The sequence below is a fragment of the Aurantimonas litoralis genome (genome assembly GCF_026153195.1).
Lineage (GTDB): Bacteria > Pseudomonadota > Alphaproteobacteria > Rhizobiales > Rhizobiaceae > Aurantimonas > Aurantimonas coralicida.
Genome location: NZ_JAPFBM010000009.1, coordinates 57,075 through 112,283, shown reverse-complemented (window position 1 = coordinate 112,283; position 55,209 = coordinate 57,075). Strand labels below are relative to the sequence as shown.

Genomic DNA, 55,209 nt, shown 5'->3' with positions numbered 1-55,209 from the left:
TCCTTGACCTCCACCGATACGGTCGGCACCGCAGCCGACGCCAAGACCATCTCCTGGACCAAAGCGCTTGCACGGTACCGCAAGCCGGATACCGCGCGCAGCGTCTGGGAGATCGCCGTCACGGCCATTCCCTTCGTCGCCCTGTGGGCCCTGACCGCCGTCGCGGTCACCCACGGCCACTGGTGGGGGCTGATCCTCACCGTGCCGGCCGCCGGCTTCCTAGTGCGGCTGTTCATGCTGCAGCATGATTGCGGCCATGGCTCGCTGTTCGCCCGCCGCGCGGTCAACGACTGGACCGGCCGGGTCATCGGCGTCGTCACCTTCACGCCCTATGATTACTGGCGCCGCACCCATGCCGTGCACCACGCCACCACCGGCAATCTGGACCAGCGCGGCATCGGCGACGTCGATACGCTGACCGTCGCCGAATACAACGCCCTGTCCAAATGGGGCCGCATCCGCTACCGGCTCTACCGCCACCCGGCGGTGATGTTCGGCCTCGGGCCCGCATGGCTGTTCATCTGCCAGTACCGCCTGCCGGTCGGCCTGATGCGCGCCGGCGTGCAGCCCTGGACCTCGACGCTGGCCACCAATCTCGGCATCGCCATTCCGGCAGCGCTGCTGATCTGGGCGATGGGCCTCGTGCCCTTCCTGGCGGTGCAGCTGCCGATCACCCTGATGGCCGCGACGGCCGGCGTCTGGCTGTTCTACGTGCAGCACCAGTTCGAGGAGACCCACTGGTCGGAGAGCGACGAGTGGAAGTTCCAGCACGCCGCCCTGCACGGCTCGTCGCATTACGACCTGCCGCCGGTGCTGCGCTGGTTCACCGGCAATATCGGCATCCATCACGTGCATCACCTGTCGAGCACGGTGCCGTTCTACCGGCTGCCGGAGGTGCTGCGCGAATTTCCCGAGCTGCACGGGCTCGGCCGCATCACCATTCGCCAGAGCTTCAACTGCGTGAAGCTGGTCCTGTGGGACGAGAGCGCCCGCCGGCTGGTGTCGTTCCGCGACGCCGCCAAGTCGCTCGGCGCACGGCTCGAACCGGCCCCCGCCACCGCGGCCTGAAACGCATAGATGGCAGCGGCGCGTTCGAGGGACGCGCCGCTGCCCGACTTTCTTTCTGCCTGCTGCCTTTTGCCCGGCCGCGCCTAGGCGCCGCCCTGCCAGGCCTTTACCGCGTCCAGCGGCCACAGCAGCATCAGGACATTGAGGGTGAGATTGTCGCGGATCATCCAGCCGACGAAGATCTCAAGCCCGACGGCGATCGTCACGGTCAGCCAGATCGGCAGCCGGCTCGCCAGCCAGAACCCCAGCACCATGAAGCCGATATCGGCCACCGAGTTCAGGACGCTGTCGCCGTAATAGTCGAGGGCGATCGTCGCCTCGCGGTAGCGCTGGATCACCGCATCGGTGTTCTCGGCGATCTCCCAGGCGCATTCGACCACAAGGGCGAGGACCAGCCGCGTGCCGAAGCTGGCCCGCCGCAGGACCAGCCAGGCGGCGAAGAAGAACAGGAAGCCGTGGATCAGGTGCGACGGCGAGTACCAGTCCGACAGATGCTGGGAATTTTCCGAACTGACCACCACGCCGTGCCACAGCTTGATCGTGCCGCATTCGCAGATCGGCGTGCGGCCCATGGCCAGCAGGATCGCCGCCGTGGCGACGACGATCGCCAGCGCGGCCAGTCCCTCGATCCGGCCGATCCTGTTCAGTCTCTCGGTCATCGACGCCCCTCACGCAAAAAGGCCGGCGCTGGCGCCGGCCCTCTTCCCATAGCGCGGCGCGCGGGAGCCGCCTACTGCATCTCGGTGATGCGGCCCTCGGTGAAGGGCGCGTAGGCGGCGTTGTCGCGGGCGAGATACTCGACCACCACCTCTTCCAGCGCCGGGCCGAAATCATAGGCCTCGGTGCCCTTCTCGGCGAAGACGCCATAGCCATCGCCGCCGCCGCGCATGAAATTGTTGGAGACGACGAGATAGGTCTTCTCCGGATCGAGCGGCACGTAGCCGTCGCCCTCGCGGATCTCGACCGAGCGGATGCGGTCCTCGCCCGGCGTGCCGGCCCGCGACCAGCTGTATCTGAGACCCGCCACCTGCGGGAAGCGGCCGCCGCCCTCCTCGACCTCGGAGACGCCGTTCTCGAGCGCCGCCTTGATGTCGGCGCCGGTCAGCTTGAAGGTCGACAGGGTGTTCTGGAAGGGCAGCACCGTCAGCACGTCGCCCATGGTGATCTCGCCGGCGTCGATCGAGGCGCGCAGGCCGCCGCCATTGACGATGGCGACCGCCGTGCCCTGATCGGCGACACGGGCCAGCATGGCGTCGGCGACGAGATTGCCCATTTCGCATTCCTGCGCCCGGCAGGTGTCGCGCGACCCGTCGATAGGGTCCTCGGTGCGGCCGACGACCTTCTCGCGGATTTCCTGCAGGGGCTTGGCCAGTTCCTCGATGCGCGTCTTGAGGTCGCTGTCCTCAGCGATCTCGCCATCCATGATCACCGGATTGCCGACCGCGGCGGTGACCACGCCGGAATCGTCGAAGGTCACGGTCAGTTCGCCGAGATACTTGCCATAGGCGTAGGCCTGGACGATCGGCACGTCGACGCCGTCCGGGTTCGGGATCATGGTCGGATAGGGACCGGCGGCCTTCTCGTCGGTGTTGGACAAGAGCGTGTTGGTATGGCCGCCGACGATGACGTCGATGCCGCTGACGGCCGCGGCAATGCGCTGGTCGACGGCGTAGCCGGAATGGCTGAGGAGTACGATCTTCGTCACGCCCTCGCCGGTCAGCCGGTCGACCTCAGCACGGACCGCTTCGATGGGATCGGAAAAGCGCACATTGGGGCCCGCGCTCGACAATTCGCCGGTGTCGGCCGGCGTCACGCCGATCAGGCCGATCGTCTCGCCGTCCTTCTCGATCACCGCCGAGGGCTTCAGCGTGTCGGCCAGTTCCGGCTCGGCCGAGATGTCGGCATTGGCGAGCAGGATCGGGAACTCGACCTCCTCCATAAAGGCCCGTAGCACCTTCGGGCCATCGTCGAATTCGTGGTTGCCGACGGTCATCGCGTCATAGCCGAGCGCGTTCATCATCTCGGCCGCGGCCTTGCCCTTGTAGCGGGTGTAGAACAGCGTGCCCTGGAACTGGTCGCCGCCGTCGACGAGCAGCGTGTTGGGATGGGCTTCGCGCGCCGCCCGGATGCCCGACAGGAGCCGCGCCGATCCGCCGAAGCACTTGGCTTCCGCCAGTTCGTCGGCCGAACAGGTGGAATCGTACTTGTTGATCGGCTCGATCCGGCTGTGCATGTCGTTGGTATGCAGGATCGTCAGCGTGTAGTCGGCGAGCGCCGGGCCCGCCATTGCCGCCGTCAGCGCGATTGCCGCGACCCCTGTCAGTAGCCTCATGTCACATCTCTTTCGCTGGGGGATGCCAGGATCCCGAAGTAGCCGGGCGGGTCGCCGGGCGCGCCGCGCATCCGCGATGATAGGCAGAGGAGAGGCGGTTTGAACAGGGTCGCGGACAAGCTCCGCAGCCGCTTCCCCGACCTCTGGGGCACGGACCTCGCCACAATTGATTGACTGATCAATCAACATCATTATCTTTACGGCATGACCCAGTTGAAAACGTCCCGCCTCGGCCGTGGCGGAATCGAGACCGAGCGCCGCCAGGCGCTGATCGGTGCCGTGATCGGCGCCGTCGAGCAGGCCGGCTCGATCGAAGTGACCATGGCCGACATCGCGGCGCGGGCCGGCGTCTCGCCCGCCCTCGCCCATCATTATTTCGGCGCCAAGGACGATCTGCTGATCGCCGCCATGCGCCAGCTGCTGCGCGAGTTCCGCGCCGAGGTCACCCGGCGGCTGATCGCGTCGCGCACGCCGCGCGAGCGCGTCTCGGCGGTGATCGAGGCGGCCTTCGACGAAAGCCAGTTCCGCCGCGAGGCGATCAGCGCCTGGCTGGTCTTCTACGTCTATGCCCGACGCTCCTCGGAAGCGGCGCGCCTGCTGCGCGTCTATTTCCGGCGGCTGGAGACCAATCTCATCTCGGGCCTGGAGCCGCTGGTCGGCCCGGTCGCCGCGGTCTCCGTCGCCGCTGCCGCCGGCGCCATGATCGACGGCGTCTGGCTGCGCCAGGCCCTGACCCCCCTCACCGCGCCCGATCGCGCCGCTGCCGTGCGGATGATCGAGCGGGTCATCGATGCGGAGATTGCCCCATGAAGACCCTCGACGAAGCCGACTACGTCGTCGTCGGCTCCGGCTCGGCCGGTTCGGCGCTGGCCTACCGCCTGTCGGAATCCGGGCGCTACGACGTCGTCGTGGTCGAGGCCGGCGGCACCGATGCGGGCCCCTTCATCCAGATGCCGGGCGCGCTGTCCTTCCCGATGAACATGGCGCGCTACGACTGGGGCTACCGGGCCGAGCCGGAAGAGACGCTGGCCGGCCGCCGGCTGGCGACGCCCCGCGGCCGCGTGATCGGCGGCTCGTCCTCGATCAACGGCATGGTCTATGTGCGCGGCCACGCCAAGGATTTCGACCATTGGGCCGAGAGCGGCGCGGCGGGCTGGGGCTACGGCGACGTCCTGCCCTATTTCAAGCGGATGGAATGCTTCGAGGGCGGCGGCACCGAGCCCCGCGCCGACGGGCTGCCGGCCGGCGATCCGGCCTGGCGCGGCATGTCCGGCCCGCTCAACGTCCAGCGCGGCGCCATGGAGAACCCGCTCTACGGCGCCTTCATCGAGGCCGGCAGGCAGGCAGGCTATCCGCTGACCGACGATTACAACGGCGAAAAGCCGGAGGGCTTCGGCCCGATGCAGCAGACGATCTGGCGGGGCCGGCGCTGGTCGGCCGCCAATGCCTATCTGCGCCCCGCCATGGCCCGCGGCAATTGCCGTCTGGTGCATGGCAATGTGGCGCGCATCGCCTTCGAGGGCACCCGCGCCGTCGGCGTCGAGATCGGCCGGCGGGGCCGGCGCACCGGCATCGTGCGGGCCCGGCGCGAGGTGGTGCTGGCCGCCGGCGCCATCAATTCGCCGACCATCCTCATGCATTCGGGCATCGGCGATCCGGCCGAATTGTCGCGCGTCGGCATCCGCACCCGGGTGGCGCGGCCCGGCGTCGGGGAGAACCTGCAGGACCATCTGGAGGTCTATATCCAGCAATCCTGTACCCAGCCGATCACCCTCAACGGCTATCTGCATCTCTTCGCCAAGGGCCGCGTCGGGCTGGAATGGATGCTGATGCACACCGGTTACGGCGCCACCAACCATTTCGAGGCGGCGGGCTTCATCCGTTCGGCACCGGGGATCGAATATCCCGACATCCAGTATCATTTCCTGCCCGGTGCGATCCGCTATGACGGCCAGGCCGCGGCCCCCGGCCACGGCTTCCAGGCCCATGTCGGGCCGATGCGCTCCAAGTCGCGCGGCCGGATCCGGCTGAAGAGCGACGATCCGGGCGCCGCGCCCTCGATCCGCTTCAACTACATGACGCATCCGGACGACTTTCCCGAGTTCCGCCAGGCGATCCGGCTGACCCGCGAGCTCTTCGCCCAGGCCGCCTTCGACGATTTTCGCGGGCCGGAAATCCAGCCGGGCGCGGCGGTGCAGAGCGATGCCGAACTCGACGCCTTCATCGCCGAACATGCCGAGAGCGCCTATCATCCCTGCGGCACCTGCCGCCTTGGCTCGCCGGACGATCCGGACGCGGTGGTCGACCCGGCCTGCCGGGTGATCGGCACCGAGAACCTGCGGCTGGCCGATTCCTCGATCTTCCCGCGCATCCCCTACGGCAATCTCAACGGCCCCTCGATCATGGTCGGCGAGAAGGCCGCGGACCACATTCTGGGCGACGGCATGCTGGCCCCCGAGCCCGACAAGCAGCCCTGGATCGATCCCCACTGGCGCGAACGCCAGCGGTAGGAAGGGCAGCCGGCGGGCGATGTTCGTGCGGGGCGTGCCGGCAAGGCCGTGACCTCCAACAAGGTCGTCGTCGAGGGCGGGGTGCGCGTGTTTGACGTGGTGCGGGTGGCAGCGTCGAGCTGCTGCCAACCTCGCCGGAAGAGCGCCTTCATCAATCAAGGTCGTCATCCTCGGGCCTGACCCGAGGACCCATGCCGGCACCGGTGACGCGTCGCTATTCTCCGACGGAGTGGGCACCGAACCGCCGAGGAATGGGTCCTCGGGTCAAGCCCGAGGATGACGCGCGTCGGGGGGTGGGGCGCCAATGTTGGACGTCCTGCGGGTGGACGTGTCGAGCAACCGCCAACCTCAGCGAAAGTGCACCTTCCATCAAACAAGGTCGTCATCCTCGGGCCGGACCCGAGGACCCATGCCGTTCCCGGTGATGCCGTCCGATCCTCCGACGGAAGATCCCCTATCCACAAAACACACCGCAGCAGAGCATCGCCGCGCCCTCAGCGCATGACCGCGCCGGTCGACGGCGGCGGACCGTGGCGGTTGGCGGCGTCGCTGGGCTGGACGGCGAAGTAGAGGAACACCAGCCAGCCGATCAGCGGCACCAGATTGACGAGGAACCACCAGCCGCTGCGGCCGGTATCGTGCAGGCGGCGCACCGAGACGGCCAGCGACGGGATGAAGATCGCCAAGGAGAAGATCGAACCGAGCGGCTGGTAACCCTCGCCCGAAAAGGGCGCGAGGCCCATGGCCGGGCCGACGAGAATTGCATCGAGGATGCCCAGGACGAAATTGCCGAGCAGCGTGAACAGCGCGAACCACCAGAATTCCGAGCGCGGCGCGCGGCCCCGGAACGTCGCGTAATTTGCAAAGACCGAACGGATGGCTTCGGTGAACGACATGGCGTGCCCCTTGCACCTGCCGGCCGCTTGCCGGCACCGCCAGCCTGCCCGATCAAGACGCGGGACGCCACCTTGGGCGCTGTGCTGGTCTTCGAGGGAGGGGGCACTGAAGCGCGGAGGCATGGGTCCTCGGGTCAAGCCCGAGGATGACGCGCGGAGGGGGAGAGGTGCCGATGTTAGGCGTCGCGTGGTGGTGGCGTCGAGCAGCTGCCAACCTCGCCGGAAGAGCCGCTCCATCAAACAAGGTCGTCATCCTCGGGCTTGACCCGAGGACCCATGCCGTTCCCGGTGACGCATCGCTATCCTCCGACGGAGTTGACTCCGAACCGCTGAGGAATGGGTCCTCGGGTCAAGCCCGAGGATGACGCGCGTCGGGGGTGGGGTGCGCACGTGTGTGACGTCGTGCGGGTGGTGGCGTCGAGCAACCGCCAACCTCGCCGGAAGAGCCGCTCCATCAAACAAGGTCGTCATCCTCGGGCCTGACCCGAGGACCCATGCCGTTCCCGGTGACGCATCGCTTATCTTCCGACGGAATGGTCGCCGAGGCGCCGAGGAATGGGTCCTCGGGTCAAGCCCGAGGATGACGCGTGTCGGGGGTGGGGCGCGCACGTGTGAGACGTCGTGCGGGTGGTGGCGTCGAGCAACCGCCAACCTCGCCGGAAGAGCCGCTCCATCAAACAAGCCCGAGGATGACGCGCGTTGAGGTTGGGGGCCGTGTATGAGACGTCGTGCGGATGGCGGGCGTGGCATCTGCCGGCTTGCCGCCGAGCTGACCCCGCAACCGGCGGTTCGCGTCATTCCAGCAGCTGCGTCAGCGGTGTGTGGCGGCGCCTTCATCATCAGCCGCCGGGCACACCGAAATCCGCACGGGGGCGGCGGCGGTTTGGCCGAGGGTGAGGCAGGCGTCGGTCTCCGGGCTGTCCGCAACATCGCCGAGCGGGCACAGCGTCCAGCCGGAGCCGGTGGCGCCGGAGGCGGCGAGGACGAGTTCGGGGACCGGCGCCAGATGCGGCGTGTAGACATAGGCGCCGTCGCGCAGGACGGCGTCCGGCGGTGGCTCCATGCCGGCGCCGGAGCCCTCGACGCGGCCTTCGACGACCGTCAGCCCCTGCGGCCCCGCCACCCAGCGCTCCTCCCAGCGGGTCTTCTCGACCGAATGGGTCCAGGAGAGCGAGAAGGCGGTGGCGGCCAGGGTCAGCGCCTTGGCGCCAGCGGCGATGCAGATCATTCGGCCGGCGACACCGTCTCGTCGCGGGGGGCGGTGCCGGCTTTCGCGGGCCCGCTGCCGCCGCCGGTACGGTTGACCGCCTCGGGCCGGCCGTGCCGGCGGATCTGCAGCGCATGCCAGCCGAGGATCAGCGCTGCCAGGGCAAAGCCGATCTCGTCGGTGATGGGCATTGCGGCGATCAGCGTGAAGGCCGCGACGGTCGCCACCGCCCGCTCCCACCATTTCAGCGGCGCGACCAGGTAGCCGATCGCGGCGGCGCCCCACAGGCCGATGGCCAGGCACGCCTTGAAGACGATGTAGGCGACAGCCGGCCAGTAGCCGATGGATTCGGCCAGCGGACCGCCATCCTGCAGCATCAAAGCGGGCGTGTAGACCGCCATGAAGGGGATGACGAAGCCGGCCAGTGCCACCTTGACCGCCTCGAAGGAGATCTTCAGCCCCGGCGCCTTGGCGATGGGCGCGGCCGCAAAGCAGGCCAGCGCCACCGGCGGCGTCAGGTCAGCGAGAATGCCGAAATAGAAGACGAACATGTGGCTGACGATCAGCGGCACGCCGAGGGCGAGCAGCGCCGGGCCGGCGATCGACGAGGTGATGATGTAGTTGGGAATGGTCGGGATGCCCATGCCTAGGATCAGGCAGGTGATCATAGTCAGCACCAGCGACAGGAACAGCGAGGTGTCGCCGACCGCCACGATGAACTGGCCGAAGGTGTTGGCGACGCCGGTCAGCGTCATGGTGCCGACGATGATGCCGACGATGGCGCAGGCGATACCCACCGGCAGGGCCGTCTTGGCGCCCTCGGCCAGCGCGTCGCGGGTCAGGAGCAGCGTCTCGCGGCCGCCCCGGAACAGAGCGCACAGAGCGATCAGCACGGCCAGCGCGATGACCACCGGCAGGATGCCGTATTCGAAGAAGGCGGCGGCCGAGAGGCCGAGGCCGATCCAGAAGACGTAGCGCAGCCCCTGCACCGAGATCCGGCCGGCCAGCGGCGCACCGAGAATGAGCAGCGCGGTCAGCGCCAGGCCGATCGTGCCGGCATAGAGCGGGGTGTAGCCGGTGAACAGCAGATAGACGAGGACGCCGAGCGGCAGCAGCAGGTACCAGCCCTTCTTCAGCGCGTTCAGCGCCGAGGGCAGCTCGCCCTTCTCCAGGCCTATCAGGCCGCGCTTGCCGGCCTCCAGATGCACCATCCAGAACACCGAGCCGAAATACAGCACCGCCGGAATGACCGCGGCCTGGACGACGGCGGCATAGGGCACGTTCAGCGTCTCGGCCATGATGAAGGCGACGGCGCCCATCACCGGCGGCATGATCTGGCCGCCCATGGAGGCGGTGGATTCGACGCCGCCGGCAAAGGCAGCGCGATAGCCGAAGCGCTTCATCAGGGGAATGGTGAACTGGCCGGTGGTCACCACATTGGCGACGCCCGAGCCGGAGATCGTGCCCATCAGGCCGGAGGAGATGACCGCGACCTTGGCGGCGCCGCCCTTGGCCCCGCCGACGAGGCCGAGCGAGATGTCGGTAAACAGCTTGATCATCCCGGCCCGCTCCAGGAACGAGCCGAACAGGATGAACAGGAAGATGTAGGAGGACGAGACGTAGGTCGGGATGCCGTAGATGCCCTCGGTGCCGAAGGCCATGTGATCGACGATCTGGCTGAACGGGTAGTAGCGGATGACGAAGGGCGACGGCAGGAAGCGGCCGAACAGGCAATAGGCCAGGAACAAGCCGGCGATGATCGGCAGGGCCGGCCCCATGATCCGCCAGGTGGCGACGAAGAGCACGGCCAGCGCGGCGACGCCGACGATCGTGTCGGCCAGCGACGGCATGCCGGCGCGGAAGATCAGCGCCTCGTATTCCCACCATTGATAGACAGCGACGCCCATGCCGGCGAGGCCGAGCAGCCAGAACAGCGCCCTCAGCCCGGCATTCTCGCCCTTGATGGCGGCGACCAGCGGCAGGCCGAGCAGGCACAGGAAGCCGACATGGACGGCCCGCACGATCTGGCTCGGCAGGTCCCACAAATGCGCCGCCGTGGCGAGCTGGAAGATCGAGAAGGTGAAGGCGATCCAGAACAGGATCCGCCCTTCCGTGCCGAGCGGGAAGCCCGAGGACAAGGGATCGTGGTGGCTCACGGGCTCGCCGTCCGGCGCCAGCTCGTGATGCTTCTCCAGTTCTCCCGGCGTACCCTGACTCATCTACGGCTCCTCCCAGAGGCCTTTCACGGCCGGACCTTACATCATCGCCCCCGAAAGGCGACCGCCCTTTCCGGCACGATGGCCTCCCCCGTCAAGGCCTGCCGTAGATCCGGGCGATCTCGTCCACCACCGGCGCCGAGCCGAAGCGCACCGGATCGGTGGCCGGCAGGCCATGTTCCTCGGCCAGTTCGGCCAGCAACGCCCGCGCCGCATCCTCCTCGAGCTTGGCGGTGTTGACGCAGAGGCCGACGCAGCGAATGTCCGGATTGGTCAGCCGGCCCATGGCGATGGTCGCCTCGATGACCGCCGCGATGGTCGGCAGCGGCGTCGCCACGCCGCGCATCGTCGTGCGGGTCGGCTCGTGGCAGACGACGAAGGCATCGGGCTGCGAACCGTGCAGCAGACCGAGCGTCACGCCGGCAAAGGACGGGTGGAACAGCGAGCCCTGCCCTTCGACCACGTCCCAGTGGTCGTCCGCGGCATCGGGCGTCAGCCATTCGGCCGCGCCGGCGATGAAATCGGCGACGACGGCATCCAGCGGCACGCCGCGCCCGGCGATCAGGACACCGGTCTGGCCGGTGGCGCGGAACTCGGCGTCGAAGCCGGCCGCCTGCATGTCGCGCTCCAGGCAGAGAGCGGCGTATTTCTTGCCGACCGAACAATCGGTGCCGACCGCCAGCAGGCGCTTGCCGCTGCGCTTGTGGCCCTTGCCGGTGGCGTAGCTGCGATCGGGCTGGCGCAAATCGGTGAGCTTGCGGCCGTTCGCCTCGGCCGCCGCCGCGATACGCGCGATCGAGCCAAGGCGCACATGCAGGCCGCTGGCAACGTCCAGACCGGCTTCAAGCGCCGTCACGATGGTGTCGATCCAGTGCTCGGGCAGAACCCCGCCGGCATTGACGACGCCGACGACCATGGTCTTCGCCCCGGCCGCGACCGCCTCCGGCACCGTCATCTCGTCGAGGCCGAGATCGGCGCCGCAGCCCGGCAGCCGCAACTGGGCCAGGCACCAGTCCCGGCGCCAGTCGACGACCCCTTGCGCGGTCTTGGCGGCCAGCGCGTCCGGCACGTCGCCGAGGAACATGAGATAGGGAGGGGTGACGTTCATGGCGCGACTTTCGGGAAGGGGATCTTCTGGCCGCAGACTGACCGAGTTGGCACGGCTTGTGAAGCGGTGCGACGGCAGCGAATGCGGCAGTGCACATCTGGCTGGGGCGACGATCGCGAACCGGTTGTCCCGCGTCGCTCCGGCGCCGGCGCTCGTCCTGAGGACCCATGGCTGCCGGCAGGGTTCGCACCTGCCAGCCGCGCCGAATACGGGCGCGGAACGAGGCTGCGCTATCACCCGATGCTCGGATGCGACAGACGAAGTGTCACTTTCGTTTTGCAAGTTGTTTTTCCGTCAAGTAACTTGCAAGGGGACGGAAGAGGAGCAGCGGATGGGGCAGGATGACCGTGACACAACGCGAGGGCATTTTCGCTCGCGCTGCTCGATCGCCCGCACGCTGGACATCTTCGGGGACAAGTGGACGCTGCTGATCGTCCGCGACCTGCTCTGGCACGGCAAGCACACCTTCGGTGCCCTGCACGAAAGCGCCGAGCGCATTCCGACCAACATCCTCAGCGACCGTCTGCGTCGGCTGGAGACCTGGGGCCTGGTCGAGCGACGCCCCTATGCGGACCGTCCGCCGCGGCACGAATATCACCTGACGGCGCGCGGCCGCTCGCTGGAAGATGCGCTTCTCGGCGTCATGGCCTGGGGGCATGCCCATCTGGACGGCGGCTTTTTCGATCCGCGCACCGGCTGGAGCACGCCGCCGCGCAGCCGGGTTTCCAACGACGGCAACGCCTGACGGCGGTACGCCGAGGCCCCCGCTCCGCTCCGATCGCCGAAGACCTTTGGCCTCGCCGGCGAAATCCGGTAGAGCCAAGCAGACATTTTCCCTGAGCGAAGGCGATCCATGACCATCCGCGTCCACAAAGGCGATCTTCCCGACATTTCCCGCTACACCGGCCCGGTGGCGATCGACACCGAGACCCTCGGCCTCGACACCCGCCGCGACCGCCTCTGCGTCGTTCAGCTGTCGCCGGGCGACGGCACTGCCGACGTCGTCCAGATCGCCAAGGGCCAGCGTGAGGCGCCGAACATCACGGCGCTTCTCAAGGACCCGGCCAAGACCAAGATCTTCCACTATGCCCGCTTCGACGTGGCGGCGCTCTACCATGCCTTCGGCGTGATGACCGACGGCATCTTCTGCACCAAGATCGCCTCGCGCCTGACCCGCACCTACACCGACCGGCACGGTCTGAAGGATCTCGCCCGCGAGATGGTCGGCGTCGACATCTCCAAGCAGCAGCAATCGTCGGACTGGGCCGCCGAGACCCTGTCGCAGGCGCAGGTCGAATACGCCGCCTCGGACGTCCTCTATCTGCACGACATCATGGGCGGTCTCTACAAGCGGCTGGAGCGCGAGGACCGCATGGATCTGGCCAAGGCCTGCTTCACCTTCCTGCCGACCCGGGCCAAGCTCGACCTCGCCGGCTGGGACGACGAGGACATCTTCTCCCACTCGGCCTGAGGGTCTCAAGTTGGTGTTGGAGGGCTGCCGCATGGGCGGCCCTCAGCCCTTGTCAGGCAGGCGATTGAGGGCGTTGCTTGCACGAAACTGAAGCCGCGTGAAAGAATGTCTCTGGCGCGGCATCGCGTGTCGCAAAACAGACTGGATCGGCCCCTTCGTCCAACGCATATGCGCGGCATCAGCAACGCGCTCGACGAAAGGCGCACACCATGACCCGCAGCCCTCTCATGCAGTCCCTCGCCGTCTCCGGCATGCTTACCGTCGCGCTGCTTGCGACTGTCGCGTTGCTGAAGCTCGTCGGCTAATTTCCGCCCCCGGCGTCGCGCTGAGAACAGCCGGCCGGATGGGCGACAGGCGACCGACATGTCAGTCGGCGCAGACATGAAAGAAGCGCGGCGAACCCGGTTCGCCGCGCTTCTTTCGTTTGAGGGGCCGGCTTCGATAGCAGCTTAGCCGAACAGGGTCCGCCGGCTTCCCGGGATGTCGCGAACGCGCCTCAGGCCGCGACGACCGTCTGGCCCTGATGCGTCTCGTCCGCCGGACGTCGGCGGCGCTGGGCCCAGACGATCAGGCCGAGCACCGCAAGCGCGGGAATGAACATCCAGTATTTCGACGGCTGATCGGTGGGCGTGCGCACCAGGGTGATCTCCTGGTCCCAGTCGAGCCCGGCCTTCTCGGCGGCCGAACCGAAGGCGACATTGTCGATGATCGTCTTGCCGTCGCGGTCGATCAGTTCCAGGCCGGCATTCTGCAGCCGTTCCTCGCCGGTCGCGCCGGCCGGAAGCGGCAGTTCGACAGAACGCTGGGACGGCTCGCCGAAGGCATCGAGATAGTCGATGCGCAGGCGCAGCGGCTCGTCCTGCGGCGTCTCGGCCGCCGCCTCGACGACCTCGCTGCCCGGCCGCTCGGAATAGGGCGCGACCAGCATGTCCATCCAGAAGCCCGGCCGGAACAGGGTGAAGGCGATCAGCAGCAGCGCGACGGATTCATAAGCGCGGTTGCGGGTCAGGAACCAGCCCTGCGTCGCCGCCGCGAACAAGAGCATGGCGATCGTCGCGACGATGGCGATGAAGATGCCGTGCGGGATGTCGACATTGATCAGCAGGAGGTCGGTGTTGAAGATGAACAGGAAGGGCAGCGCGGCGGTGCGCAGCGAGTAGAAGAAGGCGATGGCGCCGGTCTTGATCGGATCGCCGCCCGAGACGGCCGCCGCCGCGAAGGAGGCGAGGCCCACCGGGGGCGTCACGTCGGCCATGATGCCGAAATAGAAGACGAAGAGATGCACCGCAATGAGCGGCACGATCAGGCCGTTGGCCTCGCCCAGCGTGACGATGACCGGGGCGAGCAGCGCCGAGACGACGATGTAGTTGGCGGTCGTCGGCAGGCCCATGCCGAGGATCAGCGACAGGACGGCGGTCAGAAGCAGGATCGCCATCAGATTGCCGCCGGACAGGACCTCCACCACTTCCGCCAGCGCCGAGCCGACGCCGGTCTGGGACACGGCGCCGACGATGACGCCGGCCGTGGCGGTGGCGATGCCGATGCCGATCATGTTGCGGGCGCCGGTGATCAGGCCGTCGATCAGGTCGAGGAAGCCGCGGGTGGTCTGGAACCCGTAATCGCCGGTGCCGCGGAAGAAGGCGGTGATCGGGTGCTGGGTGATCAGGATGAAGATCATGAAGGCCGCCGCCCAGAAGGCTGACAGGCCCGGCGACAGGCGATCCACCATTAGCGCCCAGACGAGGACGACGACCGGCAGGATGAAGTGCAGGCCGGATTTCACCGTCGGGCCGGGACGCGGCAGTTCGGTGATAGGCTTGTCCGGATCGTCCATCTTCGGCGCCGGATATTTCGCGCCGTACCACAGAAGGCCGACATAGACCGCCACGAGCAGCGCGAAGACCACCCAGCCGGCATTGTCGCCGAAGGCCGGGCGAATCCAGCCCATGCCGTAATAGACGCCGAAGGACAGGGCGCACAGGACGAGAATGCCGAAGACGACGCCGACCAGCCATTGCAGCCACGGCTTGGGCTCGTAGGAGCGCGGCAGGCCCTGCATGCCGGCCTTCATCGCCTCCAGATGCACGATGTAGACCAGCGCGATGTAGGAGATGATCGCCGGCAGGAAGGCGTGCTTGACCACGTCGAAATACGGGATGCCGACATATTCGACCATCAGGAAGGCCGCCGCGCCCATCACCGGCGGCATGATCTGGCCGTTGACGGAAGATGCCGTCTCGACGGCGCCGGCCTTTTCGGCCGAGAAGCCGACCCGCTTCATCAGCGGAATGGTGAAGGTGCCGGTGGTCACCACATTGGCGATGGACGAGCCGGAGATCAGGCCGGTCATGGCCGAGGAGACGACGGCGGCCTTGGCCGGTCCGCCGCGCATGTGGCCCATCAGCGAGAAGGCAACGTTGATGAAGTAGCTGCCGGCCCCGGCCTTGTCGAGCAGCGAGCCGAACAGCACGAAGAGGAAGACGAAGGAGGTCGACACGCCGAGCGCGATGCCGAAGACGCCCTCGGTGGTGATCCACTGGTGGTTGACCACTTCCGACAGCGAGTTGCCCTTGTGGGCGATGATCGACGGCATGTAGGGGCCGAGGAAGGTGTAGACGAGAAAGACGGTCGCCACGACCATCAGAGCCGGTCCGAGGGCCCGTCGCGTGCCTTCCAGGAGCACCATCAGGCCGACCGTGCCGACCATGAAGTCGGTCATGTTGGGCGCGCCGACGCGGCCCGAGATCGAGGTATAGGCGAAGAACAGGTAGGAGGCGGTCACCGCGCCGGCGATCGCCAGCGCCCATTCATGGGGCAGGACGCGGCGCGACGGCGACGGCAGCAGCGCGAAGACGACCATCGTCACCGTGATGACGGGAATGTACCAGCCCGGCAGGACGCCGGTCGCGCCCTCCAGGAAGAGATAGCCGAGCAGCAACGGCACGCCGGCGCCCAGCACGAGCTGGGGGATCGAGCGCGAGGCCGGGAAGGCGAGAAACGCCAGGAACAGCGCGAAGGCGAGATGGATCGAGCGCGTCTCGGTGTCGTTGAAGACGCCGAAGCCCACCATGAAGGGGATCGGCGAGGCGATCCAGAGCTGGAACAGCGACCAGGCCAGCGCGACGCCGGAGATCAGATAGGCGACGGGCTTGGCGGGGCTGCGTCCGCCGGTGTCGGAGGAGGCGACGAGCTCGTCGAGCTTTTCCTGCCGGGAGGTGGCGGATTCGACGTCGACGGAATCGATGGTGCGGTTGCGCTCGTCGTCGAGGCTTTCGGAATGACGTGGGTCTCGGGCCATCGCAGCTGGTCACTCCGCCTGTCTGATACGCGACTACAGGAACATTCTGGCACGACCGGCGGCGGGTCGCACGACCGGCCTCTCGTCGTCGCCGACGCCCCGCATGGGCGGAGCGCAAGGGAGCCGGCCGACGGACATCTGCCGCCGGCCGGCCGGATGCCGGGCCTTACAGGAGGCCGGCTTCCTTGTAGTAGCGCTCGGCGCCCGGATGCAGCGGCGCGGAATTGCCGGCCGAGATCATCTCTTCCTTGGTCAGGTTCTCGAAGGCCGGATGCAGCTTCTTGAACCGGTCGAAGTTCTCGAACACGGCCTTGACCACCTGGTAGATGGTCTCCTCGTCGACCTGATCGGACGAGACCATCGTGGCGCGCACGCCGAAGGTCTCGGTGTCCTCGGCATTGCCCTCATAGAGCCCGCCCGGGATGGTCGCCTTGGAATAGTACGGGTTCTCGTCGACCAGCTTGTCGATTTCCTCGCCGGTCACCGGGACCAGCTTGGAGGCGCAGGAGGTGGTGGCCTCCTGGATCGAGCCGTTCGGATGGCCGACCGTGTAGATGATGGCATCGACCTTGTTGTCGCACAGGGCCTGCGACTGCTCTGCGGCCTTCAGCTCCGAGGCCAGCGAGAAATCGCCCATCGACCAGCCCTTGCGGTCCATGATGATTTCCATCGTGGCGCGCGAGCCGGAGCCCGGGTTGCCGATGTTGACGCGCTTGCCCTTCAGGTCGTCGAAGCTCTCGATGCCGGCATCGGCGCGGGCGACGACCGTGATCGGCTCGGGATGGATGGAGAAGACCGCACGCTCACCGGCGAAGGGATCGCCCTTCCAGGGGTCCTGGCCCTCGAGCGCGTTGTACTGCATGTCCGACTGGGCGACGCCCATGGTCTGGTCGCCGGCCTTGATGGCATTGATGTTGGCGACCGATGCGCCGGTCGACGGCGCCGTGCAGCGCAGGCCGTTCTTCTCGCTCTCGCGATTGACCAGGCGGCAGATGGACTGTCCGACGACGTAGTACACGCCGGTCTGACCGCCGGTGCCGATGGTGATGAACTTTTCCTGCGCGGTGGCCGCGCCGGTCGACATGGCAAGGGCGGCAAGCCCGGCTGCGACCCATCCGGTTTTCTTCATTGGGAGCTTCCTCTTGTTTGTTCGGCCAGACACTCAATCCTAGGGGAGAGTTCGGTCGGGCCAAGTGCCGGCAGTAAGACAACTTTCCCGCTCATGTGCAAGATGGCGGACCGGGCAGATCCCGAACGCCATACAGGCGGCGCAGAGGTTGCCAAGGGCCGGGGATGCCCTCTCTTCGGCCACGCAGATGATGGAAGAGGGCCCTATGACACGCTGGACATGCACTGGACGCGGCATTGGCCTGGCCACGCTGACGGCGGCCCTTTGCGGGATCGGCGCCGGCGGGCCGTCCGTCGCCGCGGCGGCGCCTGGAGGTGCCGTACCGCCCGTCGTCTTCGTGCATGGCGACAGCGATTCCGCCGCCTTCTGGATGCCGGTCCTGTGGCGCTTCGAAAGCAACGGCGTGCCGGCCGAGCGCCTGTTCGCCGTCGATATCGACCACCCGGCGGCGCGGCTCGACGACAAGGTGGCGCAGGAGAACCGCTCCTCGACCGAGGACGCCGCCCGCGCCGTTGCGGCAACGGTGGACCGGGCGCTCACCGAGACCGGCGCCGACAAGGTTGCCATCGTCGGTCACTCCCGCGGCTGCCAGACCGCCCGCAACTACGTCAAGAATTTCGGTGGCGCGGCCAGGACGGCGACGATGGTACTGGCCGGCTGCGTCCATCACGGCGTTTATGTGAACCCGGAGGAGCGGACCGGATCGGAATATAACGGCGCCGGCGCGTTCCTGACCGCCCTCAATACGCCGCCCGCCATTCCCGACAGCATCCCGACGACGATCCTGCGATCCGACCGCTTCGATCTCTACGCCCAGCCCAACGGCCGGTTTCTCGGCCTGCCCGAGCAGGAGACCGGGGTCTCCTACGACGCACCGGAACTGGACGGCGCGCCGACGGTGGTGCTGGACGGCGCCGACCATCGCGAGACGGCCTCCTCGCCCGAGGCCTTCATCGCCATGTACACGGCAATCACCGGCAAACCGCCGACCCGGCTGGAGATCACACCGGAAGAGCAGCCGCAGATCGGCGGGGAAATCTCCGGCTTTGCCAATGGCGCCCCCACCAACCGCCCCCTTGCCGGCGCCACGCTCGACATCTTCGCGGTGGACGCACGGACCGGCGAACGCCTTGGCGACGCGGTGTTCAGCCAGACGGTCGGCGAGGACGGACGCTACGGGCCGTTCCGCGCCGCGCCGGACGCGGCCTACGAATTCGTGATCGCCGCAGAAGGCTATCCGCTGACGTGGATCTACCGCGCTCCCTTCCCCCGCTCCACGACGCTCGCCCATCTGCGGCTGTATCCGGCGCCGGACCTCTCGGCGCCCGGCGAGATTGTCGGCATGATGCGGCCGCGCGGCTATTTCGGCATCGACGACAACGCCACGCTGGATGCCCTGCCGATCGCCGGCCGCCCGGAAAACGAGCCGGTTCCGTCGGTCTGGCGGGCTGCCGTCGCGATCCCCGGCGAAACGCCGCAGACGGTGACCGGCGGTTTCGACGGCGAGGTCATCGCGGCCCGAACCTCGCCCGACGACCCCAACGATGTCGTCTGGATCGAGCTGACCGACTGACGCTGCGCGCCCCAGAGAGGTATCCGGCGGCATTTGTGCCGCAGCCATTGTTCGGCGGCGAAACCCCCTTACTCTTGCGATGACAGGGGGTAGACGTCTAGTTCCCTCCCATGACCTTCGAAGAATGCGCCAGCGGCCCGTATCAGCATTGACCATCCTCACCCCCACCTACACCGAAGCCGAACGGATCGAGGCGCTTGAGGCGTACGAGATCCTCGACACCCCCCGCGAGGAGGAGTTCGACGATCTCGCCCGGATCGCGTCGGAGGTCTGCGGCACGCCCATCGCGGTGGTCAATTTCGTCTCCGATACCCGCCAGTTCTTCAAGGCCGAGGTCGGGCTGGGCGTGCGCGAGACGCCGGTGGACATCTCCTTCTGCAAGCATGCGCTGCTCGCCGAAGACATGATGATCGTTCCCGACGCGACGCAGGATTCCCGCTTCGACAACAATCCGCTGGTCTATGGCGACCCGCCTCTGCGCTTTTACGCGGGCGTTCTCGTGCGCTCGTCCGAAGGCCTGCCGCTGGGCACCATGTGCGTCCTCGACCACACGCCGCGCGAGCTCGACGCCCACCAGATCCGCACGCTGCGCCTTCTCGCCCGGCAGGTCTCCGTCCAGCTCGAGCTGCATCGCTCCCTGCGGCGCACCAAGGCCGCCCTCGGCAACGTGCGCCGGCTGGAATCGCAGTACCGGCAGATCGTCGACAGCGCCGTGGACTTCGCGATCATCACCACCGATCTCGACGGCAAGATCACCTCCTGGAGCCCGGGCGCCCAGCAGATCTTCGGTTGGAGCGAGACCGAGACGCTGAGCCGGCCCGCCGCCCTGGTGTTCACGGCCGTGGATCGCGAGGCCGACCTCGCCGTCCGCGAAATGGCGACCGCGCGCGAGACCGGCCGCGGCATCGGCGAAGGCTGGTACCAGCGCAAGGACGGCAGCCGGTTCTGGGCGTCGGGCGAGATCATGCCGCTGATGGGCGAGGACGAGGTCCAGATCGGCTATCTGAAGATCCTGCGCGATCGCACGGTCGAGTATCAGGCCGAGGAACAGCGCAAGGAACTGACCCACGAATTGTCGCACCGGATGAAGAACGTCCTGGCGACCGTGCAGTCGATCGTCACCCAGAGCCTGCGCACCGCCGAATCCCTCGATGCGGGGCGCGACGCGATCTCCAGCCGGGTGCAGGCGCTCGCCCGGGCGCAGGACATCCTCACCCAGACGAGCTGGTCCGGCGCCGGAATCCGGCAGGTCGTGGACGAGGCCTTAGCCGCCCACCGCGCCGGCCAGGGCCGGATCGTCATTTCGGGCCCGGACGTCGTCCTCAGCCCGCAGCAGGTGCTCGGCCTGTCGCTGGCCCTGCACGAGCTGGCGACCAATGCCGCCAAATACGGCTCGCTGTCGATGCCGACCGGCAAGGTGGAGATCAGCTGGGATGTCGGGCCCGACAAGGATTTCCGCTTCGACTGGATCGAGCGCGATGGCCCCCATGTGAACGAGCCGAGCCGGCGGGGCTTCGGTTCGCGGCTGATCGAGCGGATCGTCGGGTCGTATTTCGACGGTGGCGGCCAGCTCGACTTTCCGCCGTCCGGCGTCGTCTTCCGGCTGACGGGATCGCTCGGTTGAGCCGGCAGCCGCGCCGCTGATGGCCGGCCCGAACTCGCCCCTGCGCTGGTTCGCGAGCCTTCTGTGGCACAGTTTCTGGGGCTTGCCGGTCCTGATGATCGCAGCGGCGATCGCTATTGCCTTCGCCCTTCTGCTGCTCGATGCCGGCGGTGCATCGGCCTGGATCGGCAGCTTCGGCTACCCCTTCGCGCTGTCGGGCGGCACGGCCCGCGAGCTGGCGAACACCTTCGCCGCGGTCCACGCCACCTTCGTCTCCCTGTATTTCTCGATCACGCTCTTGGTGCTGACGCTTGCCGCCGGCAATCTCGGGGTACGGCTGATCGACCGCTGGATCGGCCATGGCCGGGTCCGCTTCACCATCGGCCTCCTGCTCGGCTCCCTCGCCTGGGCGCTGATGGCCCTGGCCGCCGTCAATGCCGGCGACGGCGAGGACGGCTATGCGCGCCTGACCCTGTTCACGCTGCTCGTTGTCACGCTCTTCGTCATTTCGTGGCTGGCCTTCGCCCTGCACGATCTCGGCCGCATCATCCATGTCGACACCGACATCACGGCGCTCCGCATGGACGCGGTGGCCGACGCGACGCCGCTCCGCAGACTGGCGGCCACGGCCCCGACGATCGACTGGACCGCCGGCCGGGTGCTCGCCGCACCCCGCGACGGCTATGTCGAGACCATCGACCGCCTGGCGCTGGCCGACCGGATGGGCGAGGCGGGCGGGCATCTGAAGCTCGTCGTGAGCGTCGGCGACTATGTAATGCGGGGCGAGCCGCTGGCCCTTCTCGCAAGCGACCCGCTGGACGACGGGCAGGCGACGGCCCTGACGCGCGCCTTCGGCATCGGGCGCTTCCGCAGCGGCGCGCAGGGCGCGCCGTTCCACGTGAATCTTCTGGTCGAGATCGCCGGCCGGGCCCTGTCCCCGGCGGTGAACGACTTCTACACGGCCTTTGCCTGTATCGACGGGCTCGGCCCGACCCTGATCGCGCAGGGCAATCTCCCCCAGCATCCGCAATGGGTGGCCGACGCCGCCGGCAATGCCCGCCTCCTGGCGGTCGAGGAGCCCTTCATCCGGCTGTTCCGAACGCCGCTGGACGGGTTGCGAAACGCCGCGGCGCCCAATCCGCAGGTGGCGATCCGGCTGATCGTCATGCTGCGCCGGGCGACCGGCATGATCGGCGATGCCGGGATCCGGCGATTCCTGGAGGATCAGGCCCGTGCGCTGGCCGACCAGGCCGTGGCGAAGGCGGAGACCGATCGCGACCGCGCCGCCATCGCCGCGGCATGGGACGGGGCGGCCATCCTGCACGATGCGTAACGGCACGCGGGTCCGCTGCAACCGGCGGTGAGGCTCGCCGTTTCATCACCATGAGGCACATGGCCCGATTGTCTCGCAACGCGGCAACGACGATAGTCGCAAGGAAGCGCCCGGCGGCGCGGGAGGAACGCAGGTGACACCCATCAGGCGACGGCGCGCCATAAGCGACGCGGCAGCGAGCGGTTCGGGCAGTTCGCGGACGGTGGCCGCCACGCTGTTCGGCGGCGTCCTGGGGCTGGCCCTTGGTCTCGCCGCGCCGTCCGCGCTGGCCGCCGACTGCAAGGGCTCGGCCGAGCCCGGCATCGACTGGAGCCATTGCGACCGCAGCAATCTCATGCTGTCGGGCGTCGACCTCGCAGGCGCCGACCTGACCGACACCGATTTCACCCTCACGGATCTGCGCAACGTGAATCTCGCCGAAGCCAATCTGGAGAAGGCGACGCTGGTGCGCGCATCGCTGGCCGGGGCACAGGCCGACGGGGCCAGCTTCCGCAAGGTCGAGGGCTACCGCGCCAACCTGTCCTATCTGGCGGCCAGGGACGCGGCCTTCGAGGGCGGCGAATTCCAGCGGGCGAGCTTCGACGCCGCCAAATTGCCCGGCAGCCGCTTCGACAAGGCCGAACTCGGCCGCGCCTCGTTCCGCGGCGCCGATCTCACCGGGGCCCGCTTCAGCTACGCCAATCTCGCCCGCGCCCAGTTCACCGGCGCGACCCTGACCGGGCAGCCCGATTTCACCGGCGCCTATCTGTATCTGACACGGCTGGAAGGGCTGGATCTTGCGACGGCGACGGGCCTGGAACAGGCGCAGCTCGACCTTGCCTGCGGCGACGATGCGACGCGCCTGCCCGACGGCCTGCAGCGCCCGGCCGACTGGCCGTGCCCGGCGGAGTGAGAGCTGAGAGTACGGGCGGCAGGACCCGACAAAGGGCCGCGAAACAATCGCGCGATCGGCACTCGTCGCGGCAGGAGCCAGGACAGGCCATCGGTCATCAGGGCCCAGGGACGGACCGCCCGGTGGCTCGCTGTCTGTTCAGAATGGTGAGGAAAGAATTTGGTGGAGCCAAGCGGGATCGAACCGCTGACCTCTACAATGCCATTGTAGCGCTCTCCCAGCTGAGCTATGGCCCCACGCCGCCGGTTGACCGGCGAATGACGGAGCCCGTCTGGTGGTCGGGCTCGCGTTGTGTGGGCGGGGTTTAATCAAGCCCGCCGCGAGGGTCAAGTGGTTTTCCCTCGTCGGGATGCGATGCCGGAAAATTTTCCGGAACCGCCTGTTTTCGCACGGTCCCGCCGGCCGGTCGGCCGACGGTTATGCGCTTCGAAGACCGGATCAGTCCTCGTCGTCGTCGCGGCCGCCGCCGATGATGTCGGAGACGTCGTCGTCGTCATCCTCGTCGTCCGGCAGGTAGGCGGCGTCGTCATCGTCGTCGTCGGTGGCGTCTTCGTCGTCGGTCTCGTCGACATCCGTTTTGGCCTTGGCCTTGGCGGTGCCCTCTTCTTCCTCAACGTCGTTGAGCGACACGGTGTTGTCGGTCTGCTCGATCTCCACCGTATCGTCCTCATCCTCCTCTTCCTCGTCGGCCGCCTGCTTGGCGGCGGCCGCCTTGGCCTTCGCCTTGGCGGCGGCGGCGGAGGAGCGCGAAACCTCGACGGTCTCGAAGAAGGACAGCGGATAGGTCTTGCCGGTGAAGGGCGAGACGATCGGATCGCGGTTCAGGTCGTAGAACTTCTTCCCGGTCTCGGGATCGGTCCGCTTGGTACCAAGTTCGGGTTTCGCCATTATCGCCTCGTGATGATCGGGATGGTCGCCTGACGCGTCCAACTGGTTGATCGGGGTCCGGGTTGCATGCGGCGGTCGATGTCCGCCGATCCGCGGCCCAGGCCGGAACAGGCAGACCGGGCCGCCGAGCGCTGCGACGAAGCCGCCGGCCCCGCCGCGGCAAGCCCGTGACGCGGCCGGTATCTGGCGCTTTCGCGACGCTGTGCCGGTCCGTTGAAAATCGGTTGGTCCCATACGGCCTAGACCGGCCCTTGTCAAAGCCCGATTCGGGCGACAGAAAGGGCCGCCGTCCCGGCCGCCGATTTCCACCCCGGCAGGCGGGACGACAGGGTGGCCGCCGCGCGGCCCCGATGCCGCCGGCCGGGCCGTTCGCCCGCCGCGCCACGACGCCAGGCCACCCGTGCGGGGCCGAAGAGAACCGGGAAGAACGTCACATGCATGGAAGCGCAGCCAACCCCCGGCCGATCGCCGCTCGCCATTCGGCCGCGCTGACCGGCACGGTCACGGTTCCCGGCGACAAGTCGATCTCGCATCGCGCCTTCCTGTTCGGCGGCATCGCAGCCGGAACGACCCGCGTCACCGGGCTCCTCGAAGGCGAGGACGTGATCGCCACCGGCAATGCCATGCGCGCCATGGGCGCACAGATCCGCAAGGAGGGCGAGACCTGGGTGGTCGAGGGCGTCGGCAATGGCTGCCTCCTGGAGCCAGAGGGCATCATCGATTTCGGCAATGCCGGCACCGGCGTGCGCCTGACCATGGGCCTCGTCGGCTCCTATGATTTCGGCGCCACCTTCGTCGGCGACGCGTCGCTGTCGAAGCGCCCGATGGGCCGGGTCCTCGATCCGCTGCGGCTGATGGGCACCCAGGTCGTGGCGCGTTCGGGCGACCGGCTGCCGCTGTCGCTGCACGGGCCGCGCGTCGCCGCGCCCATCGAATACCGGGTGCCGATGGCGTCGGCGCAGGTCAAGTCGGCGGTGCTGCTCGCCGGCCTCAACGCCCCCGGCATCACTACCGTCGTCGAGCCGGTGATGACCCGCGACCACACCGAGAAGATGCTGCAGGGCTTCGGCGCCGCGCTGGAAGTGGAGACCGACGCCGAGGGCGTGCGCCATATCCGGCTCGAGGGCCAGGGCGACCTCAAGGGCGTTGCCGACTTCACCGTGCCGGGCGATCCGTCCTCGGCGGGCTTCCCTGTCGTCGCCGCGCTGATCGTGCCGGGCTCCGACGTGACGGTGGAGAACGTCCTGATGAACCCGACCCGCAGCGGCCTCGTCGAGACGCTGATCGAGATGGGCGGGTCGATCGAGATCCTGAACCGGCGCGTGGCCGGCGGCGAGGACGTCGCCGATTTGCGCGTGCGCCATTCGGAGCTGACGGCGGTCGAGGTCCCGGCCGAGCGCGCACCGTCGATGATCGACGAATATCCGGTGCTGGCCATGGCCGCCGCCTTCGCCAGGGGCACCACGGTGATGCGCGGCCTCGACGAGCTGCGGGTCAAGGAGAGCGACCGCCTCGCCGCCGTCGCCGCCGGGCTCGCGGCCAACGGCATCGTCCACGAGGAGGGCGCCGACTGGCTGACCGTGACCGGCAATCCGGACGGCCGCGGCCCGGACGGCGCCTATGGCGGCGGCACGGTGGCCACCCATCTCGACCACCGCATCGCCATGAGCTTCCTGGTGCTGGGCATGGCCTGCGAGCGCGCCGTCACCGTCGATGACGGCCGGATGATCGCGACCAGCTTCCCGGCGTTCCAGGCGATGATGGCCGGCCTCGGCGCCGATCTGTCCGACGGAGCATGATTTGACGGCGTTTCTGGCGCTCCTGTTCTTCTCGCCGCTGGCCTTCATCTACGGGCGTTACCGCGCCCGCCAGCTGCAGGCCGCGCCGGGAACCCTGAAGGGCCGCCTCACCGCACTGCTTCCCATGCCGCTCTTCGTCGCCGGCTGCGTCGTCCTGGCCCTCCTCCACGCCAATGCGCCGCTCGGCGCGGGCGACGCGGTACTGGCCACCGGCAACGGCGTCATCGACTTCGTCATCGGCGCGGCCCGCAAGATCGGCGAACTGGCGCTGATCCTGTTCATGGTGGCGATCCCCTATCTCCTCGGCGCGGTGATCGCCGCCGTGCTTCTGGTTCTCGACGCCCGCGGTGTCGCCACCCTTGCCACCCCGACGCCCGGACCGGATGCGTCGGCCAATACGGATTGACCCCATGACCACGGCGCTCACCATCGCGATCGACGGCCCTGCGGCGGCCGGCAAGGGCACGCTGGCCAAGCGCGTCGCGGCGCATTACGGCCTGCCCTATCTCGATACCGGGCTGCTCTACCGCGCCGTCGGCAAGCTCGCCGACGATCGCGGCGTCGATCTCGACGATGCGCAAGCCACCGGCGCGATCGCGACCGAGCTCGACACCAGCCATCTCGACGACGGGTCGCTGCGCGGCCGCGAAGCCGGCGAGCTCGCCTCGCGCGTCGCCGTGCACGGCGCGGTCCGCACGGCGCTGACCGAATTCCAGCGCAGCTTCGCCGCCCGCGCCGAGGGTGCGGTGCTCGATGGCCGCGACATCGGCACGGTGATCTGCCCGCAGGCGCGGGTGAAGATCTTCGTCACGGCTTCCGCCGAGGTGCGGGCACGCCGGCGCACCGACGAACTCGCCGCCAAGGGCCGCGACGTGGATTACGAGCGGATTCTCGCCGAAGTGCGCGAGCGCGACGCCCGCGATGCCGGCCGTGCCATCGCGCCGCTGCGGCCGGCGCCCGATGCACACTTGCTGGACACCAGCGAATTGGGTATAGAAGCGGCGTTCCAGGCGGCCTGCGCGGTCATCGATCGCGCCCTGGCCTGACGGAACGGAGTTTGCGGGGCGGGTTCAGAACTGGACCACGTCCTTTTCGGCTATCGGCCTGCGCGTATCTGCCGGCCCTGCCCAGAGCTTCGATATCACCTGTCCGGCCGCGGTCCCGCGCGCCGCACGAATGCCGACCCGCCTAGAGGCGGTCGTCCTTCGGGCCCCTCCCCGCCGTCAACGCCGGGATGGGCCGGACCGCGATCCCGGACGTTTGCAACGTCTGACCCGGGGCCTCGCCCCACGGCGCGCTGCTCTCTCGACCAGACCGAGAGAGTCCCCAAGGAGTAGGAATGTCCAACGTATCCCCGCGCGAAGATTTCGCCTCACTGCTCGAAGCCTCGTTCCATGAGCAGGACGTCGCCGAAGGCATGGTCGTCAAGGGCACCGTCGTCGCGATCGAGAAAGACATGGCCGTCATCGACGCCGGCCTGAAGGTCGAGGGCCGCGTCGCCCTCAAGGAATTCGGCGCCAAGGGCGCAGACGGTGGTCTCCAGGTCGGCGACGTCGTCGAGATCTATGTCGAGCGCATCGAGAACGCCCTCGGCGAAGCCGTCCTGTCGCGCGACAAGGCGCGCCGCGAGGAGAGCTGGGTTCGCCTCGAGGAGAAGTTCAACAACAACGAGAAGGTCGAAGGCCAGATCTTCAACCAGGTCAAGGGCGGCTTCACGGTCGACCTCGACGGGGCCGTGGCCTTCCTGCCGCGCTCGCAGGTCGACATCCGTCCGATCCGCGACGTCGGCCCGCTGATGAACACGCCGCAGCCGTTCCAGATCCTGAAGATGGACAAGCGTCGCGGCAACATCGTCGTCTCGCGCCGGACCGTGCTCGAGGAGAGCCGTGCGGAGCAGCGTTCGGAGATCGTCCAGAACCTCGAAGAGGGTCAGGTCGTCGACGGTATCGTCAAGAACATCACCGATTACGGCGCCTTCGTCGACCTCGGTGGCATCGACGGTCTGCTGCATGTGACCGACATGGCATGGCGCCGCGTCAACCATCCGACCGAGATCCTGCAGATCGGTCAGACGGTGAAGGTCCAGATCATCCGCATCAACCAGGAGACGCATCGCATCTCGCTGGGCATGAAGCAGCTCGAGGCCGATCCCTGGGATGGCATCGGCGTCAAGTACCCGATGGGCGTCAAGGTCACCGGTCGCGTCACGAACATCACCGACTACGGTGCGTTCGTCGAGCTGGAGCCGGGCATCGAAGGCCTCATCCACGTCTCCGAGATGTCCTGGACGAAGAAGAACGTCCATCCGGGCAAGATCCTCTCCACCTCCCAGGAGGTCGAGGTCGTCGTTCTCGAGGTCGACCCGAACAAGCGCCGCATCTCGCTGGGTCTCAAGCAGACGCTCGCCAATCCGTGGGAGAGCTTCCGCGACCAGTTCCCGATCGGCACGATCGTCGAGGGCGAGGTCAAGAACAAGACCGAGTTCGGTCTGTTCATCGGTCTGGACGGCGACGTGGACGGCATGGTCCACCTGTCGGATCTCGACTGGAACCGTCCGGGCGAGCAGGTCATCGAGGAGTTCAACAAGGGCGACCTCGTCAAGGCCCAGGTGCTCGACGTCGACATCGACAAGGAGCGCATCTCGCTCGGCATGAAGCAGGTCGGTGGCGATCCGTTCGTCGAGGCGGCTGAAGCCGGTGACGTGCGCCGCGGCGCCGTGGTCACCTGCGAGGTCACGGAAGTGAAGGATGGCGGCCTGGAAGTGAAGATCGTCGATACCGATCTGACCTCCTTCATCCGTCGCTCCGACATTGCCCGCGATCGCGACGAGCAGCGCCCCGAGCGTTACTCGGTCGGCCAGAAGATCGACGCCCGCGTCACGCAGTTCGACAAGAAGGCGCGCCGCGTCGGCGTGTCGATCAAGGCGCTGCAGATCGCCGAAGAGAAGGAAGCCGTCGCACAGTTCGGTTCGTCCGACTCCGGCGCTTCGCTGGGCGACATCCTCGGCGCGGCCCTGAAGGGTCGTGGCGACGAAGAATAGGCCTTAGGGCCTTCGCATTCCGCGCCGCTTCAGGTGGCGCGGAATATTTCACGTGAATCAAAAAGGCCCGCGGCGAGAGCTCTCCGCGGGCCTTTTCTCGTCAGCTTCTCCAGACACAGAGCGCGCGCCCCATGCAGCTTCCCGACGGCTTCACCGCCATCCCGCCCGGCAAGATCGCCGCCATCGCCACGGTGCTGGAGATGACCGCGCCGCCGGCCGGGCTCGAACAGCTGCCGGGCGAGGCGAACTGGCAGTTCCAGCGCGTCACCGAGCCAGATCCGGCCTGGTACGAGGCGCTGTATCGCCGCATCGGCGGCAATCATCTGTGGTATTCGCGGCTGGCGCTGCCGGCAGACGAGCTGGCCGCGACGATCCGGCATCCGGATGTGGCGATCCACACGCTCGACGTGGACGGGGTGCCGCAGGGGCTGGTGGAGCTGGATTTCCGCGAGGACGGCGCCTGCGAACTGGTGTTCTTCGGCGTGACCGAGGTGCTGATCGGCACCCGCGCGGCGCGCTTCATGATGGGCCGCGCCATCGCGGCCGCCTTCGCCCGGCCGATCGACAAGCTCTGGCTGCACACCAACACGATGGATCATCCCAAGGCGATGGCCTTCTACCGGCGCTCGGGTTTCACGCCGGTGCGCCAGATGGTGGAGGTCGCCGACGATCCGCGGCTCATCGGCCTGTTCGACCGGCAGGCGGCGCCGCATTTCCCGATGATCGGTGAGCGCGCGGCGGGCTGATCCGCGATTGCCTTGCCGGCGTTGGTCGCCGGCGGGTCACGCTGATGGGTATAAAACGAGGGCGCCTCGCGGCACCCCCGAATTGTTACGCGGTCTCGTCGAGGCTTTCGACGACGACATTGTCGTTGGTGTAGATGCAGATCTCGCCGGCGATCTTCATGGCGCGGCGGGCGATCTCCTCGGCGTCGTAATCCGTATCGGCAAGGGCCCGTGCCGCGGCCAGGGCGTAATTGCCGCCGGAGCCGATGGCGATGACGCCATGCTCGGGCTCCAGCACGTCGCCATTGCCGGTCAGGGTCAGAGTCACCTGCCGGTCGGCGACGATCATCATCGCTTCCAGACGGCGCAGATAGCGGTCGGTGCGCCAGTCCTTGGCGAGTTCGACACAGGCGCGCATGAGCTGGTCGGGATATTGCTCGAGCTTGGCCTCGAGCCGCTCCAAGAGGGTGAAGGCGTCGGCGGTCGCGCCGGCGAAGCCGGCGATGACATCGCCCTTCTTGCCGATCCGGCGCACCTTGCGGGCATTGCCCTTCATCACCGTATTGCCGAGCGACACCTGCCCGTCGCCGGCGATGACCACCTTGCCGCCCTTGCGCACGGTGACGATGGTGGTGCCGTAGATCGTGGCCGGGTCGTGGTTTTCCATGCTCATCGCACTGTCCTTTTCCATCCAGCGGGCCGCTGCGCCGTTCGAGGCCGCAGGAACCGCCGATCCGGGCCCCATGTGGGCCTTCGGGCCGGCCTTGCCAAGGAAGCGGCCTGCGAGGTGACATCTGCCATGGGGCGGTGGTAAGAGCGCCGGGACATTCCCCGCGAAGGTGACAGCGATGGGCCAGACTGCCGGGCGGCGTGATGCCGTCGTCGAGAGACAGACCAACGAGACCGCGATCCGCGTGCGCGTCGATCTCGACGGCAGCGGCCGTTCGACCATCGACACCGGCGTTGGCTTCTTCGACCACATGCTCGAACAGCTGTCGCGCCATTCGCTGATCGACATGGACATCTCGGCCAAGGGCGATCACCACATCGACGACCACCACACGGTCGAGGACACCGGCATCGCGCTCGGCCAGGCGATCCGCCAGGCCTTGGGGGAGCGCCGCGGCATCCGTCGCTACGCCTCGCTCGATCTTGCCATGGACGAGTGCCTGACCCGCGCCGCGATCGACGTGTCGGGCCGCCCGTTCCTCGTCTTCCAGGCTGAGTTCTCTCGCCACAAGATCGGCAGCTTCGACACCGAGCTGGTGCAGGAGTTCTTCCAGGCGCTGGCGCAGAATGCCGGCGTGACGCTGCATCTGACCAATCTTTATGGCAGCAACGCCCACCACGTCGCCGAGACCTGCTTCAAGGCGGTGGCGCGGGTGCTGGGCGACGCCGTGGCGATCGATCCGCGCCAGGCCGACCTCGTGCCCTCCACCAAGGGCACGCTGGCGTGACCGCGCGGCCGGCGGGACGACCATGGGCCTGAAGCGCTTCATCGCCTTCGAGCCCAGCGAGACTGCCGTGGGGGCGCGCTCCGACGGCGTGGTCTTCGTGCGCGACGGCTTCTCCTTCTGGGCGTTCCTGTTCACCGTCCTGTGGCTGTGGCGCTACCGGCTCTGGCTGGAAGGGCTCGCGACGCTGCTCGTGCTCGTCGCCATCAGCCTGTGGGGCGAGGCCAGCGGCCATTCCTTCGCGGCCTCGCTTCTCCAGCTTCTCGTCGGCCTTCTCGTCGCGCTGGAGGGCCCGAGCCTGCGCGCCTGGCGCTATCGCCGCAAGGGATGGCGCGAAAGCGCCGCCTTCCTGGCCAGCGACCGGGCCGAAGCCGAGCTGACCTATTTTGCCACGGCCGGACGGCCTGCCGATCCCGCGGGCACCACCGCGCCGTGGCCGGCGCCGGGGCCGATGTCGCGCCGACGCGGAACCTCGACCCGCAGCGCCGGGTTCTTCGGTGCCATGGAGCAACGATAAACACATGCAGACCGTCGCCATCGTCGATTACGGTTCGGGCAATCTGCGCTCGGCCACCAAGGCCTTCGAGCGCGCCGCCCGCGAGAACAATGCCAATGCCGAGATCGTCCTCACCGACGATCCCCAGGTGGTGCTGGCCGCCGACCGCATCGTCCTGCCGGGCGTCGGCGCCTATGCCGATTGCCGCGCCGGCCTCGATGCCGTCCCCGGCATGACCGAGGCACTACGCGAAGCCGTCGAGACCAGAGCCCGCCCCTTCCTCGGCATCTGCGTCGGCATGCAGCTGATGTCGTCCTATGGTCGCGAGAAGGCGGTCACCGAGGGTCTCGGCTGGATCCCCGGCGACGTCGTGCGGATCGAGCCGTCGGACCCGACGCTGAAGGTGCCGCAGATCGGCTGGAACACCATTCACGTGAATCACGACCACGCGCTTCTGGCCGGCATCCCCACCGAGGAAGGCGGGCTGCACGCCTATTTCGTGCATTCCTACCATCTGGTGGCGCGCAACCCGGACGACGTCGTCGCCACTGCCGATTACGGCGGTCCGGTCACGGCGATCGTTGCCAATGGCAACAAGGCCGGCACCCAGTTCCATCCGGAAAAGAGCCAGACGCTGGGGCTCGGCCTGATCGCCAACTTCCTGTCGTGGAACCCCTGATCCGGCCCCACGCGGCCGCCTGAAAGCCCTGGACGCCATGCCTATTCTCTTTCCCGCCATCGACCTCAAGGACGGCGCCTGCGTGCGCCTGAAGCTCGGCCTGATGGACCAGGCGACGGTCTACAATGCCGACCCGGCAGCCCAGGCGCGGGAGTTCCGCGACGCCGGCTTCGACCATCTGCATGTGGTGGACCTCAACGGCGCCTTTGCCGGCCGGGCCGTCAACGACGCCGCCGTGGACGCCATCCTCGCGGCGGTCGGCTCGCAGATGAAGGTGCAACTCGGCGGCGGCATCCGCTCCATGGAGGACATCGAGCGCTGGCTGGACAAGGGCCTCGCCCGTGTCATCCTCGGCACGGTCGCCGTGCGCGATCCCGACCTCGTCCGCGCGGCGGCCCGGCGGTTCCCCGGCCAGATCGCCGTCGGCATCGACGCCAAGGGCGGCAAGGTCGCCGTCGAGGGCTGGGCCGAGACCTCCGAGCTGACCGTGGTGGACCTTGCCCGCCAGTTCGAGGATGCCGGCGTGGCGGCGGTCATCTACACCGATGTCGATCGCGACGGCATCCTCACGGGCATCAACTGGGACGCCACCATCGATCTGGCCGAACAGGTCTCGATCCCGGTGATCGCCTCGGGCGGCCTCGCCTCGCTGGCCGATGTCGTGCGGCTGACCATGCCCGATGCCGAACGCCTCGAAGGCGCGATCTCCGGCCGGGCGCTCTATGACGGCCGCATCGACCCGAAGGAAGCGCTGGACGTCCTGTCCGGCAGGGGCTGAGACGGATGGCGGGGTGAGTTTGTCCTCGCCCTCGAAGGGCTTGGAATCACGCTGGCTCTTGCCCACCTCTATCGCGGCATCGCATAAGGCGGAAAATTCGCCGTTTCCGCCCATCCGGACGTTGCCCGTGCCCTCCCGACCCATCCCCTGCCCCGCCGACGAGAAGGCCACCCGTCCATGAGCCTCAAGGCACGCATCATCCCCTGCCTCGACGTCAAGGACGGCCGGGTGGTCAAGGGCGTCAATTTCGAGGGTCTGGTCGACGCCGGCGATCCGGTGGAGGCCGCGCGCGCCTATGACAGCGCCGGGGCGGACGAGCTCTGCTTCCTCGACATCACCGCCTCATCGGACGACCGCGACACGATCTTCGACGTCGTCGCGCGCACCGCCGAACAGTGCTTCATGCCGGTGACCGTCGGCGGCGGCGTGCGCACCGTGGCGGATGTCCGCAAGCTGCTCCTGGCCGGTGCCGACAAGGTGTCGATCAACACCGCGGCGGTGAAGCGGCCCGAATTCGTCGCGGAAGCCGCCGACAAGTTCGGCGACCAGTGCATCGTCGTCGCCATCGACGCGCGCCGCGTGGCCGAGGACGGCGCCGCGCCGCGCTGGGAGATCTTCACCCATGGCGGCCGCACCGCCACCGGCATCGACGCCGTCGACTTCGCCCGCCAGGTCGTGGGGCTGGGCGCAGGCGAGATCCTGCTGACCTCCATGGACAAGGACGGCACCAAGTCGGGCTTCGACATCGAGCTGACCCGGTCGGTCGCCGATGCCGTCCACGTGCCGGTGATCGCGTCGGGCGGCGTCGGCACGCTGGATCATCTCGTTGCCGGCGTGCGCGACGGCCATGCGACGGCGGTTCTGGCCGCCTCGATTTTTCACTTCGGCACTTATACGATCGCGGAAGCCAAGGCCCATATGGCCGCCGCCGGCATCCCGATGCGGCTCGACCCGTCGGACTGACCGAAGCCTCGGCGGATCCGCGCAGCGAGCGCCGGCCTACGAAAGGGCATCATGACCGATTTCACGCTTGCCGATCTGGAGACCATCGTCGCCGCCCGCGCGACCTCCGACGACGCCGGCTCCTACACCGCCTCGCTCGCCGCCAAGGGCATTGGCCATGTCGCCAAGAAGCTCGGCGAGGAAGCGACGGAGACGGTGATCGCTGCCGTCTCCCAGGACGATGCGCGGGTGACCAGCGAGGCCGCCGACCTTCTCTACCACCTGCTCGTGACGCTGCATCTGCGCCACGTGCCGGTGTCGGCGGTGATGGCCGAGCTCGGCAGGCGCACGGCCCAGACCGGCCTGCAGGAAAAGGCGGGGCGGCCCGACAGTTCGGCCGGATGATGGACCAGCTCGCCCCGTCGCGTTTCTCGCCCTACCGCATCTTTCCGGCGGCCGAATGGGCGAAGTTTCGCGCCGACGCGCCGCTGACGCTGACCGCCGACGAGGTTCGCCGGCTCCGCTCGATCGGCGATCCTGTCGATCTCGACGAAGTCGCGCGGATCTACCTTGCCGTCTCGCGCCTGCTCTACGCCCATGTCGAGGCCTCGCAGCTCCTGTTCGGGCAGCGCCAGAGCTTTCTCGCCGAGGATTCGGGGCAGAAGACGCCGTTCATCATCGGCATTGCCGGCTCGGTCGCGGTCGGTAAGTCGACCACGGCGCGTGTCCTGAAGGAGCTCCTCGCCCGCTGGCCGTCCTCGCCCAAGGTGGACCTGATCACCACCGACGGGTTTCTCTATCCGAATGCGGTGCTGCAGGCCGAGGGTCTGATGCAGCGCAAGGGGTTTCCCGAGAGCTACGACATCGGCGCGATCCTGCGCTTCCTGTCGGAGATCAAGGCCGGCGTGCCGCGGGTCGAGGCGCCGGTCTATTCGCATTTCTACTACGACGTGGTGCCGGGCCAGAAGGTCACCATCGACCGGCCGGACATCCTGATCTTCGAGGGCCTCAACGTCCTGCAGGTGCGCGACATGCCGGCCGACGGCACGGCGGTGCCCTTCGTGTCGGACTTCTTCGATCATTCGATCTACATCGATGCCGACGAGGCCGACATCAAGCGCTGGTACATCGAGCGCTTCATGCGGCTGCGCGAGACGGCGTTCCGCGAGACCGGCTCGTTCTTCCACCGCTACTCGCAGATCTCGCCCGAGGAAGCGCTGACCATCGCCCAGGGCCTGTGGTCGAACATCAACGAGATCAATCTCCACGCCAACATCCTGCCGACGCGGCCGCGCGCCGACCTGATCCTGCGCAAGGGGCCGGATCACCTCATCGAGCAGGTCGCGCTGCGCAAGCTCTGAGCCGGGCGCAGGCTCGCGACGTTCGATTGGCCTGACTGCCGGCCGCGTAGCGCATCAGGCGGCGCGAAGGCCGGAACCTTGCGCATATCTTCCGTAACATTATTCTGCATCTTTCGCGTGCCGCCGGGCCGGCCCGTTCGCCGGTCCTCAGCAGGACGCCGATCGAGGTTAGACCGATGAAGTTCCGGCCGATAAAGTTCCGACGGCTGCAGGATCGCATTCTCGTCCGCCCCGTGGCGCCACCCGAGCAATCGTCCGGCGGCGTCCTGCCGGAAAGTGCAGCGAACAAGCCGACCGAAGGCGAGATCGTCGCCGTGGGCCCCGGACGGCGGCGCAAGGGGCGGATCGCTTCGATGAACATGGCGGTGGGGGACCACGTGCTCTTCGCGCCCACGGCCGGCAGGCAGCGCAAGGTATCGGGCCAGGATCTCCTGGTCGTCCGCATGTCGGAGCTTCTCGGCGTGATGAACCGTTCCGCCCTTCCCGGCGAGCCGACCACGGGTCCAGCCCCGCCGGCGCGTAAAGCCGAGCCGGATCAGGGACCTGAGGATCGCGCGCGCGGCGTTGCGGCCAAGGTGCGGCGACGGGTCCGCCCGCCCGGGCACGATCAGATGGAGCGGATGGGGCTGCCCGGGGAGCCGACGATCGGGCCGGGGCGGCCGCGGCCCGGTTCCGACGACCCCGACGATACCTTCTAGTCCGCCGGGAGCCGCCGCATGGTCGCCAATCTCGCCAAGCTGGCCGATCGATCGTTCATCGTCGGCTTCCTGTTTCCCGCGCTGGTCTTCTACAGTTGCGCGCTGCTGCTGATCGTCGAACCGGTCAATCCGGCGCTCTACACGACACTGACCGAGACCGTGACGCTAGGCGACGTTCTCTACAACGCCCTGCTCGTCTGGACGCTGGCGATCTTCCTGATGCTCGGCAACGATCCTCTCTACAAGCTGCTCGAGGGCTACTGGCCTCCCGTGTCCTGGATCAAGCCACTCAAGGCGCGTGAAGAACGGAAGCTCGACGCCATCGACAGCGAGTTTGCGTCCCTGCGTGCACGGTGGATCGATGAGGATAAGGCATTTCCCGCCGCTGATCGCGCGCGCTACACCAAGTTGTTGCGAAAGCGGGTGGACCGGTACCCGGAGAAACCCGAATCCATCCTGCCGACGCGCTTCGGCAACGCCATCCGGGCCTTCGAGACCTATTCCAGCGCCGTCTACCGGGTCGATTCGATCCCGCTCTGGATTCACCTCTCGACGGTTTTCTCGGATGATTTTCGCGAGGCTGTCGAGGATGTCCGCACGGCCGTGAACTGCGCGATGAACTTCGTCTTCCTGGCGGGCCTTCTTGCCATCGGCCTGATCGTCGTCTTCGCGATGAGCTTCGACTATGCGCTGCGGATTTCGCAGGTCCGCCCGTTTCTGGAATCCGGCGAGTACGGGCTGCTTCTGGCGGCGGTCGTCAGCCTGGGCGTCGCCTGGGGAAGCTATGAACTTGCCATCGATCGGGCCGTGGGATGGGGCCGCGTGGTGCGGGCCGGCTTCGACTGCTATCTGCCGGCGCTGGCAAAGCAGCTCGGATACAAGCTGCCGGACGACCCGGCGGTCCAGGGGGAGTTCTGGGAAGCCGTCAGCCGCCGGGCGATCTACAACCAGACATTCCCGCCGGAGCTGCTGGCCAAGCTGAAGCCGCCCGAAGCCGGGAAGGCCGAGCCGGCGGAATGATCAGGTGCCCGCAGGGGCCGTCACGCGGCGCAGGGTCAGGTTGATCCGGCCGCCCTTCTTCAGAAGCGTCGAGGTCGCTGGGTAGATCCGGTCGACGCCGTGATAGGCCAGACGCCCCTCGCCGCCGAGAACAACCACGTCGCCCGAATGCAGCCGGATCGAGTTCGTGCGGCCGCCGCGGGTGGTCTCGCCGACGCGGAACAGGCAGTCATCGCCGAGCGAGACGGAGACGACCGGCGCCGACAGATCCGTCTCGTCCTTGTCCTGGTGCAGGCCCATCTTCGCGGTGTCCTCGTAGAAATTGACGAGGCAGGCCTGCGGCGGATGATCGAAGGCGGCGAGGTCCTGCCAGATCTGCAGGAGCTTCGGGGGAATTGCCGGCCAGGGCGTGCCGGTGACCGGGTGGGTGGGCTGGTAGCGATAGCCGGACCGGTCGGTCACCCAGCCCAGCTCGCCGCAATTGGTCATGCGCACCGACAGGGGTTTTCCGGTCCGCGGCATTTCCGGCCGGTATAGCGGCGCGGCCGCCACCACCTCGCGCACCGCATCGACCAGCGCGACCTGTTCGCCGCGGGAGAGATGGCCCGGAATGTGCCGGACGCCTTTGGGCAGGACGTTCATGGGCGCTCATCTAGAGCAGCGTCGAGGATTCCCAGCGCCCATACCGTGCTTCAGCACCGATACCATCTCGTGATATCAATCTGCCATGAACAGGAAGCACCGCGAGACCTTGGCCGCAGTCTTCGCCGAGCCCATATCTGGCAGCATCGCCTGGCGCGATATCGAGGCAATGCTGAAAGCGATGGGCGCAGAGGTCACCGAAGGCCAAGGCTCGCGGATACGGATCAGCCTCGGCGGCACGCGCGCGGTGTTTCATCGTCCGCATCCACGCAAGGAAACCGACAAGGGCGCGTTGCGCTCACTCAGACGCTTTCTGCTGCAGGCGGGAGTCCAGACGTGAACACGATGCATTACAAGGGCTACGAGGGGATCGTCGCCTATGACGAGGACGCCGAGATTTTTCACGGCGAGGTCGTCAATCTTCAGGACGTCATCACTTTCCAGGGCGGTTCGGTGTCGGAACTGAAGAAGGCGCTGGCGGAATCGGTCGAAGACTATCTGGCGTTCTGCCGCGAGCGCGGCGAGGAGCCGGAGAAGCCGTATTCAGGGCAGTTCCTTGTGCGCGCCGGACCGCGTTTGCATCGGGAACTGGTCGCGGCGGCCCAACGCGCCGGCGTCAGCCTCAACAATCTCGTGACAACCACGCTCGAACGGACCCTGAACGAGCACAGCTGACGCGCTGCAGGCCGCTTCAGGACAGGTAACCGAGCTGGGCGGCGAGGGCGACGGCGTGGGTGCGGTTGGAGGCGTCGAGCTTGCGCTGGGCGGCCGTGAGATATTGCGAGATGGTGTATTCGGACAGGCTCAGGATGATGCCGATCTCGGACGACGTCTTGCCGAGCATGGCGAGCTTCAGGCAGTCGCGCTCGCGCACCGACAGGGGATTGTTGCGCCGGTTCTCCTCGAAGCGCGCCGCCGCCAGCATGCCGAACAGGGCAAAGGCGAAGAGATGCAGCTCGCGGATCGCCTCCGCCGGGAGGGCACAGCTGCGGCCCGCGAAGGACAGGGCGCCGTTGAAGGCGGTGAGCCCGTGCACCGGAAAGAAGGCCCCGGCAAGGTATTCCGCCTCCAGCAGCATGCGGGCCGCCGGCGACGGATCGGGCTCGTCGGCGCCGTAGAGCGTGTCGATGTCCCAGACGAAGGGCATGGGATCGGTCTTCAGGGCGCCCACGACCAGCTTGGAACGGTGCAGGCCGAGCTGTTCATAGGCCTGGCCGAAGCTCTCCGACCAGTTGGACAGGAGGAGCCGCGTCGCCGTCCCGCCATCGTCCGTCGAGGGGACCGACAGAACCGCGGCATGGGAGAAGCCGAAATCCGTCGCCACGTCGCCGAGAAGCTGGGTCAGCGCGATTTCGTCCCAGGGCGGGGCGAGCCGGTTGAGACGGTCGAGCGCGCCGCTCATGGGGGCGCCCGGCACGGCCGCGCCGACATCCGCCTGGCCGCTTGCGCCGGGCAGTCTGTCGCTCAGGGCCGGGGCGCCCGCGGGGGCGCTCGTCGAACCGTTCGAAGATGGCATGATGGCACAGCCTCTCGCGATCTCTGAGGTCCGCCTCGCGCGCCTCGCCGCGAATCGGACAAGGCTCATACTGGCCCCTCCGGGCCGAGGATTGAAGTCTTGACATGACGATCGGATGGTTTGCGTTTCCGGCTGCCGCGGGAGACCCGGTGGCCAAGGGTGGCAGGATGGCGCCGCCACCCCCATCTAGCGGCGAGTTGCCATGGTGGCCGGCCCGGCCGACCCCCATCGATGCCAGCGTGTGTCGGCGCGGCCCGCCGGCCTGGAAAGAGATATCCATGACAGATTTTTCCCCCCGCGAGATCGTCTCCGAGCTCGACCGCCACATCATCGGCCAGAAGGACGCCAAGCGCGCCGTCGCCGTCGCGCTGCGCAACCGCTGGCGGCGTCAGCAGCTCGAGGGGAGCCTGCGCGAAGAGGTGATGCCCAAGAATATCCTGATGATCGGACCCACCGGCGTCGGCAAGACCGAGATCTCGCGCCGCCTGGCGCGGCTCGCCGGCGCGCCCTTCATCAAGGTCGAGGCCACCAAGTTCACCGAGGTCGGCTATGTCGGCCGCGACGTCGAGCAGATTATCCGCGACCTCGTCGAGATCGGCATCGGGCTGGTGCGCGAGAAGAAGCGCGAAGAGGTGAAGGCCAAGGCGCATCAGGGCGCCGAGGAACGGGTGCTGGACGCCCTGGTCGGCAAGACCGCCTCGCCGGCGACGCGCGATTCCTTCCGCAAGAAGCTGCGCGCTGGCGAGCTCGACGACAAGGAGATCGACGTCGAGATCTCCGACACGTCCAACCCGATGGGCGGCATGGACATTCCCGGCATGCCGGGCGCCAATATCGGTGTCCTCAACCTGTCGGAGATGTTCGGCAAGATGGGCCAGCGCACCAAGCAGCGCCGGACGTCGGTGCGCGAGAGCTACGATCTCCTGATCGGTGAGGAATCCGACAAGCTGCTGGACCAGGAGCAGCTGGTGCGCGAGGCGATCTCGTCGGTCGAGAACAACGGCATCGTCTTCCTCGACGAGATTGACAAGGTCGCCAACAAGGAAGGCCAGAGCGGCGCCGGCGTCTCCCGCGAGGGCGTGCAGCGCGACCTGCTGCCGCTGGTCGAGGGCACCACGGTGGCGACCAAGCACGGCTCGGTGAAGACCGACCACATCCTGTTCATCGCCTCGGGCGCCTTCCACGTGTCGAAGCCGTCGGACCTCCTGCCGGAGCTGCAGGGCCGGCTGCCGATCCGCGTCGAGCTGCGAGCGCTGACCAAGGAAGATTTCCGCCGTATCCTGACCGAGACCGAAGCCTCGCTGATCAAGCAGTATATCGCCCTGATGAAGACCGAGAATGTCGATCTGGTGATCACCGACGATGCCATCGACGCGCTGGCGGACACGGCCGTGGCGCTGAACGGCTCGATCGAGAATATCGGGGCGCGGCGGCTGCAGACCGTGATGGAGCGCGTCCTCGACGACATCTCCTTCGAGGCGCCGGACAAGTCCGGCGAGAGCTACACCGTCGATGCCGCCTATGTGCACAAGGCGCTGGACGGCATTGCCGGCGACACCGACCTGTCGCGCTTCATCCTGTAAGGCGCCGTCCTCAGGCGGCGGCACGGTCAGGCAGGCGGGGACAGAACGCCTGGCTGCGCATCGTGCCGTCGCGGCGGATGGTCAGGACGGTGTCCGCAGCGACCATCGTCCAGCGCTCGGCGTCGTCGCAGGGCTCGGAGGCGATGACGACGCCCTCTTCTTCCCTGCGCCAGTAAAGCGAGGGCGGCGGGCCGTCGCTGGCCCAGCGATAGGCCCAGAGCGTTTCGCCATCGGTGTGGATCGCGGCGAAGCGGATTGGTGCCGCCTCACCGGTGCGCGCGGCCGTCGCCTCGATCTCGGCCAGCGTCGCGGCAATGGCGCCGACCGGATCGGTGGCGAGACCCCGCCCGAGGGCCGACAGGAAGATCGCCTCGGAATCGCTGGTGCCCCGCCGCCGCGGATAGAGCGCGTCCGGGATCAGGGCGTCGATCTGGCGGCGCAGACGGGCATAGCCGCCGACCTGGCCATTGTGCAGGAACAGGTGCCGGCCGTCGGCGAAGGGATGGCAATTGGCCGTCGAGACCTCGCCATAGGTCGCCGAGCGCACATGGGCGACGAACAGCGGCGCGCGGATCTGCCGGCACAGGGACACGAGATTGGCGTCCGACCAGGCCGGCAGGATGGCGCGATAGACACCGGGCTCCGGCCGCTCGCCATACCAGCCGATGCCGCAGCCATCGCCGTTGACGACGGTCTTGGCCTCCCGGGCGGCCAGCGATTGCGAGATCAGTGAGGCACGCGGCTCGATCAGCAGGCGATCGAGAAAGACCGGCGGACCGGCATAGGCGAGAAGGCGGCACATCGGACGGCGACACCACTGGACACGGGCGCCGCAGCAGCGCCCTCACCTGCAGTCTCCGGCCGGCATGGTAAACAAAGGCTTAAACCCGAGCCTCGCCCTGTTTCACGTGAGTCTGCCGTCCGTGCCGGCGTTCAGCGGCGGCGACGACGGGCCCGCAGGGCTTCCTCGGCCCGGGTGGCGGCCTCTTCCAGCTCGGCACGCAGGCGTTTCAGATCCGCTTCGGGCAGGATGGCGATGGTTTCGGCCAGACGGTTGGCGAGGGCCGTGGCATCGGGGCCGAGGCCGGCGGTCTCGACGGTCACCTTGGGATGCGAGAGTTCGGCCAGACGCTCCAGCTCCTCCGCATCGTCCCAGATGACGTTGAGATAGCCGATGATCCGCTGCAGGAGATCCCAGGTCGGCCGACCGCGGCGGCCGTGCTCCAGCGCCGAGAGATAGGCGCTGGAGACCCCGAGCGCCGCCGCCATCTGGCTCTGGGTGACGCCGCGCTCCTTGCGGAATGCCCGGACCTTTTCGCCGAACGGGGTCATCCGAACCGCCTGACGCGCACATAGAGCGCCCCGTCGCCGCCGTGATGCCGCTCGGCGCTGTCGAAGCCGGAGACGAGCGGGCGAAATTCCGGGCTGCCGAACCACATGGGCACGACCCGGCGCAGAACGCCGCGGGAGCCGAAATGTCCGCCCGATCCGCCCCGTCCGGTGATCACCAGCACATGGCGCAGGCCCATGGCCTGGGACTGGCGCAGGAAGCCGACCAGCGCGTCATGGGCGACGCCCTGGGTCATCTGGTGCAGGTCGATCCGCGCCTCGATGGGCAGCCGCCCCTTGGAAATCTTGCGGCGGGTCGGACGTTCGATCGGGTGCTGCGTCAGCCGCGGCTGCGGCGCCGGCTGCTGGATCGGCGCCGGCAGGGCGGGCGCTGCCGCCTTCGAACCCTTGCGCCCGACCGGCGCCGGTGCAGCCGGGGGTTCCGGCGCGTCCTCGGGCGGCATCTGCGGATGCGACTTGCCCTTCAGCGGCACCGCCGAGCGGGCGACGCTCGCCCACAGGCGCGCATCCTCGACGCTGAGCGTGCGATGACGGCGCTTCATCGGGCGAGGCGTGCCGCCAGCGCTGGCGGCACGAGAACGGTGAAGTCGGCAACATGGCGGATTCGCCCGGCGATCCGGCCGGCCGCGTCGCCCGAGCCGACGAAGATGTCGGCGCGGGCCGGGCCGAGAATCGCCGATCCGGTGTCCTGCGCCACCATCAGGCGGCGGAACGGTGCGCCGTCCATGGCAAGATCAGGCGCCGCAATGAAATAGGGCACGCCGAAGGTCGCCAGTTCGCGGTCGACGGCGATGGAGGCCAGCGGCGTCAGCGGCACCTTGGCGGCCCCGACGGGACCGAGCTCGGCGTCCTCCACCGGCGTCTCACGGAAGAAGATGAAGGAGCGGTTGCGATCGAACAGGCTGCGCACGCGCTCCGGATGCGCCACCAGCCACGCCCGGATGCCGTCCATGTCGGCCTCGGCAAGGGTCAGCTCGCCCTCGTCCACCAGGATGCGGCCGATGGCGGTGAAGCGGTGCCCTGTCTTGGCGGCGTAGCCGACGCGGACCTGCCGGCCATCCTCATAGGCAAGCCGCGCCGAGCCCTGGATGTGGATGAAGAACGCGTCGACCGGATCGGCCAGCCAGGCGATCTCGAGGCCCATGCCATCCAGCGCACCTGCCTCGATGGCGGCGCGGTCGGCATATTCCTCCAGAAGGCCGCAGGGCTTGCGGCGCGCAAAGCGGAAATAGGGATCGAGCCCGGGTGGCCGCGAGACGTCGTCGATCTTCACCAGATCCGGCGGCGGCGCATACAGGGGAAAGCGGTAGCGCTCGGTGCGCACCGGCGAGCCGGCGACCACGGGCTCGTAATAGCCGGTGACGAAGCCGGACAGCGCCGTGTCGGCGTCGTCGGGGCGGATCTGCAACGGCTCGAAATGGCGTTCGAAGAAAGCGCGGGCCTCCGCCTGGCCCAGCGCACCGGCCGGCTTCAGCGCGGCGCGGGCGGCCTCGGCAAAAGCCTCGGCGTCGATCCCGAGCGAACCGGTGGGAAAACTGCCCTGTTCGAGCCGGGCGGCGCTGGCGCGGAAGGCCGACAGCGCCGCTGCATGATCAGCGCCGTCCCAGCCTTCCAGATCGGACCATTGCCGGCGAACGAATGCCGTCATCGTCGCCGCTCCGGCTCACGCGTCTTCGGACTCGGTCCCGGCCAGCTTCCAGTTCGGATCGCGCGAGCGCGTGTCGCGGGCGAAGGTCCACACGTCCTTGACCTCGACGACCGTCTCCGGGTCGCCGTCGACCACGGTGTCGTCGGGCTTGAGGACGGCCGAGATGATCTGCGCGACGATGCGCACGGTGACCATCGCCTCACGGTCCTTCTGCTCGGCGGAGACAATGGTGGCGTCGTCGATGCCGACGAAGGAGAACTGCATGCGCTCGTCGCGCTGCTCGCGTTCGCTGATCGCCTGCTCGAAGCCCTGGTAGACATCCGGCGACAGGAGGTTCTTCAAAAGCTTGCGGTCGCCATCGGCAAAGCCGGTCACGATCATTTCATAGGCGACCTTGGCGCCATCCAGGAATTCCTTCGGGTCGAAGGAAGGATCGGCGTCGCGGATCCGGCGCAGCTCGGCATTGACCGGGGTGCCCGGCTTGGCGACCTTGTCGATCGCCTCGTAGGGCGTCGCCGCCGGCGCCGCCTCGCCTTCGATCTCGGTGCCGCCGCGGCGGTTGGGCAGCGTCACGACATTGTCGTTGCGGGCCGCGTCGTCGCGCGGCGCATCCCGGCGCGAATAGGGGTCGAAGGGCGGGCGCTCGCTGCCCGTACGCTTGCCCAGAACGCTTCGCAGCTGAAACAGGACGATCGCCGCAACAATGATAAAGAAGATCGTCCCAAAACTCATTGCGCGTCGTCACCCCTAATGGCCGGTCAAGTCATTCGCCGTCATATAGAGACGAGGGGCGGCGCATTCAAATTTGTTTCCGCAGTTCCTATGTCCCGAGGCGGCGGCCAAACCGCACATGCCCGGCCACGGGCCCGCATAGGCGGGTTTTGGCCATCGAACGGCCGCGCAAGGAGAAGACGGACCATGCCCTTCGCCCTGATACCCTTTCTGCTGCTCGCCATCCCGATCCTGGAGATCGCGGTGTTCATCCTGGTGGGCAATGCCATCGGCCTGTGGCCGACGCTGGGTCTCGTCATCCTGACCGCCGTGATCGGCTCGATCCTCTTGAAACAGCAGGGCATCTCGACGCTGGCCCGCATCCAGACGGAAATCGGCGCCGGACGGGTGCCGGGACGCGATCTGGTCAGCGGCGTGATGATCGCCATGGCCGGCGTCCTCTTGCTGACCCCGGGCCTCGTCACCGACGCGCTCGGCTTCCTCCTGTTCGTGCCGGGCGTCCGCTCGCGCATCTTCGACTTCCTGAAGTCCCGCGTCGTCGTCGTCGGCCAGAACAGCTTCCAGTCCGGCATGGGCGGGCAGCCGCGCCGCGAACCGCCTTACTCGGCGGGTCCCGACGTTGTTGATCTGTCGGGCGAGGAATTTCGCCGCGGGCCCGATCCGGCGTCGCCCTGGCACGAGCCGGAGGATGGCGACGGCGGGACCAACGGCCGCCGCCTGCATTGAGCGGGTGACGCAGATGCCGGGCCGCTTGCGCCCGGCCGCGGATCGTCTTGTTCTGATGCCCCCCGCGTGATAGCGCTCGCCCCCGTGTTTTTCCTGCCGGACGGACCGTCGGCCCCTCCGGCTCTTCACCCGGCACGAGCGCGCGAACAGGCGCCGGCCCTGCCGGGTCATCAGCGATACGGGAGCAGACCATGTCCGAGACCAACGATCTGAATGCGACGAATGGCGGCAATGGCGCCGGCGGCGACGAGAACGCCAACCCGCCCCGCATCAACATCCTGACGCAGTATATTCGCGACCTCTCCTTCGAGAGCCCGAATGCACCGGGCGTCCTGCGCGGCCAGACCAAGGCGCCGAACATCAATATCGGCGTCAATGTCGGTGCCAACCCGATCCAGGGTTCGGACGGCGACTACGACGTGCGCCTGACGCTGAACGCCAAGGCCGGCGAAGGCGAAGAGATGATGTTCGCCGTCGAGCTGGAATATGGCGGCGTCTTCAAGCTGCAGAACTTCCCGCAGGAGCATCTCCTGCCGGTGCTGTTCATCGAGTGCCCGCGCTTGCTGTTCCCCTTCGCGCGCCAGGTGATGGCCGACATCACCCGCAATGGCGGCTTCCCGCCGCTGATGATCGACCCGATCGACTTCGCCCAGCTGTTCCAGCAGCGCATGGCCGAAGAGCGCGCCCGCCAGCAGGTTCAGCCGAGCTAAGCTGCGCTGTCAGAACGCAAGATTACGCCGGCAGCCCATCGGGTCTGCCGGCGTTTTTCATGGCAGGGCATTCTTGGGAATGCGGCCGGGCTCAGCTCGCGGACGCCTCGGCCTCCGGCCCCTCCAGATAGTTCCACCAGATCGCCTCGTCGCCGAGGGTGGAGACGAAGGCACGGTGCCGGGCGATCTCGTCCTGCGACAGGCGCGGCGGCAGCGGCACGGGCCGCGGCGCGATCCGCCAGACATTGCCGTCGGCGTCCTCGTGCGCATCTTCCTCGACCGCCAGGCCCAGTGCCGCCTGCCGGCCGCCGATCAGCTCGATATAGACTTCCGCCAGAAGCTCGGAATCGAGCAGAGCGCCATGCTTGTCGCGGCGCGACGTGTCGACCGAAAAGCGCGAGCAGAGCGCGTCGAGCGTCGCCGGCGCCATGGGGAACTTGCGCCGCGCCATGGGCAGGGTGTCGATCACGACGCTCGGGTCGATCGGCGGCTGGTCGATGCGCTTCAGTTCGGCATTGAGGAAACGCACGTCGAAGGCGGCGTTGTGGGCGATCAGCTTGGCGCCGGAAAAGAACTCCAGGAACTCGTCGGCGATCTCGGAGAACAGCGGCTTGTCGGCCAGGAAGTCGTCGGAAATGCCGTGCACGTCGAAGGCGGCCGGGTCGACCTTGCGGCCGGCCGGACGGATGAAGGCGTGGTAGTTCTTGCCAGTCGGAATGTGGTTCCACAATTCCACCCCGCCGATCTCGATGACCCGCTCGACATCCGGGTCGAGGCCGGTGGTTTCGGTATCGAAGACGATTTCGCGCATGAAGGCTCCCGCTGACCGCCCCTTTTCCGTGACCGGAAGAGCCGAGACAAGAGCTTGCCGGCATCCGTTCGAAGTATCCCCGAGCTTCAGCGTATGTTCACTTTTCGTTCTTACTGTGTGAAGTCTGTGCCGAACGTGCCGGGGCGATCATCGGCACCGGCCTGCGCGATGACCGACCCCCTCGCAAGACCCGCGCAAGTCGCAGCGTCTTAGCGTCAGTTGCGAAATGCAATCAGGGGAGAACGGGCATTGGATGTGGCAGTCAGTCTGCACGCGGTCATTTTCGGGGTCGTCGCCTCGCTCGCGCTCCTCTGCGGTCTGATCCATCTGGGCCTGCGCGGTCAGTCGGCGCTGGTATGGCTCGCCGCTGGCCTGACCTGCGGCGCCGTTGAAACCGTCGTCCTCGGGATCGACGGCGGCTCGATTGCCGCCATGGCGGCGGTGACAATGCTGATTCCGGCCGCCTATTCCTGTGTCACCCAATCGGTTCGGCGGGCGCTCGGCCTTGGCCTGTCGCCCCGGCCCCTGTGGATGGCGATCGCCGGCCTGACGGCGATGTCGCTCTTGCTCCTCGCCGGGAATGCCGCACCGATCCTTCAGACCCTGCCCTTCCAGTTCGCGGCGCTGCTGGCGCTGGGCGACGCGATCCTCTGCCTCTGGCGCCTCAAGGGCCGCGGCGTCGTCGAGACCGGCCTCCTGGTCGCGCTTGCGGGGATGGCTGCGTTGCTGATCGTGCGGATGCCGCTGTTCCCGCTACTCTTCGAGGGAACGACGCCGATCGCGAATATCGCCCAGAGCGATCTGGAGCGGGCACTGATGCTGGTTTCGGGACTGCTGGCTCCCGCCGCGGTGCTGCTCATCATCGCCCGCATCGTCGGCAATGTGATCCGGCGCTATCGCATCCGCAGCGAGCGAGACGACCTCACCGATCTCCTCAACCGGACGGCCTTCGAGCGCGTGGCAGCACAGGCCGGCCTCGCTGGCGCCGCGATCATCGTCTGCGACATCGATCACTTCAAGACGGTCAACGACCGCTACGGCCACCCGGTCGGCGATCGTGTCATCCAGGGCTTTGCCGAGATCCTCTTGCGGACCGAAGGAACGGCCGGCCGGCTGGGCGGCGAGGAGTTCGCGCTGCTGCTGCCCGGCGCGACCCTCGACGCCGCGGCAAGCGCGGCCGAGGCGATCCGGCTGGCCTTCCATGCCTGGCGGGATCCCGCCATCGACGACGGGCACGCTCTGAGCGCAAGCTTCGGGGTGGCGATGCTGCAGGGCGCCGAACCGGCGCAGGACGCCATCGCGCGGGCGGATGACGCGCTCTACCGGGCCAAGCGCGAGGGTCGCAACCGCGTGGCTGTCCATGCCGCCGCCGCGAAGCCGGCCCGTCTCGTCGCGGCCGCCTGACGGAGCGGCGACCGCGAACGGCGTCAGCCGGCGGCGTGGCGCATGATGATGGCCGTCACGGCGAGGCGCGCGGCCTCCATGCCGTTGCCGGTGTCGATGACATAGTCGGCGCGTTCGCGCTTGTCGGCGTCGGGCATCTGGCGCGCCATCAGCGCCGCGAACTTCGCCTCGCTCATGTCCGGGCGGGCAAGCACGCGCTCACGCTGGATCTCCGGGCTGGCGGTCACGACCAAGGTCTTGTCGCACCGCTTGTCGGCGCCGGTTTCGAACAGCAGCGGAATGTCGAGGACCGCCAGCGCCTTGCCGGACTGGCGGGCGCCGTCCAGGAAGGCGCGCTCCTCCTCGCCGACCAGCGGATGGACGATCGCTTCCAGGCGGCGCATCGCCTCCGGATCGTTGACGACGCTCGCCGACAGCGCCTTGCGATCCACTACCCCGTCGACGACGGTGCCGGGAAAGGCGGCCTCGATCAGAGGCGCGGCGCGTCCGGCATAGAGGCGATGAACGGCGGCGTCGGCATCGTGAACGGGCACGCCCTGTTCCGCGAACATCGCCGCGGTGGTGGATTTGCCCATGCCGATGGAGCCGGTGAGGCCGAGCACGATCATCGGCAGCACCAGAAGTGCGCTAAACCGCATGTCGGTCGATGTGTATGAATCGCAGAATTTCTGCTCATACGCCGTTTTCGATGTCGGTGACGATCCGGGCGCGTAGGGTCTCGGAGACCTCCGGCCGCTGGCCGAACCAGCGTTCGAAACCGGGCACCGCCTGATGCAGCAGCATGCCGAGACCGTCGCAATGGCGCAACCCCCGCTCCGCCGCGGCGGCGAGAATCGGAGTCATCAGAGGCACATAGACGATATCGGTCACGAGGGCACCGTCGCGGAGGGCCGAGAGATCCGGCAGCCGCGGCGCGAACCAGTCGGGCGTCTCGTCGTCGGGATCGGGCGCCGGGATCGGCACCGTATTGACCAGAAGGTCGGCAGCCGCGAGCTGCGTCTTGCGTTCGGACTCGGCATGGGCGGAGACGCGTGGGCCAAAGCGGGCGGCGAGTTCCTCGGCCCGTTCGATGGTGCGGTTGACGACCCGCACCTGTTTCACGCCACGCTTCAGAAGCGCGAAGATCACCGCGCGGGAGGCGCCGCCGGCCCCCAGCACGGTGGCGACCTCCGCGTCTGCCCAGCCCGGGAGCCTTTCGTCGAGATTGGCGGCAAAGCCATAGGCATCGGTGTTGCCGCCGACCATGCGGCCGGACTTCTCGAACCAGATCGTGTTGACCGCGCCGATCGCCTCGGCCGCGGCGTCGCGGCGGGACACGGCTTCGAGCGCCGCCAGCTTGTGGGGAATGGTGACGTTGCCGCCGACATAGCCCTGGCGGCGCAGCGTCTTGAGGAATTCGCCGATCTCCTCGGGCGGCACCCCCACCCGCTCGTAGGAACCGGGCAAGCCGAATTCCTTCAGCCAGCTGCGATGGATGGCCGGAGAGCGGGAATGCCAGACCGGCCAGCCGGTGACAAAGGCGCGCGGGCCTTCGGTCCTGGCGGGCGTCACGTTCGGATCGAAGATCGAGCCTTCGCCGCGCGGGCGCTCGGCACCGCTGACATAGGGTTTCGGCGTCCAGTCCGCATCAGCCATCGATTTCGCCGCGCTCCCGCAATTCCTTCAACAAGGGCAACAGCGGCAGGCCGATGATGGTGAAATAGTCACCCTCGATCCGCTCCATCAGCTGGATGCCTTCCTTCTCGATCTGGTAGGCGCCGACGCTGGTGGTCGCCTTGCGGCCGGCCTGGGCGAGATAACGTCCGACGAAACCGGGATCGAGCGCGCGCAGGGTGATTGTCGCCGTGGCGACGTGCCTCCAGGTGACCTTGCCGGCCTCCACCAGCACCACGGCGCTGTTGAGCTGATGGGTACGGCCGGACAGTTTCAGAAGCGTGCGCCGCGCCTCTTCCATATTGGCAGGCTTGTGCAGGACCTCGTCGCCCAGCGACAGCGTCTGGTCCGCCCCGATGACGATCTCGTTCGGATGGCGCTCCGACACGTCCGTCGCCTTGGCCTCGGCGAGGATCGCGGCGACATCCTCAGGCCCGACGCCGGATTCCAGGAGCGGCGCCTCGATGGCGCGCTCGTCGAGATCGCTGGATTCGGCGGTGAAATCGATGCCGGCGTTCTTCAGTAGCTCGCGGCGGTGAACGCTGCTCGAGGCGAGCACGATGCCCTTGGACATGTGAATCCCATTGTACCGGTTTCGTCACGTACGGCCCGACTGATAGCCGCTGACCGGCAGAATTGCCATGGAGGGCGCCGGACTCGATTCTCCCCACCGGCACAAGGGCGAAGCCGATTCCCTCCCGGGATTCTTCGCAGCCTGTGGGTTGTGCGGGAGTAGTCGACCGGTCGGAGACGCCATCCGTCAGGCCGGTGACAAACCCCTGTCTTGTCCACAATTGGCGACAGGATCCGCTTGGGCATGGCGATTGCGGAAGACTGGGGACAAAAGCGATTCGTCCCGCGTCATCCCAAACTCATCCCCAGGCAGGGCGCCCAATGGGTCAGGACGCAAACTGCTGATAGACCGATCGGATCCGGCGATCGTCCCTGGGATTGTCCCCTGACGACACGATGCGGCATTCCGGCCTGTGGACGATCCTGCTAAGGGCTCCATCTAGGCGGGACCCTGTGAATTCCTGCAATCCACCGAGTCATAGAATCAAAAGACTCATCTGAAAGAAATCTTTCTTTTTTAATGGGAGCCCTGACCTGATGAAGACGCGCAAGCTTGTCCGTGTCCTGGAAGGCGAACGCATCTTCCCCCCTCCGGTGTGGTTGATGCGGCAGGCCGGTCGCTATCTCCCGGAATATCGGGCCACCCGTCAGACGGCCGGGGGCTTCCTCGAGCTCTGCTACAATCCCGACTTTGCGACGGAAGTGACGCTTCAGCCGATCCGACGCTTCGGATTCGACGCGGCGATCCTGTTCTCCGACATTCTAGTCATCCCCGACGCGCTCGATCGCGGCCTGCATTTCGTGCAGGGCGAGGGACCGAAGCTGACGCCGATCCGCCCCGACGAGATCGCCCGCCTCGATCCGAGCCGCGCCGACACGCATCTGGCACCGGTGATCGCGACGGTGGCGCGGCTGCGCAAGGAACTGCCCGAAGAGACGTCGCTGATCGGCTTCTGCGGCGCGCCCTGGACAGTGGCGACCTACATGATCGCCGGCCACGGTACGCCCGACCAGGCGCCGGCACGGCTGTTCGGCTATCGCCATCCCGACGAGATGGAGCAGCTTCTGTATCTCCTCGCCGAGATGGGCGCCGACTATCTGATCCGGCAGCTTCAGGCCGGTGCCGACTGCGTCCAGATCTTCGATTCCTGGGCCGGCGTTCTCGATGAGGCGTCCTTCGAGGCCTATGCGGTCAAGCCCGTCGCGCGGATGGTCGAGAAGGTCCGCGCAGCAGTGCCGGACGCCAAGATCATCGGCTTTGCCAAGGGCGCGGGTTCGCTGCTGAACGGCTATCGCCAGAAGACCGGCGTCAATGCCGTCGGTCTCGACTGGACGGTGCCGATGGACCAGGCGCGCGCGCTGCAGACCGAAGGCGCGATCCAGGGCAATCTCGATCCGCTGCGGCTGATTGCCGGCGGCAAGGCGCTGGACGAGGGCGTCGACCGGATCCTGGAAGGGCTGGGTGACGGGCCCCTGATCTTCAATCTCGGCCACGGCATCACCCCGGATGCGCCGATCGCCCATGTCGAGGCGTTGTTGAAGCGCATCCGCGGCTAGGTTCCTCGCTGTGCGGCATGCGCCTCGCGCCGGACTTGGAAGCCTGCGGGCTTCGGGTTATGTCGCGGGGCCCTCTGCCGCCGGTCTCTCGTCCCGGGCGTCATTCAGTGAAGGCACGCTGCATCAGCCTCGAAGGATCGTTGCATGAAGAAGGCCATTATCGCCCTCGCCGTCATGGCCGCCGTGATCACCGCCGTGTTCTGGCTGGTGCCGGTGGAAGCCCTGTTGTGGATGAAGACGCTGCACATCCTGGCGGTGATCGCCTGGATGGCGGGCATGCTCTATCTGCCGCGGCTGTTCGTCTATCACGCGGACGCTGCGACCGGCACGCCCCAGTCCGAGACCTTCAAGATCATGGAGCGGCGGCTGCTCAAGGCGATCATCAACCCGGCGATGATCGTGACCTGGGTCGCCGGCCTCTGGCTGGCGGTGAGGGGCGGCTGGTTTTCCGGCGGCAATGGCTGGCTGCACGCCAAGATCGCACTGGTCGTGCTGATGTCCGGCGTTCACGGCTATTTCTCAGCTTCGGTGCGCCGCTTTGCCAATGACGCCAACACCAAGCCGTCGCGCCATTGGCGGATCATGAACGAGGTGCCGACCGTCCTGTTGATCGTGATCGTCATCCTCGTCGTGGTGAAACCGTTCTGATCCCTGTCTTATGCTGTCACGCTGGACGCATTCTTCTCAAAACCCGTGCGAAACGGGTCGTCGCAATCGTATCGCCTGCCGCGACGCCGACCGTGCCCCGAGGGATCGATGACTGATACGCAGATGGACCGGCCAACGTGCCTCGTGGTGATGGGACCCGCCGGCGTCGGCAAGACGACCACCGCGGCGGGCCTCGCCGAAATGCTGGCCTGGCCCTATGCCGAGGCGGACGAGTTTCACCCCGCCGCCAATATTGCCAAGATGGAATCCGGCACACCGCTTGACGATGCCGACCGGGCACCCTGGCTGGCGTCCATCCGCGACTGGATCAGCGCTGAGGCTCATGCCGGGCGGTCCACCGTCGTCACCTGTTCGGCCCTGAAGCGCAGCTATCGCGATCTCCTGCGCGAAGCCGATGCGCGCGTGCGCTTCGTCTGCCTGACCGCCACCCCCGATCTGGTCGGCCGGCGCATGGCGACCCGGCAGGGCCACTTCATGCCGGTGTCCCTGTTGAAGTCGCAGTTCGACACGCTCGAGCCGCTGCAGGTCGACGAGGACGGAATCGTGGTGTCCGTCGATCTGCCGGCGGACGAGGTCGTGGCAACGGCGTTGCGGGCGCTCCGACTGAAGCCCGCCCCGGAAAGAGACTGATCCGCCGCCGCCGCTGCTGATCCTTGCTGCCTCCGACACGGACCGCGTGCGGAAGGCCCTTCGCCCGGACGTCCTCGCCGCGACCACCACACGTCGCCGAACGCCTTGCGCTGCCGGGATTGTCGGTCTATGTGTAGCGCCTACATCCCGCCTTTGGGCGATGCGCGACGTTTCCGCCGCGTCGATCCCCCGCCGCAGACCAGTTCGCGTTTCCGGCCCAGCGTTTTCCCATCTCCGCCTTGATTGTCTGGAAGAACTTTCCGGACGAACCCCGTAAAGAGCCTTTCCCGAATGAAACTTCAGGACCTGAAGAACAAGAGCGCGCCGGAACTGATCGCGTTTGCCGAAGAGAACGACGTCGAGAACGCCTCCGTGCTGCGCAAGCAGGAATTGCTGTTTGCAATTCTCAAGCAGCTTGCGGCGCAGGAAGTCGAGATCATCGGCGAAGGCGTCGTCGAGATCCTGCAGGACGGTTTCGCGTTCCTGCGCTCACCCGAGGCGAACTATCTTCCGGGCCCCGACGACATCTATGTCTCGCCGTCGCAGATCCGCAAGTTTCAGTTGAAGACCGGCGATACTGTCGAAGGCCCGATCCGTAGTCCCAAGGAAGGCGAGCGTTACTTCGCTCTTCTGAAAGTCAACACGATCAACTTCGACAATCCGGAGAAGATCCGCTACAAGAGCCACTTCGACAATCTGACGCCGCTCTATCCCGACGAGCGGTTCAAGATGGAGCTCGACGAGCCCACCGGCAAGAAGGACATGTCGGCCCGGGTGATCGATCTGGTCGCGCCGCTCGGCAAAGGCCAGCGCGGCCTGATCGTCGCCCCGCCGCGCACCGGCAAGACGGTGCTGCTCCAGAACATCGCCCATTCGATCACGGCCAACCATCCCGAGTGCTACCTCATCGTTCTGTTGATCGACGAGCGGCCCGAGGAAGTCACCGACATGCAGCGCTCGGTGCGCGGGGAGGTCGTTTCCTCGACCTTCGACGAGCCGGCGCAGCGCCATGTGGCCGTCGCCGAAATGGTCATCGAGAAGGCCAAGCGCCTGGTCGAGCACGGCCGCGACGTGGTCATCCTCCTCGATTCGATCACCCGTCTCGGTCGCGCCTACAACACGGTCGTTCCCTCCTCCGGCAAGGTGCTGACCGGTGGTGTCGACGCCAACGCCCTGCAGCGGCCGAAGCGCTTCTTCGGCGCGGCGCGCAATATCGAGGAAGGCGGTTCGCTGACCATCATCGCGACGGCGCTGATCGATACCGGCAGCCGCATGGACGAGGTCATCTTCGAGGAGTTCAAGGGCACCGGCAATTCGGAAATTGTCCTTGACCGCAAGGTCGCCGACAAGCGGATCTACCCGGCCATGGACATCCTCAAGTCCGGCACCCGCAAGGAGGACCTCCTGGTTCCGAAGGCGGATCTGCAGAAGATCTTCGTCTTGCGCCGTATCTTGTCGCCGATGGGCACGACCGACGCGATCGAGTTCCTCAATGACAAGCTCAAGCAGACCAAGACCAATGCCGATTTCTTCGATCAGATGAACACCTGATCGAACGCCGAGGGCATGATTCACGTGAAACGGCGACCTCTAGCGGTCGCCGTTTTCGTATGGAGCGCGCATCAGCACAGGAGCCACGCGAAAGGCCTCTTGATTCCGCTCCGCGCCGGTCCGAAAACGGCAAGACGCATCGGGGGAGGATGACAATGGGAGAGATACCGGCAGCCGTGGCACGGGTCGAGGCAGCGGCAATCGACAAGGGACTGAAGATTTCCGTGGTCGAAACGCGCAGCTCTGCGCGCTCGGCCGAGGAGGCGGCCCAGGCGGTCGGCGCCAGTGTCGGCCAGATCGTCAAGTCGCTGGTCTTCCGCGGCAAGGACACCGGCAAGGCCTATCTGCTGCTGGTATCCGGCGCCAATCGGGTCGACGAGGCATTGGCGGCCCAGACCATAGGCGAGGCCCTTGAGCGCCCCGACGCGGATTTCGTCCGCTCCGCGACCGGCTTTGCCATAGGCGGCGTCTCGCCGCTCGGTGCAACGGCAGAGCTCTCCGTCTATATGGACGAGGACCTCTTCCAGCATGCGGCTGTGTGGGCCGCGGCCGGTACGCCGAAGCATGTCTTCGAAGTCGTGCCGCTGCAATTGCGCAGCGCGACCGGCGCGGTGATCTTTCGGGTCGCCTGAGGCCCAGTCCAGCCCCGGCTCGCCATTGAACCCGCAACCATCTGAATCGAGCCCATCGAGGCCCCGCTTGACCCATAGCGACACCATCGCCGCCCTTTCCTCCGGCGCCCTGCCCGCCGGGGTCGCCGTCGTGCGCGTCAGCGGTGCGGCCGCACGAGGGGTCATGGAGCGCCTGGCGGGATCGGTGCCACCGGAGCGCCGCGCCAGCCTGCGCCGCTTCCGCGACGCCGCCGACCGGACGATCGACCGGGGCATCGCGCTGTTCTTCCCGGGCCCGGGCAGCGTCACCGGCGAGGATCTGGTCGAATTCCACCTGCATGGCGGGCG

The 55,209-nt window shown here is 67.5% G+C and carries 56 protein-coding genes and 1 tRNA gene (1 of these 57 cut by a window edge); 35 read left to right on the top strand and 22 right to left on the bottom strand.

Features of this window, described 5'->3' with window-relative positions:
• The first annotated feature begins 3 nt into the window (after positions 1-3).
• Positions 4-1,068, top strand: a complete 1,065-nt coding sequence (locus N7I30_RS17380; RefSeq protein WP_498640480.1) for a fatty acid desaturase — start codon at positions 4-6, stop codon at positions 1,066-1,068.
• An 83-nt stretch (positions 1,069-1,151) separates the two neighbouring features.
• On the opposite strand, the gene N7I30_RS17375 is transcribed toward N7I30_RS17380, so the two are convergent.
• Positions 1,152-1,727 (bottom strand): DUF2585 domain-containing protein, encoded by a 576-nt coding sequence (locus N7I30_RS17375; protein ID WP_498640478.1) that lies wholly within the window; start codon positions 1,725-1,727, stop codon positions 1,152-1,154.
• 71 nt (positions 1,728-1,798) lie between these two features.
• Positions 1,799-3,400, bottom strand: a complete 1,602-nt coding sequence (locus N7I30_RS17370; RefSeq protein WP_498640476.1) for a bifunctional metallophosphatase/5'-nucleotidase — start codon at positions 3,398-3,400, stop codon at positions 1,799-1,801.
• A 213-nt stretch (positions 3,401-3,613) separates the two neighbouring features.
• On the opposite strand from N7I30_RS17370, the gene betI reads away from it, so the two are divergent.
• Together betI and betA are read left to right on the top strand one after the other, a co-directional pair.
• Entirely contained in the window at positions 3,614-4,210 is a 597-nt protein-coding gene (gene betI, locus N7I30_RS17365) for a choline-binding transcriptional repressor BetI (protein WP_277022347.1), read from the top strand.
• A complete protein-coding gene (gene betA, locus N7I30_RS17360) occupies positions 4,207-5,910 on the top strand; it encodes a choline dehydrogenase (protein ID WP_498640473.1) in 1,704 nt (567 codons plus the stop codon). Before betI ends, betA begins: the two co-directional genes overlap by 4 nt.
• Positions 5,911-6,404: 494 nt before the next feature.
• On the opposite strand, the gene N7I30_RS17355 is transcribed toward betA, so the two are convergent.
• The 4 genes from N7I30_RS17355 to dgcN all read right to left on the bottom strand — a co-directional run bounded on the left by N7I30_RS17355 (position 6,405) and on the right by dgcN (position 11,337).
• A complete protein-coding gene (locus N7I30_RS17355) occupies positions 6,405-6,806 on the bottom strand; it encodes a DUF805 domain-containing protein (RefSeq protein WP_498640471.1) in 402 nt (133 codons plus the stop codon).
• A gap of 811 nt (positions 6,807-7,617) precedes the next feature.
• Entirely contained in the window at positions 7,618-8,034 is a 417-nt protein-coding gene (locus N7I30_RS17350) for a DUF1850 domain-containing protein (RefSeq protein WP_498640469.1), read from the bottom strand.
• Positions 8,031-10,232, bottom strand: a complete 2,202-nt coding sequence (locus N7I30_RS17345; RefSeq protein WP_498640467.1) for a TRAP transporter permease — start codon at positions 10,230-10,232, stop codon at positions 8,031-8,033. Before N7I30_RS17345 ends, N7I30_RS17350 begins: the two co-directional genes overlap by 4 nt.
• A gap of 91 nt (positions 10,233-10,323) precedes the next feature.
• The gene (gene dgcN / locus N7I30_RS17340; RefSeq protein WP_498640465.1) at positions 10,324-11,337 is read right to left on the bottom strand and encodes an N-acetyltransferase DgcN; all 1,014 of its coding nucleotides are present in this window, start codon (positions 11,335-11,337) and stop codon (positions 10,324-10,326) included.
• A gap of 331 nt (positions 11,338-11,668) precedes the next feature.
• Here dgcN and N7I30_RS17335 point away from each other — a divergent pair, with 331 nt between their 5' ends.
• Positions 11,669-12,082 (top strand): winged helix-turn-helix transcriptional regulator, encoded by a 414-nt coding sequence (locus tag N7I30_RS17335; protein WP_024350959.1) that lies wholly within the window; start codon positions 11,669-11,671, stop codon positions 12,080-12,082.
• A gap of 108 nt (positions 12,083-12,190) precedes the next feature.
• On the top strand, positions 12,191-12,808 hold the full coding sequence (locus N7I30_RS17330) for a ribonuclease D (RefSeq protein ID WP_498640463.1): 618 nt from the start codon (positions 12,191-12,193) through the stop codon (positions 12,806-12,808).
• A 496-nt stretch (positions 12,809-13,304) separates the two neighbouring features.
• Here N7I30_RS17330 and N7I30_RS17325 read toward each other — a convergent pair whose 3' ends face one another.
• Together N7I30_RS17325 and N7I30_RS17320 are read right to left on the bottom strand one after the other, a co-directional pair.
• Entirely contained in the window at positions 13,305-16,106 is a 2,802-nt protein-coding gene (locus N7I30_RS17325) for a TRAP transporter permease (RefSeq protein WP_498640462.1), read from the bottom strand.
• Positions 16,107-16,272: 166 nt separating this feature from the next.
• Positions 16,273-17,235: a TAXI family TRAP transporter solute-binding subunit gene (locus tag N7I30_RS17320; protein ID WP_498640460.1), complete on the bottom strand. Its 963-nt coding sequence runs from the start codon at positions 17,233-17,235 to the stop codon at positions 16,273-16,275.
• Between the two features lie 205 nt (positions 17,236-17,440).
• On the opposite strand from N7I30_RS17320, the gene N7I30_RS17315 reads away from it, so the two are divergent.
• The 4 genes from N7I30_RS17315 to N7I30_RS17300 all read left to right on the top strand — a co-directional run bounded on the left by N7I30_RS17315 (position 17,441) and on the right by N7I30_RS17300 (position 22,636).
• Entirely contained in the window at positions 17,441-18,808 is a 1,368-nt protein-coding gene (locus N7I30_RS17315) for an alpha/beta fold hydrolase (RefSeq protein WP_498640458.1), read from the top strand.
• Positions 18,809-18,932: 124 nt separating this feature from the next.
• Entirely contained in the window at positions 18,933-20,432 is a 1,500-nt protein-coding gene (locus tag N7I30_RS17310) for a sensor histidine kinase (protein WP_498640456.1), read from the top strand.
• A 19-nt stretch (positions 20,433-20,451) separates the two neighbouring features.
• Positions 20,452-21,744 (top strand): DUF2254 family protein, encoded by a 1,293-nt coding sequence (locus tag N7I30_RS17305; RefSeq protein ID WP_498640454.1) that lies wholly within the window; start codon positions 20,452-20,454, stop codon positions 21,742-21,744.
• A 202-nt stretch (positions 21,745-21,946) separates the two neighbouring features.
• On the top strand, positions 21,947-22,636 hold the full coding sequence (locus N7I30_RS17300; protein ID WP_498640612.1) for a pentapeptide repeat-containing protein: 690 nt from the start codon (positions 21,947-21,949) through the stop codon (positions 22,634-22,636).
• A 160-nt stretch (positions 22,637-22,796) separates the two neighbouring features.
• On the opposite strand, the gene N7I30_RS17295 is transcribed toward N7I30_RS17300, so the two are convergent.
• Both N7I30_RS17295 and N7I30_RS17290 read right to left on the bottom strand, forming a co-directional pair.
• Positions 22,797-22,872: transfer RNA gene (locus N7I30_RS17295), tRNA-Ala, on the bottom strand.
• A 202-nt stretch (positions 22,873-23,074) separates the two neighbouring features.
• A complete protein-coding gene (locus N7I30_RS17290) occupies positions 23,075-23,524 on the bottom strand; it encodes a TIGR02300 family protein (RefSeq protein WP_498640452.1) in 450 nt (149 codons plus the stop codon).
• A 434-nt stretch (positions 23,525-23,958) separates the two neighbouring features.
• Between N7I30_RS17290 and aroA the strand changes: the two genes are divergently transcribed.
• From aroA to N7I30_RS17265, 5 genes are all read left to right on the top strand, one after another.
• The gene (gene aroA / locus N7I30_RS17285; protein ID WP_188075426.1) at positions 23,959-25,323 is read left to right on the top strand and encodes a 3-phosphoshikimate 1-carboxyvinyltransferase; all 1,365 of its coding nucleotides are present in this window, start codon (positions 23,959-23,961) and stop codon (positions 25,321-25,323) included.
• A 1-nt stretch (position 25,324) separates the two neighbouring features.
• Complete coding sequence (locus tag N7I30_RS17280; protein WP_498640450.1) at positions 25,325-25,729, top strand: hypothetical protein; 405 nt, start codon at positions 25,325-25,327, stop codon at positions 25,727-25,729.
• Positions 25,730-25,733: 4 nt separating this feature from the next.
• Positions 25,734-26,369, top strand: a complete 636-nt coding sequence (gene cmk, locus N7I30_RS17275; protein WP_024352248.1) for a (d)CMP kinase — start codon at positions 25,734-25,736, stop codon at positions 26,367-26,369.
• 293 nt (positions 26,370-26,662) lie between these two features.
• A complete protein-coding gene (gene rpsA / locus N7I30_RS17270) occupies positions 26,663-28,363 on the top strand; it encodes a 30S ribosomal protein S1 (protein WP_024352247.1) in 1,701 nt (566 codons plus the stop codon).
• Between the two features lie 131 nt (positions 28,364-28,494).
• On the top strand, positions 28,495-29,109 hold the full coding sequence (locus tag N7I30_RS17265) for a GNAT family N-acetyltransferase (protein WP_498640447.1): 615 nt from the start codon (positions 28,495-28,497) through the stop codon (positions 29,107-29,109).
• Positions 29,110-29,194: 85 nt separating this feature from the next.
• Here the strand turns inward: N7I30_RS17265 and hslV are convergent, their stop codons facing one another.
• Positions 29,195-29,755 carry an ATP-dependent protease subunit HslV gene (hslV, locus tag N7I30_RS17260; RefSeq protein ID WP_024352245.1) on the bottom strand — a complete coding sequence of 187 codons (561 nt, stop codon included), beginning with the start codon at positions 29,753-29,755 and terminating at the stop codon, positions 29,195-29,197.
• 181 nt (positions 29,756-29,936) lie between these two features.
• On the opposite strand from hslV, the gene hisB reads away from it, so the two are divergent.
• From hisB to N7I30_RS17215, 9 genes are all read left to right on the top strand, one after another.
• Positions 29,937-30,545, top strand: a complete 609-nt coding sequence (hisB, locus tag N7I30_RS17255; protein WP_498640445.1) for an imidazoleglycerol-phosphate dehydratase HisB — start codon at positions 29,937-29,939, stop codon at positions 30,543-30,545.
• A gap of 22 nt (positions 30,546-30,567) precedes the next feature.
• A complete protein-coding gene (locus N7I30_RS17250) occupies positions 30,568-31,059 on the top strand; it encodes a DUF2628 domain-containing protein (protein WP_498640443.1) in 492 nt (163 codons plus the stop codon).
• A 4-nt stretch (positions 31,060-31,063) separates the two neighbouring features.
• Complete coding sequence (gene hisH / locus N7I30_RS17245) at positions 31,064-31,717, top strand: imidazole glycerol phosphate synthase subunit HisH (RefSeq protein ID WP_498640441.1); 654 nt, start codon at positions 31,064-31,066, stop codon at positions 31,715-31,717.
• Positions 31,718-31,754: 37 nt separating this feature from the next.
• Complete coding sequence (gene hisA, locus N7I30_RS17240) at positions 31,755-32,495, top strand: 1-(5-phosphoribosyl)-5-[(5-phosphoribosylamino)methylideneamino]imidazole-4-carboxamide isomerase (protein ID WP_498640439.1); 741 nt, start codon at positions 31,755-31,757, stop codon at positions 32,493-32,495.
• Positions 32,496-32,672: 177 nt separating this feature from the next.
• Positions 32,673-33,458, top strand: a complete 786-nt coding sequence (gene hisF, locus N7I30_RS17235) for an imidazole glycerol phosphate synthase subunit HisF (protein ID WP_498640437.1) — start codon at positions 32,673-32,675, stop codon at positions 33,456-33,458.
• A 51-nt stretch (positions 33,459-33,509) separates the two neighbouring features.
• Positions 33,510-33,842, top strand: a complete 333-nt coding sequence (locus N7I30_RS17230; protein WP_024352238.1) for a phosphoribosyl-ATP diphosphatase — start codon at positions 33,510-33,512, stop codon at positions 33,840-33,842.
• Positions 33,842-34,798, top strand: coding sequence for a type I pantothenate kinase (coaA, locus tag N7I30_RS17225; protein WP_040326058.1), 957 nt, complete (start codon positions 33,842-33,844; stop codon positions 34,796-34,798). Before N7I30_RS17230 ends, coaA begins: the two co-directional genes overlap by 1 nt.
• Before the next feature lie 176 nt (positions 34,799-34,974).
• Entirely contained in the window at positions 34,975-35,496 is a 522-nt protein-coding gene (locus tag N7I30_RS17220) for a co-chaperone GroES (protein WP_498640435.1), read from the top strand.
• Between the two features lie 18 nt (positions 35,497-35,514).
• Entirely contained in the window at positions 35,515-36,516 is a 1,002-nt protein-coding gene (locus N7I30_RS17215; RefSeq protein WP_498640433.1) for a hypothetical protein, read from the top strand.
• Here N7I30_RS17215 and N7I30_RS17210 read toward each other — a convergent pair whose 3' ends face one another.
• Positions 36,517-37,137: an alpha-ketoglutarate-dependent dioxygenase AlkB gene (locus N7I30_RS17210; protein ID WP_498640431.1), complete on the bottom strand. Its 621-nt coding sequence runs from the start codon at positions 37,135-37,137 to the stop codon at positions 36,517-36,519. It abuts the gene before it with no gap.
• An 85-nt stretch (positions 37,138-37,222) separates the two neighbouring features.
• Here N7I30_RS17210 and N7I30_RS17205 point away from each other — a divergent pair, with 85 nt between their 5' ends.
• Both N7I30_RS17205 and N7I30_RS17200 read left to right on the top strand, forming a co-directional pair.
• Positions 37,223-37,477, top strand: coding sequence for a type II toxin-antitoxin system HicA family toxin (locus tag N7I30_RS17205; RefSeq protein WP_370195319.1), 255 nt, complete (start codon positions 37,223-37,225; stop codon positions 37,475-37,477).
• Positions 37,478-37,482: 5 nt separating this feature from the next.
• Entirely contained in the window at positions 37,483-37,812 is a 330-nt protein-coding gene (locus N7I30_RS17200) for a type II toxin-antitoxin system HicB family antitoxin (RefSeq protein ID WP_498640609.1), read from the top strand.
• Between the two features lie 16 nt (positions 37,813-37,828).
• Here N7I30_RS17200 and N7I30_RS17195 read toward each other — a convergent pair whose 3' ends face one another.
• Entirely contained in the window at positions 37,829-38,653 is an 825-nt protein-coding gene (locus N7I30_RS17195; protein ID WP_244495485.1) for a helix-turn-helix transcriptional regulator, read from the bottom strand.
• A gap of 278 nt (positions 38,654-38,931) precedes the next feature.
• On the opposite strand from N7I30_RS17195, the gene hslU reads away from it, so the two are divergent.
• Positions 38,932-40,236 (top strand): ATP-dependent protease ATPase subunit HslU, encoded by a 1,305-nt coding sequence (hslU, locus tag N7I30_RS17190; protein ID WP_498640429.1) that lies wholly within the window; start codon positions 38,932-38,934, stop codon positions 40,234-40,236.
• Positions 40,237-40,246: 10 nt separating this feature from the next.
• Here hslU and N7I30_RS17185 read toward each other — a convergent pair whose 3' ends face one another.
• From N7I30_RS17185 to N7I30_RS17165, 5 genes are all read right to left on the bottom strand, one after another.
• A complete protein-coding gene (locus tag N7I30_RS17185; protein ID WP_498640427.1) occupies positions 40,247-41,038 on the bottom strand; it encodes a class II glutamine amidotransferase in 792 nt (263 codons plus the stop codon).
• Between the two features lie 131 nt (positions 41,039-41,169).
• Positions 41,170-41,568, bottom strand: a complete 399-nt coding sequence (locus tag N7I30_RS17180; RefSeq protein ID WP_024352229.1) for a helix-turn-helix domain-containing protein — start codon at positions 41,566-41,568, stop codon at positions 41,170-41,172.
• Positions 41,565-42,128: a Smr/MutS family protein gene (locus N7I30_RS17175; RefSeq protein ID WP_498640424.1), complete on the bottom strand. Its 564-nt coding sequence runs from the start codon at positions 42,126-42,128 to the stop codon at positions 41,565-41,567. Before N7I30_RS17175 ends, N7I30_RS17180 begins: the two co-directional genes overlap by 4 nt.
• Positions 42,125-43,234 carry a murein transglycosylase A gene (gene mltA / locus N7I30_RS17170; RefSeq protein ID WP_498640422.1) on the bottom strand — a complete coding sequence of 370 codons (1,110 nt, stop codon included), beginning with the start codon at positions 43,232-43,234 and terminating at the stop codon, positions 42,125-42,127. Before mltA ends, N7I30_RS17175 begins: the two co-directional genes overlap by 4 nt.
• Before the next feature lie 15 nt (positions 43,235-43,249).
• A complete protein-coding gene (locus N7I30_RS17165; RefSeq protein ID WP_498640420.1) occupies positions 43,250-43,966 on the bottom strand; it encodes a Tim44/TimA family putative adaptor protein in 717 nt (238 codons plus the stop codon).
• A gap of 186 nt (positions 43,967-44,152) precedes the next feature.
• On the opposite strand from N7I30_RS17165, the gene N7I30_RS17160 reads away from it, so the two are divergent.
• Both N7I30_RS17160 and secB read left to right on the top strand, forming a co-directional pair.
• Positions 44,153-44,692 (top strand): FxsA family protein, encoded by a 540-nt coding sequence (locus N7I30_RS17160; protein WP_498640418.1) that lies wholly within the window; start codon positions 44,153-44,155, stop codon positions 44,690-44,692.
• 191 nt (positions 44,693-44,883) lie between these two features.
• On the top strand, positions 44,884-45,402 hold the full coding sequence (secB, locus tag N7I30_RS17155; RefSeq protein ID WP_024352224.1) for a protein-export chaperone SecB: 519 nt from the start codon (positions 44,884-44,886) through the stop codon (positions 45,400-45,402).
• Positions 45,403-45,493: 91 nt separating this feature from the next.
• Here secB and dnaQ read toward each other — a convergent pair whose 3' ends face one another.
• Positions 45,494-46,213: a DNA polymerase III subunit epsilon gene (gene dnaQ, locus N7I30_RS17150; RefSeq protein ID WP_498640416.1), complete on the bottom strand. Its 720-nt coding sequence runs from the start codon at positions 46,211-46,213 to the stop codon at positions 45,494-45,496.
• Positions 46,214-46,468: 255 nt separating this feature from the next.
• On the opposite strand from dnaQ, the gene N7I30_RS17145 reads away from it, so the two are divergent.
• On the top strand, positions 46,469-47,617 hold the full coding sequence (locus N7I30_RS17145) for a GGDEF domain-containing protein (protein WP_498640414.1): 1,149 nt from the start codon (positions 46,469-46,471) through the stop codon (positions 47,615-47,617).
• 23 nt (positions 47,618-47,640) lie between these two features.
• Here the strand turns inward: N7I30_RS17145 and coaE are convergent, their stop codons facing one another.
• From coaE to N7I30_RS17130, 3 genes are all read right to left on the bottom strand, one after another.
• Positions 47,641-48,225, bottom strand: coding sequence for a dephospho-CoA kinase (gene coaE, locus N7I30_RS17140; protein WP_498640607.1), 585 nt, complete (start codon positions 48,223-48,225; stop codon positions 47,641-47,643).
• Positions 48,226-48,289: 64 nt separating this feature from the next.
• Entirely contained in the window at positions 48,290-49,168 is an 879-nt protein-coding gene (locus N7I30_RS17135) for a shikimate dehydrogenase (protein WP_498640605.1), read from the bottom strand.
• Positions 49,169-49,244: 76 nt separating this feature from the next.
• Positions 49,245-49,844 (bottom strand): Maf-like protein, encoded by a 600-nt coding sequence (locus tag N7I30_RS17130; RefSeq protein WP_230786950.1) that lies wholly within the window; start codon positions 49,842-49,844, stop codon positions 49,245-49,247.
• A gap of 536 nt (positions 49,845-50,380) precedes the next feature.
• Here N7I30_RS17130 and hemE point away from each other — a divergent pair.
• The 6 genes from hemE to mnmE all read left to right on the top strand — a co-directional run.
• The gene (gene hemE, locus N7I30_RS17125; protein ID WP_024352219.1) at positions 50,381-51,400 is read left to right on the top strand and encodes a uroporphyrinogen decarboxylase; all 1,020 of its coding nucleotides are present in this window, start codon (positions 50,381-50,383) and stop codon (positions 51,398-51,400) included.
• A gap of 144 nt (positions 51,401-51,544) precedes the next feature.
• A complete protein-coding gene (hemJ, locus tag N7I30_RS17120; protein ID WP_024352218.1) occupies positions 51,545-52,048 on the top strand; it encodes a protoporphyrinogen oxidase HemJ in 504 nt (167 codons plus the stop codon).
• A 108-nt stretch (positions 52,049-52,156) separates the two neighbouring features.
• Positions 52,157-52,699 (top strand): gluconokinase, encoded by a 543-nt coding sequence (locus tag N7I30_RS17115; RefSeq protein WP_498640411.1) that lies wholly within the window; start codon positions 52,157-52,159, stop codon positions 52,697-52,699.
• 291 nt (positions 52,700-52,990) lie between these two features.
• Complete coding sequence (rho, locus tag N7I30_RS17110; protein ID WP_024352216.1) at positions 52,991-54,250, top strand: transcription termination factor Rho; 1,260 nt, start codon at positions 52,991-52,993, stop codon at positions 54,248-54,250.
• A 155-nt stretch (positions 54,251-54,405) separates the two neighbouring features.
• Positions 54,406-54,882, top strand: coding sequence for a YbaK/EbsC family protein (locus N7I30_RS17105; RefSeq protein ID WP_498640409.1), 477 nt, complete (start codon positions 54,406-54,408; stop codon positions 54,880-54,882).
• A 67-nt stretch (positions 54,883-54,949) separates the two neighbouring features.
• Positions 54,950-55,209 carry the 5' end (the start) of a tRNA uridine-5-carboxymethylaminomethyl(34) synthesis GTPase MnmE gene (gene mnmE, locus N7I30_RS17100; protein WP_498640407.1) on the top strand. Its footprint extends 1,162 nt past the window's final position, so 260 of the gene's 1,422 nt are visible here — the first part of the coding sequence; the start codon lies at positions 54,950-54,952; its stop codon lies beyond the right edge, outside the window.

Excerpts from the sequence above, each read along its gene's own strand:
- hisF (WP_498640437.1), top strand. The coding sequence starts at position 32,673 with ATGAGCCTCAAGGCACGCATCATCCCCTGCCTCGACGTCAAGGACGGC.
- N7I30_RS17165 (WP_498640420.1), bottom strand. The coding sequence starts at position 43,966 with ATGAGTTTTGGGACGATCTTCTTTATCATTGTTGCGGCGATCGTCCTG.
- N7I30_RS17105 (WP_498640409.1), top strand. The coding sequence starts at position 54,406 with ATGGGAGAGATACCGGCAGCCGTGGCACGGGTCGAGGCAGCGGCAATC.
- N7I30_RS17175 (WP_498640424.1), bottom strand. The coding sequence starts at position 42,128 with ATGAAGCGCCGTCATCGCACGCTCAGCGTCGAGGATGCGCGCCTGTGG.
- N7I30_RS17330 (WP_498640463.1), top strand. The coding sequence starts at position 12,191 with ATGACCATCCGCGTCCACAAAGGCGATCTTCCCGACATTTCCCGCTAC.
- betA (WP_498640473.1), top strand. The coding sequence starts at position 4,207 with ATGAAGACCCTCGACGAAGCCGACTACGTCGTCGTCGGCTCCGGCTCG.
- dgcN (WP_498640465.1), bottom strand. The coding sequence starts at position 11,337 with ATGAACGTCACCCCTCCCTATCTCATGTTCCTCGGCGACGTGCCGGAC.
- N7I30_RS17370 (WP_498640476.1), bottom strand. The coding sequence starts at position 3,400 with ATGAGGCTACTGACAGGGGTCGCGGCAATCGCGCTGACGGCGGCAATG.
- cmk (WP_024352248.1), top strand. The coding sequence starts at position 25,734 with ATGACCACGGCGCTCACCATCGCGATCGACGGCCCTGCGGCGGCCGGC.
- dnaQ (WP_498640416.1), bottom strand. The coding sequence starts at position 46,213 with ATGCGCGAAATCGTCTTCGATACCGAAACCACCGGCCTCGACCCGGAT.
- N7I30_RS17180 (WP_024352229.1), bottom strand. The coding sequence starts at position 41,568 with ATGACCCCGTTCGGCGAAAAGGTCCGGGCATTCCGCAAGGAGCGCGGC.
- rho (WP_024352216.1), top strand. The coding sequence starts at position 52,991 with ATGAAACTTCAGGACCTGAAGAACAAGAGCGCGCCGGAACTGATCGCG.
- N7I30_RS17215 (WP_498640433.1), top strand. The coding sequence starts at position 35,515 with ATGGTCGCCAATCTCGCCAAGCTGGCCGATCGATCGTTCATCGTCGGC.
- N7I30_RS17335 (WP_024350959.1), top strand. The coding sequence starts at position 11,669 with ATGGGGCAGGATGACCGTGACACAACGCGAGGGCATTTTCGCTCGCGC.
- secB (WP_024352224.1), top strand. The coding sequence starts at position 44,884 with ATGTCCGAGACCAACGATCTGAATGCGACGAATGGCGGCAATGGCGCC.
- hisH (WP_498640441.1), top strand. The coding sequence starts at position 31,064 with ATGCAGACCGTCGCCATCGTCGATTACGGTTCGGGCAATCTGCGCTCG.
- N7I30_RS17345 (WP_498640467.1), bottom strand. The coding sequence starts at position 10,232 with ATGAGTCAGGGTACGCCGGGAGAACTGGAGAAGCATCACGAGCTGGCG.
- N7I30_RS17220 (WP_498640435.1), top strand. The coding sequence starts at position 34,975 with ATGAAGTTCCGGCCGATAAAGTTCCGACGGCTGCAGGATCGCATTCTC.
- hemJ (WP_024352218.1), top strand. The coding sequence starts at position 51,545 with ATGAAGAAGGCCATTATCGCCCTCGCCGTCATGGCCGCCGTGATCACC.
- hslV (WP_024352245.1), bottom strand. The coding sequence starts at position 29,755 with ATGGAAAACCACGACCCGGCCACGATCTACGGCACCACCATCGTCACC.
- aroA (WP_188075426.1), top strand. The coding sequence starts at position 23,959 with ATGCATGGAAGCGCAGCCAACCCCCGGCCGATCGCCGCTCGCCATTCG.
- mltA (WP_498640422.1), bottom strand. The coding sequence starts at position 43,234 with ATGACGGCATTCGTTCGCCGGCAATGGTCCGATCTGGAAGGCTGGGAC.
- hslU (WP_498640429.1), top strand. The coding sequence starts at position 38,932 with ATGACAGATTTTTCCCCCCGCGAGATCGTCTCCGAGCTCGACCGCCAC.
- N7I30_RS17305 (WP_498640454.1), top strand. The coding sequence starts at position 20,452 with ATGGCCGGCCCGAACTCGCCCCTGCGCTGGTTCGCGAGCCTTCTGTGG.
- N7I30_RS17325 (WP_498640462.1), bottom strand. The coding sequence starts at position 16,106 with ATGGCCCGAGACCCACGTCATTCCGAAAGCCTCGACGACGAGCGCAAC.
- N7I30_RS17250 (WP_498640443.1), top strand. The coding sequence starts at position 30,568 with ATGGGCCTGAAGCGCTTCATCGCCTTCGAGCCCAGCGAGACTGCCGTG.
- hisB (WP_498640445.1), top strand. The coding sequence starts at position 29,937 with ATGGGCCAGACTGCCGGGCGGCGTGATGCCGTCGTCGAGAGACAGACC.
- N7I30_RS17375 (WP_498640478.1), bottom strand. The coding sequence starts at position 1,727 with ATGACCGAGAGACTGAACAGGATCGGCCGGATCGAGGGACTGGCCGCG.
- N7I30_RS17310 (WP_498640456.1), top strand. The coding sequence starts at position 18,933 with ATGCGCCAGCGGCCCGTATCAGCATTGACCATCCTCACCCCCACCTAC.
- N7I30_RS17130 (WP_230786950.1), bottom strand. The coding sequence starts at position 49,844 with ATGTCCAAGGGCATCGTGCTCGCCTCGAGCAGCGTTCACCGCCGCGAG.
- hisA (WP_498640439.1), top strand. The coding sequence starts at position 31,755 with ATGCCTATTCTCTTTCCCGCCATCGACCTCAAGGACGGCGCCTGCGTG.
- N7I30_RS17290 (WP_498640452.1), bottom strand. The coding sequence starts at position 23,524 with ATGGCGAAACCCGAACTTGGTACCAAGCGGACCGATCCCGAGACCGGG.
- N7I30_RS17320 (WP_498640460.1), bottom strand. The coding sequence starts at position 17,235 with ATGAAGAAAACCGGATGGGTCGCAGCCGGGCTTGCCGCCCTTGCCATG.
- rpsA (WP_024352247.1), top strand. The coding sequence starts at position 26,663 with ATGTCCAACGTATCCCCGCGCGAAGATTTCGCCTCACTGCTCGAAGCC.
- N7I30_RS17315 (WP_498640458.1), top strand. The coding sequence starts at position 17,441 with ATGACACGCTGGACATGCACTGGACGCGGCATTGGCCTGGCCACGCTG.
- coaA (WP_040326058.1), top strand. The coding sequence starts at position 33,842 with ATGGACCAGCTCGCCCCGTCGCGTTTCTCGCCCTACCGCATCTTTCCG.
- N7I30_RS17185 (WP_498640427.1), bottom strand. The coding sequence starts at position 41,038 with ATGTGCCGCCTTCTCGCCTATGCCGGTCCGCCGGTCTTTCTCGATCGC.
- N7I30_RS17350 (WP_498640469.1), bottom strand. The coding sequence starts at position 8,034 with ATGATCTGCATCGCCGCTGGCGCCAAGGCGCTGACCCTGGCCGCCACC.
- coaE (WP_498640607.1), bottom strand. The coding sequence starts at position 48,225 with ATGATCGTGCTCGGCCTCACCGGCTCCATCGGCATGGGCAAATCCACC.
- N7I30_RS17115 (WP_498640411.1), top strand. The coding sequence starts at position 52,157 with ATGACTGATACGCAGATGGACCGGCCAACGTGCCTCGTGGTGATGGGA.
- N7I30_RS17355 (WP_498640471.1), bottom strand. The coding sequence starts at position 6,806 with ATGTCGTTCACCGAAGCCATCCGTTCGGTCTTTGCAAATTACGCGACG.
- N7I30_RS17160 (WP_498640418.1), top strand. The coding sequence starts at position 44,153 with ATGCCCTTCGCCCTGATACCCTTTCTGCTGCTCGCCATCCCGATCCTG.
- N7I30_RS17195 (WP_244495485.1), bottom strand. The coding sequence starts at position 38,653 with ATGCCATCTTCGAACGGTTCGACGAGCGCCCCCGCGGGCGCCCCGGCC.
- N7I30_RS17200 (WP_498640609.1), top strand. The coding sequence starts at position 37,483 with ATGCATTACAAGGGCTACGAGGGGATCGTCGCCTATGACGAGGACGCC.
- hemE (WP_024352219.1), top strand. The coding sequence starts at position 50,381 with ATGAAGACGCGCAAGCTTGTCCGTGTCCTGGAAGGCGAACGCATCTTC.
- N7I30_RS17210 (WP_498640431.1), bottom strand. The coding sequence starts at position 37,137 with ATGAACGTCCTGCCCAAAGGCGTCCGGCACATTCCGGGCCATCTCTCC.
- N7I30_RS17265 (WP_498640447.1), top strand. The coding sequence starts at position 28,495 with ATGCAGCTTCCCGACGGCTTCACCGCCATCCCGCCCGGCAAGATCGCC.
- N7I30_RS17230 (WP_024352238.1), top strand. The coding sequence starts at position 33,510 with ATGACCGATTTCACGCTTGCCGATCTGGAGACCATCGTCGCCGCCCGC.
- N7I30_RS17205 (WP_370195319.1), top strand. The coding sequence starts at position 37,223 with ATGAACAGGAAGCACCGCGAGACCTTGGCCGCAGTCTTCGCCGAGCCC.